Below are 51,004 nucleotides of genomic sequence, written 5' to 3'. Positions count from 1 at the left end.
AGATTGAGCCAGGGTAGAAGAAAATGAAGCCCTGGTTAGCCGTAGCATAATTTCCGTAGAAATTGTAACCATTGGCGATCAGATTCGCCGCAACCGTCGCGTTCGTTACTGTCGCGACAAGACCTGATTGAGATTTGAATGCAAGCGTCGCCTCGCCGTTGGTTTGTGTGAAATCAATCGAGGCAATCGAACCGGAGGCGAATGCAGCCAAACCATACGGAATCGACGGCACCCAATCAAGGATCACACCGGAAATGTTTGCCGTCTTGATCAATTGACCGAGCGACGAAGTGGCATTGTTCGAAGTGGTCGGCGTGATATCGGTGTCTTCGCAGCAATATGCGAATTCATTGTTCGTAGTGCCGACCCACTGTGCGAACGCATACTTGACAGTATTGCCAGACCCGTTGTCCGGATCGAAGATCGTGAAGAACGTTGCCCAGTTCGTCGTTTGCGCAACGATGCCAGCCATAAACGTCGCCGGTACTGCCGGAGCCGCTCCTTGCGAAAGTACAGCCCCCGTTGCTGAGGTCAAGTACAGCGATGCCGACAAGGTGCCGGTAGCAAATGCCATTGTCGATTGCACGCCAGAGCTGCCTGACGTAATGACATAAGCACTGGATACGCTATCAAATGCAACCGTCAGAGCGGGGGCAGTAGCTGTAATGCTCGTGCTAGTGACTGTCTGCGAAGCGCTCACGGTATAGGTGCCCGTGCCGCCGGTGCCGGTCAGGAGCGCCGTGATCTTGGTGCCAGCCGTTACACCTGTACCGCTTAGGACGTTCCCCACTTGGAGCGCGCCTGACGTCACAGCTGTGACAGTAAGAGTCGTTCCGGTGATAGAGCCAGTCACAACACCGGCAGTCGGAAGCGAGCCATTCAAACCGGATTGAAGCAGTGCGGCGCCAGACGAGAAACTCGTTGCCGAACTCATGTTCACCGATGCTGCGGTGTATGTGTAACCATCAGCTACAACCGTCAGCGAGCCGGACAAACCTTGCAACTGCGTAAGCGTGAGCGCGGCAAGCGAGCCACCGCGGAGATAGGCTGCCACGGCCGACTGGTTGTACTGCGCGAACAGCATTGCTGCCGGCAGCACGTTCGACCCCTGGAAGCCCTGGAAATACACATTCGCCGCTGCCGCCTCGGGGGATGCGGGGCCATAGTATGCGGCTACTGCTGCTGCGGTCGGGAACGACGGAACGGTGCCAATAGGAGTACGCGTGCCGTTGGTCAGACACAGGCCAATGAGCTCAAGCGCCGAACCACCAGCGCTGATAACGCTCGGCACAACGCTGACGATTGCTGATGCTGGAATGCTCGCCATGAGGGCTCCACAAAAAATAAAGCCCGCTCATGGCGGGCTATCAGAAACAAAATCCGGCGCAATGGCCGGGAGTTTTAGGCGGGATATTGCGATTGAACGTCGATAGAAGACGACTTCAATTGGTCGGCGAATTGCTGCGGAACGTTGAGTGTCGGATTGCATTGCATCACGACATCTACAACCCATCTTTCCTCGACCTGCTGTTCTGCATTGGTGAACGGAACTTGATTTGGCTCGCTTGCATAAAGCGGACTGACGTCAAACCCTGTTGCGGCGAATGTCTGCGACGCGTAATCGTCGAAAAAGAGGGCCGTAATAATCTGTGCGTTATCTCCGGATGCCGGCCCATGAATGTCTAGCTGAACCGTCACTTTCGTGGGCTGCATAACATCCTTCACACCGGCCGCCATCATTCCGCTAGCGACATTCTGAGATGGGCTGATGGTATAAGTGCCCACTCCGCCTGTTCCCGTACCCAAACCAGTGATAGTGGTCGGGGTAGCGACGCCAGATCCGAACACAATATTTCCGACTGCTAGTTGTCCCAGCTGAACGGCGGTGACAGTCAACGTCGATGCTGAGATTGAACCTATAAAAGCACAGTCCTGATAGGTGTCGGTGTTTGTCTCAAGACGACCGCGCAAAATCGGCGTCATTGTGATGAAGTTCGGCCCAGTTGGCTCAGGAACCCGATTGTCCTGACCTCGAACAATCTCCATTCCGGATGGCATCACTGCTAGAAGGAAAGACCGTAGTGCAGTGAGCGTCTGGACTTCGGAAAGAGAAAGACTGACGCTCATTTAGCTTCCGTTCTGAAGCGTGACGCAAAATTTTGTCCAACCTGCGGTGGAATACCAATCCTCGAATTCGAAGACCAGTAGCCAGACAGATCCATCTGGAAGCGTGACGAGATCGCCACCTTCTTGCTTGGATCGCACCACTGCATCCCACTCACCATTGGCGTACATCGCACGGCGTTGACCCGTCAAATTCAGGCCACTGACTTGCATCAGATCCGTGTACTGAAGCGGTTGCATTTGAACTTGAACCTGAACGGGGGCGGAATATGCCGGAACGCGCGAACCATCGCTGTTTGTGGTATAGCCCTGTGATTGCTGGACAGTGGCCGTGATCCACGGGTTCACCGCAGCGATATATGGGCCAACAATTCCGGACAGGTTCATTTCAGTTGTTGAACGCGATGTCGAACAGTTGACCAACTACGTCGTTCGCTGCGCCCGTCGTCGAGCTTGAGCCAGTCACGGTAATGTTGATGACGCCGCTTTCTGTGGCCGTCAATGCAACTGGTGCGGCCGTTCCAAGGTGAGTAGCACCCGTGACTACTTCGGCGTTCGTCGCAAGTTGGGTATTCGAACCTGAGGCACCATACTTCGAGACCTGGACACTGGCATTCCAGCCCCCTGCGTTCGTTGTCACGACACCCGAATCGGCGATCAACGTGCCGCCGGCAACAGCCGCACCGACTGTCTGAGTCGTCGTGCCCCACCAGATCTTGACGCGTTTGTTGTTCCCGTTTGCGGCAAATTTCCCCGCAGCCTGAATCGTCACTTGGCGGCCAGCGGCATCGAGTGCTGAAGCGGGAAGGGCATACGTGAAAAGCACATCATCGGTCGTATCGGCGCCATTGCCCTGACCGGCCGCGACAATCTGCACGCTGGCATTGCCGCCCGTGCGGACAAACCCCGGCGTTGATGCCGAGCCACCTTGGATTGCCTGCGATGAAAGTTGATTGCCGGCAGTATCAAATTGCATCTGCACATCGCCAATCTGCGGGCTAAAAACACTGAGCTTCATTCCGGATCTTCCTATTCATTCACTTCGAAATCGACGCTATTAAGCATGGTGCTTTTGTCGATCAGGGGTTTGTCAAAGCCTTTCTTCCGTACAGTAGATTTCGCGTTTGGCGGATCGTTGAATTCTCGGATTGAGGCTTGCAATTGTTCGCCGACATGCTTTCCTAATCGACCCAGTGCGAGAGCAGAGTCGTAATCGGCATCTTTAATGATCTTTCCTAGATCAGCACCCCATTCACCTTTGTGATCCTGGATCATACCGCGAAAGAAAGGGCGGCCGGGAATGGTGACGGTATAAGAATCGACGTGATGCAGGGTCTGGAAGTTAGCTTCCGACTCCTTCACGAACCGACCATTCTTCGCGAACTCACCAGTTTTTTTCACCTGCCGATTCACGGCGACTTCATGTTCCGGGACGATAATCGTGCCGCCATACTCGTTCGTGGCAGCTACCTGAGCGACATGCATCCCATCGGGATAGGTTGCATCTTCAAGAAATCCAACTCGGACTGTATTAGCTTTGCCGGCCTTCTCTGCAATTTCTCGAAGTTTTGCCGCGAGCTTGTCACCGCCCTTGAAGTTGACGCCCATCAAAATCTCCGGAACCGAAAATTGAACGGATTCACGATCGGAACGGGCCCGCGAACATACAACATTGACCGATACTTAGTCGTGGCCTGCCAGTAAGCTGCGCCATATTTCGTCTGCGCGAACCAGGCGGCCGATCCGGGCACCTGAAAATCGGTCTGCACAGAAACGCTGCCTTGTGTTGCATTGCTAATCCGACCGACGAGAGGCGAGGACGGTTGGCCATTCAACGGTGCGTTGAGCGCAGCGATATGGGCCGTCACCATATTCAGCAATAGCTCGCGCTCACCTCCTGGGCTGGTATCGGTGATCAGGCTAGTGGGCGTGTTATCGCAATACAGCTGAGCTTCATTGAAGTACAACTGTGCGGTTTGCGACGTGACCGATGCGGCAAGTTCCGGATACCTTGCACTCCAGTCAGCATATGAGAAGGTGACGACGCCACCTGAAGTGCAAGGAGTGCTCATGACGGGCGATTCATACGTTCCGATTCCTGCACGCCGCGCGGCAGATTCTTCGGATCAAGACGTTCGATGTTGGATTTGACTTCAGCCATATCCGTCGCCTTCGAGGTGACGCTTCGTGCTTCGGTATGCGCGAAAATCATCTCGTTTTTAATGTAGTCCGAATTTTTGTTCTGTTCGTACCACTCATCCCAAAATGCCTTGGGCACGTCATGGGTAATCGCAAATCCACCTACGATCTGTTGGTGCGGCCCTTGATTCTGCGCCCAAGAATTGCCTTGGATGACGATTGGCTTTACCGTGAGACGTTCTTGATATTGTTTGAACGTCCGATATCCCCCACCCATCACCGGCTCACTCATTTCGTTGAGGTCATAAAGCTTCAGGATGATGTCGAAGGGAGCTTTGCTCGCAACGGTTACGGTTGCATTCGAGGTAGATGCCTCGTTGTTCTTCTTCAAATGAAGCGTGGATTCTTGCGTTGCCATGTGACCGCCTATCAAAAATGACCGAAAGAAAAAGGCCCGCGCATCAAACCGGTACGGTCAGGCCGGCCGAGAGTGCGACTCCTGATGCGCGGGGTACTGCTCGGTTAGATGCCGATCGTCGATTCGATGGCAAACGGCTGGCGAAGGATGAAACCATTCACGCCTTGGCTCAGCTTTTGCTTATACGACGACAGATCGCGAATGACCGGGCCAGCGCGCAGCTTGGAGTTAAAGCTGCAATAGCCAGACTTCTGGCCGCCAGCATCCGGGCAATAGATCTGCATCATTTCGCCCAGCGCATTGCCTTGCGGGTTTTGCGCTGTGAGCGCGCCATACTGAATGGCGGTCTTGATTTCCATGTTCGGGAAGTTCTTCTTCAGCAGATCCGACACGTTCACGTTGAACGAGTTGGTTGCAGTAAGAGCACCTTCACGAGCAGGCGACAGCGCGAGCACGAGTTTCGACTTGGTGTTGATGCGGCCGGCCGATTGGTTGATCAGCTGGATCACGCCAGCTTGGATATCTGCGAAGATTTCGTTCGCCGTTGCAGCGACGATCGAGCCGTTCATCCAGGCCGTGCCGCCCCATGCTTTAGGTGCAGGCGTAAGAGCTGCCGGAAGCGACGGATCGGTGAGGGCGCCATAGTTGGCAAGACCAGCAATGCCGCGGAAGTATGCGAGATTCTGGAACTTGTTCAGACCGTCGATTGCAGCTTCTTTCTGCTCTGCGACAAAGCCGATCTTTGCGAGGCCGGCGCGCTCGATTTCGAGCTCGCCGTATTCGCACACCGTCTGATACAGATACGGTTGACGTTCCGGAAAGTTCGTGTTGATGCCAGCACGACCGTTGTTGTTGTAGTCGCCGTAGCTCGAAACTTCATACGTGCGTTCCACAACCGGGAAGATCAGCGCAGTGCTGGTGAAGTCGCCTTTCTGTTCTTCACCGAAGATTTCCGCAGCCTCATTCGGTGCGGTCAGGATGCGAAGGACATCCGGGTCGGTGAAGTACGTGATGTAAGCGGGAATGCCCGAGTTCGGCACCGTGACGAGCGCAGGTTGCGCATCCATCGCGAGGCTAAGATCGCGCTTCCATTCCGGACGGCAAAATACTTGCGCCTCCGGGAAATCGATCCCCCAAACGCGGCGATGATAGTCCATCGCTGCACGCTGTTCTTGGAGGGCCATGTCATACGGCTGTTTGGCCATGGTAGTAAATTCCTTGTGCAATAAAAAAGGCTCCCGAAGGAGCCTTGATGCGAACGATTGATAGGGTTAGGCGCTTACTACCGGCCACGTGGTGATCTTGACGAGTTCGCCGGGAGCGCCCGACGAAGCAGCCAACCAGTTCGGCAGGAGGGTGCCAGATGCGACCGTGATCGTTTCCGACGAGATCGTCTGACCGATGCTCACGACATAAGTACCGTTACCGCCGGTGCCCGTACCGAATGCGATAATCGAATTACCGGCGGTAATACCAGTGCCCGAGATTGCATCGCCAAGTGCGAGCGCGCCAGACGAAACTGCGGTCACGGTCATCAGGCCATACGAGCCCGTGATCGTGGTGCTGGCAACCGTTTGTGCTGCCCCACTGACCTGATACGTACCGACGCCGCCGGCCGTGCCGGTAAGTTGCGACAGGATTTGCGTGCCCGATGCAATACCGGTGCCGCTGATCGTTTCGCCGACGTTCATCTGACCGGTTGTTACTGCGGTCACGGTAAGCGTGGTGCCCGAGATCGAACCCGTCATGACGTCCGTCGCGATCGAGCCGGTCACCGAGGCGCCCGTCCAGTTCGAGCCGAATTGCACTGCACCGGTCGAGTTGTTGACGTAGATCGATTGGCCCTTCGAAGACGTCGATGCACCCGCGTTCTTCGCCCAGAAACCGCCAGCGCTGAACAGCGTCATCGCATAGCCAGCCGGCAGAAGAAGCGTGTCATCCGCCAGGAATGCGGTGATGATGCCTTGCTGGTTTCGATGAACGAAGCCATCCGGCACGCCCGAACCATAGTTGTTCACGGTGCGGCCGTCGGCCGGATTGACCCAGGCGAACGAGCCGACTGCTACGCCGTTCGGGCCGGCGACGAGTGCGCCTTGACCGGCATTGACCGTCGCGCGCGGGTTGGAATCGCAGAAGTCACCGAGTACCGCCGGTGCCGCCTGCACATTGACTTGAGTGGGAAAACCCATGAATTGCTCCTGAATGTGGGGATGGCGTTAGCGGGCGATGCGATCAGCGCCGGGGAACGCTTCGAGGAATTCGCTCGAAACCGAGCTGTCTTGTGCGACGCGCGGCTTCGGCGTCTCTTTCGGTTGAGCCAGAAGGATCGCGCGATAGGCGCTCGGATGGACATCTTTGATATCGACTTTGAGGATGTCGAGTGCCGCCTTATAGACGTTCTCTGCGCTATCCTGAGCAACCAATTTGCCGACGTACGGCTTCACTTCTTCTTCGGCTGCTTGAATGCCGCGCAGACGTGCAATAGTGGCTTGCTCGGCATCCCGACGAGCTGCATCAGTGGCCAGCTTGATAGCCTTGTCCATCGCGCCCTTCGAAACCATGTCTTTCTTTTCTCCTGCCGGATTGGCATTCGCAGCGCCCGGCGTCTGCTCGGGCGTGTCCATGCCAGCCGGTTTTTCAGGCTTTTCCGGATCTTCCGGAGTGTCGACGGCCGCAGGAGCTGCACCAGGAGCCGACAGCATGGCTTGAACTTGTGCGAGGTCTTCGTCGCTGATCTTGCCGCGGAGCATCGCGAGGATTTCTTCGCATTTCGGATCTACATCGTCCATGCCAACATCATCGTTGTCCGGATTTTCGCCATCGAGTTTGTCGAGCAGTTCGACAACATCGGCGAGATCCGCGTCCTTAGCCAGATGCGGCTTGATTGCAGCAACGATACCCGGCTTTTTGGTGAGCCAGTTCTTGCGCTTCACGCCAGCCAATACTGCATCCAGATCAAGCGCCGCGTCTGCCGCCAGTTTCGGCTTCAGGACAGCCAGCAGCGCACCTTTTGCCATGACGGCTTTCTTGCTGAGCTTGCTCACTATTTTTGCTCCATGAGGGTTGAGCGAGATGTCGCCGACCATAACATCGGGCCCGGCGCGGCCCCGCGGCACCAGGGCCACATGATTGAATTTGATGTTGCGCATCACGCCGTCATATGCGACACCTTCGTAGGTGCCAGGCGTCATGTCTGCGTCGTAGTAATACGCGCTTGAGAGTTCTTGCTGGGTTTCGTTCTCGACGTTTCGAATTGAGTCCTGCACCGAGATAACCATCGAGTTATCGATGTACGGTGCGTTCCAAACCGCGTCTGTGCCGGTATAGCCGACTACGTTCTTTTGCTTGGGATCGATCGGACTGACCGGAACGTGCTCGTTGAGCACGGGAATCAGGTTTGCTGTTGCGACTGCCTTTTCAAGCTCCTGCGGATCGCGCAATAGCATGTAGATGCGGCCGGGCTCAAGCCCAAGCTTGTCAGCATCCGGGATCTCATCGCCACGGTACGGACAGACATTCGCCTTTGTGATGTGAGTCAGCTTGACGTGCAGGCGACCATCATGGTCATAGCTGCGAACGCTGCCCTTGTCGAATGCAAGTCGATCGCGCGACGACAGGGCGGATTCCATTGCCTTGTCCATCGCCATATCCTGCGCCGGCATCTTGCCCAGCGCCATATTCACGACATCACGCACACCTGGATGAAGGGGCTCGGGTGGATTGTCGAGAGAGGCCCACTTATAGGCGGTGTGCTCAGACTTATCGATCTTTGGCGTGAATTTATGCCGAATGAATTGTCGGTAGGTGATGAAGTCGACTTCAGAGCCGCTATCGTCTTTGCTCGACGTATCAGCGATCTTTGAGAGTTCGCCGTATGGATATGCGCCAATTTCCTCCGCGCATTCCCGCTTCGCTGTCTCTTCGGGCGTTTCGTTATCGTCAGCCCGACCGCCTGGCAGATCCCACTCATTCGGATGGTTTGCATCAGGTGCGCGCAATAGAAACAGGACTTCATCCTCTGGCGTTACGAGCATGATGCCGGCGCCCTTGATCTTTTGATCTTGCGCGACGAATTCTTTGCCTACCTTTTTCGGAATGCCGAGCGTGCTTTTACCGCTTGCCGCAGCATACATCGCACGACGTTGTTTCTCGCTAACCGCTGGCATGATCTCTCTCACCCGACATAGCTACACAGTCCGTATCGCACGAAGACGCGAATCGAACCCGCTATCAATGCAGTCCCCAGATTGACGGAAAGCGTGCTATTTGCGGATTTGTTGTTCCAGATGAACGGCCCGGGATTGACTTCCCGAATGATCGTCGGAATGGTTGGCGCAGCTGCGCTGGAGGGGATATAGACCCGAAATGAAGCCACCGTCCCGAAAGAAGAGTCGACGAAGTTAATCGTCTCCATTCCTGCGCTACCAAGCGTGGCGGTCGGGTCGCATTGAAACCCGAACTCGGTCATGTAATAACCCGGAGCGCCAGTGATCATCAACTGAGCAGCCGTCCCCGTTCCAGAATTCAACGTTACGGCAGCGTATTGATTCCCCACTGAAGCCGGGATGACTAAGCCGCCAGAAGCAACCCAACTATCAACTACTTGCGGCAGTCCTGTGGTGAGTGAGGTCATGTCAGTCGTTTAAGCCTGGGATGATTGATTTGCTCGTACAGCGGCAGTTGATCGCCTGACCCGGAAGCACCCATTCGCCATCCAGATACATGCCTTTGTTGATGTCGAATCTTTTGCCGTTCGCAGCAACGTGCGAGGGGCGCGGCTCTTTGCCGGCATGGCTGTGCATCCAGATCGCCTCGGTGATGCCTAGCTCGTTCTGGCGCGTGCGGTTGATGACCGCGGTCATTTTGTTGGATTGATCGCGTGCGATCAGGGAGGCGCGACGTTTCGTGACGTCGTAGCGCTCGGTCAATTCTTTGGTTAGCGTCGCCAGATCACGCCCGTTTTGCATCGAGCGCATGACGATGCCTTCGACCTGTGTGAGATGCTCGGAGGCGATGCTTTTGATCAGGCCAACGTTCTCTCCGATCGCAGCCTGCATGGCGTTGTTCACATCGGCCGTTGTACGGAACTGGACGGTAAAGCCAGCCTTTTTGAGAACCTCACGCAACTGGAGATCGGTCGCGCCGGCGGCTCGATCAACGAAATACTTCGCCAGATCCTCGGCGCCTTTGTCGAACGCCTTCAGCCAGCGACGAGACATGCGGTGCATGGCCCGGCGCATTGCATTGGCAGGGCTGCCGTCTCGGAACGATTCCCACCCAGCATCCTGCGCCAGGGACGGCGGCGGATTTGCTCTATACTGAGCCTGGATGAAGTAAATAAGGGAGCGATGCATCATTTCGATCCATCGCTGAAGCTGCTTGTTGTAAGCCGCCTCTACGCCCGCATTAGTCCTGACCGGCTGGAGCGTGATGTCCCTGCCGTTCGGAGAAACGAGTTTAGGAGAGGGCATGAAGCAGGAAATCCCTGTCGATTACGTGGGTTACGACCACGAAGAAGCGCAACGCGTAGTGGTGTATGTCGGGCCGAACGACGAATATTCGGCGCGATTCAACCTGTCGGATTTGCTTGATATCGAACTAGATATGTTCGAATTGAAAAACGGGCTTACCGACAGCGCTGGTAAGCCACGATTTGATGCAATGGAGCTGGAACTAACCGAGATGGTTCGTCGGATTCGGGCGATCAGATACGGCTAGAAAGCTTCCTCCTCTTCGCTTTCTTCTTGCTGCCCACTCAGTTTCTCGGCATGCCGCAATGGTCCGGTATCCGGTTCTGGCACCTCCGGCAGCGGCGCATTGATGTCCAGCCCGTGATACGGCGATTCCTCGTCTCCGGCGATGCGCGTGCGTGAGTCATCCGGCATGATCACACCAGCACCAATCGCGGTAGCATCCGTTTCCATGTCGAGCTTGCGGATCATCGCTCGCTGTTCCTCGCTCATCGTCCGCATCGGCACCCACTCGAACCCGATTTCCGGATCGATCTCGCCGAATTTAGAAAGCTGGACGATATTTAGCACCTTCGAGACGAACGGCGTATAGATTTCCTGATTCGCCGATACCGTATCCTGGAAGACCTCGATCTCGCCTTCAGACGTGGCGTTTAGGCCGCTAGGCGTGATACCCGTCAGGTAGACCAGCGGAAGACCAGTAGGGGCGCACATCTGCTCCTGAGATTGGGCTTGGAGCTTGTCCAACCCACCGAGCGGCGCGGAGATGTTGTCGAATTCTTCTTTTTCTTTGTCGATGGCATTGACGCCGTGATTATCCCGGCCAAGATTGAACAACTGCATGCGGTTGTAGAAGTTTTCCGCACCGCCTTTGTTCAAAAGCTGGCTCATATCCGTCTTCAGCGTCCAGACCGTGAAGGCATGGATAAGGTCAGAGACGGATTGACGCGTACGAAGCCAGTTTTCCACATACGGCTTGACCATCTGCGACAGCGACAGGCCGGCGAATGCGTAGGCGGGCTTCAGTATGTCCGGCACCTTGCGCGAAACGATGGTCATCAGGCGGCTAGAGTGAATCTCCTTGCCCATGACGAACCATGTCGTCGGCTTATAGAACGTCGGATCTAGCGGGTCGTTCGCGTTGTATCGGTTCGGGTATGACCAGATAGGCTCGATGACCGTAAGGCGCTTGATGGAATTCAGCCCGACCTTCGCCGACGATTCCGTAAGCTCCGTCTTCAGTTCGTCCGGATCAACTTGATCCGACTCCATGCCCATATCGATGAAGATCTGCGAGCGTCCGAACAGACCGTCTTGCTGGATGGCCTCACGGAACACTGCTTGGACATTCAGGCGCCGAAACTCGGCTTCGATCTCTTTGATCTTGTCGGCCTTCTTCTCGTCGCCGGTCGCCTTGATCTTGATCCACTTGCGCGTCATTTCGCGCGCATAGACCTCGGCAGGACGCCGGAACTCAGGGATCTGCGCCCATTGGGCCAAGATCGTGAAGCCCGGAAATGCATACCCCTCTTCGAATGCCGCATTGATATTGCCAAGGGTGCCGAAGGCATCGACTTCATTGAAGCCCGCATCCATTGCGAGCTTCTTACCCGTAGTGCCAGTCGGCAGCACGCCTTTGGGCGGCTCGTATGGCTTGAAATGCTCGGGCTTGAGCGGATTTTTGGTGGCCGGCTTGGCGCGCATCGCCAGCAAGTGATCGACCGTGACACGGAACGACTCCGCAGCCTTCGCCGACACGTGGGCGGGCGCTTGGCGCGTCGCCATCAGTGCTTTTTTGCGTTGTCTGCGGGTCATCGTGAGCGGCCCATGCGGGCGAATTGCTTGAGGGTTTCTGAGGTAACTACGATCGGCTTCGATCCCATCAGCATGTCGGTAATGGCATCAACCATCGGATCGATCTGGTCATCGTGCGCATGCGTATCGTCGGCAGTGAAGGAATCGCACTCGGTGATGAAGTCATTCACCCATGGTGCTTCCGCTGGAATACAGACATTCCCAACATCAATATGGCTTACGATGTCCATCACACGAGTGAGTTTGTCCTTCGTGCGCTCGATACCCTCAACCGGAATGCCGCCACCTTCAGCCAAGTCTTGAATCAGGCCGGTTCCGCTTGCCTTGTCCTCGACCTTCATTTGTCGCAGCTTAGGTGAATCAGGATCATCAATCCCGACTTCTTTATGTTTATTCCAAAAATCAACGGCTCGTCGTTTCAACTCAGGAGCTGACCACTTGCCGCGGATCTGATCTATCAGATAGACGCGATTGTCTTTGCCCAACCCCCAGCACTGAAACACGCTGTAATCATTACGCTCGGCAGTTTTCTGCGCCGTGTCGGCAAATATCTTGCGATATTGCAGGCTGGGCAAAGCACCGTAGCGCACAAACTTGCCGCTCTGGATGATTCCGCCGCCAAGCGGAGTGGGGCGCTGCATGTACTGCCCAGAGAAGACGTAGCGATCAGCCTTCTCCATCGCCAGCATGTCAGCCAGCGGCTCTTTGTATGGCCAATAGCTGAAGCGGCCGTCTTCGTCTCGCTCCGAGCTATCGACCATCGCCCGAATATGATCTGGCAACGCCTCGACATACTCATCGGTGATCAATGCGGGAATCTCGATGAATTCCCAGTCGCCAGGCAGCTTGCCCGATTTGATGAAGCCGGTCGGATCTTCCTCAGCGAGCCGCTGCATGATCACAATGATCGGCGTATCCGGATTAGCCTTTCGGCTCTTCACAGTCGAAAGCAGCTTCCGGTTTGCCTTGTCGCGGTTGGTCTTACTATAGGCATCTTCAACCTTCAACGGATCATCAATGATGATCGCGCCTTGCCAGCCTTCCGCCATGTGGCCGGCACGGAAGCCCGTGATCTGGCCTCCCAAGGAGGTTGCGTAAACTCCTCCGGCCTTCTTGCCGTTGTCCTCGACATTCCATCGCTTCTTGGAATCGGCGTCAGTCGCGATCTTGCGCGGCCAGAGTTGCTGATACTCTTCGGAGCGCACAACCTCGCGCGCCGTTTCGGAGTTTAAGACCGCCAAATCATCCGAATACGAAATGTGCAAGAAGCGCGCGCGAGCATTCAGCGCCAAGCCGCGGGCGATGAAGTTGATCACCACTTCCTCAGTTTTCGACGATCCGGGCGAAACGTTGAAAACAACGTTTTTGATCTCGCCACGAATAACCTTTTCAAGAATATCCGCGATATAGACGTGGTGCCAGTTGACGCGAAAATCTATGCCTTGGCGGATCTTGAAGAAGTGCTTTGTGAACTCTAGGTGATCAGCCTCAAGCTTGATTCTCAGACGCCTGAGCTTCTCAGCCTTGATCTGGGCCAGACTTGGCAGAGAGGCGTTCAAGGACTTCAAGTTCTTCATCGGTCAAATCGGATAGATCGACCGGAGCCTTTTGCGACTTTATTGGCCCTCCGTCCTTCCCTGTATGTTCAAGACGGTGTCGGTTGGTGTAAGCGTCGCCGGTCTCTTTGGCTACCTGTTCCAGAAGTTGCGCCACCATTCCGACGTTGCCCTGCGCCTCGCACTTGTCGATCATGCGTTGCAGGGTACGGAGTCGCACAGCGCGATGGGACACGCCGATCAGGCTCGTGTCCTCCAGAAATGTCTTGCGGGTCTCTTCAAAGATCGCCCGATACTTGTCGCTCAGCCGCTGGCCAGCGCGCTTGTTCGGGTCATATGCTTCGCATTGCTGTGGGGCAACATCAAGCCCGAATTCGGCTTTGATTTCCTTGGCTACCTGCGAAGGGGTATCGAAACATGCGAGCGCTTGTACGATACGGAGTTTGACATTTTCGGCAAGCGCAGCCATTTCTTACAATCCTTCAAAGCCACATCAAAGTTATGCGGCCCTCAATAAACAAGTCCCGCACATGCGGGCAATGTCGACGTTTGTGATCTCAGGAGCGTGATTCGCGGCTTTTACCATCTTGGCAATGCTGCTATCAGATGAACCGACGCCATACCTTCGAACCACACCGATGAACTCCTCAACATCATGAGACTGAATACCGATCTTCGGTTGACCGTCCTTGGTGAAGGCTGGCGCGCCAAACTCATCCGGCTTATGCGCAAGGTGGTAAAGCTCGTGTTCTATCAGCGCGCAGAACTCGGCGTCGGAGCATTCGCGGCAGTAGTTCGCATCGAGAGTGATGAGGTACGCGGGCACTCGCCCGAACCATTCCGTCATCTGTTGTTCCTGTCGACCCTTTTGCCACGCGCCGCAGCGAAACGTGACTTCTTCGCATTGCCCAATCACCCGGCGCATCTGCCGTTTGTTCTCGGTTGCCGCCCATAGGAACGCTATATCGGCGAAACGTAAATGCTCATGGTCTTCGTTGTGCAGCGGGGAGCCAAGGCGTAGGAAGGTGTCCGTCACCCAGTCGTGAACGCCATCGGCCGGCACAAAATGCTTCGTCCAATTGCTCGCCTCAAACAACAAATCCGGGGGCATCGGCCTCAGCGGCGAAATGGCCGCGATCTTTTCTGGCTTTACGCGAGCCATTCATTTCTCTCGGGGGCGCAAGCGATGAGTAGATTTCACTCACACCCAGAATAAGTGCCGGTTTCCCGGCGTGCAGCGTTGCGCTGCGTGCGCCCCGTGACGCCTGAGCAGGCGGAGCGGCGTAGTTGGTAGCCCGCAGGCATCAAGATTGATCCTAACGGGCGAATTTGTAGCTTGTGGGCGTCAGCAAACGTTCATTTGGCCTGAAATGACTGTACGTATTCGGGACGAACCGTGATTTCATCGCCGTCTCGCTTGATCGTGATGAATTCCGGCTTGCCGGTAGTCATCCATGATTGGAGTTGACGCTCGGCTTCGGGGTTTGAAAGCAGATCTCGCAGACGGTCTGAAAAGGCGACTTTCATGTCAACAAATAACCGATGACTGCCCAGTTGCATCGAGACAATATGGCACCAAGTGCGGCCATTTATTCGGATCAAACGGACTAGCTTCTCTAGCTTTCTTAGTCATCTCGTCATATGCCTTGCGGAGTTCATCGATCCTTTTCTCCGCATCATCTGCGTCGATATTGATCTTGACCTCAAATTCGCTAATGACTGGCGTCACCTTCTTGAACACGAGGTCAAGATGCTCTTTGATCGCCTTCCATTGCGCCGGATTGGGAGTTTGACCTTGGGTTAATTCGATGAAGCCGTTTAGCCAATATGCGAAGTTCTCAGGCGTCATGCTGCCTCCAGAAGGGCGATATCCGCGCGATGGCGCTCGATTTCACCGAAATCCTTATGATGGACGATGCATTGCATGTCACGACCAGCCCGGTATCCGTGGCCAGCCGCGAATGAGTCCTGTGCGGCGAGTGTGCGAAACGATTCACATGTCACCCCCGGCAACTCCGTCACTGTTTTAGAGTGAATATGGCCCGTATACCAGTATCGGAACTTCGTTTGCCCCCAATCTTCTGGGCGATCACATGCCATAACGCCGCCCAGCTTTTCATGTTTGGTCGTGTCGCCGTGCGTGGAGCCGATCAGTACCTTGCCGAAGCGGAAATACCAATGTTTCGCCGGCCCGATATCCACTTCGACGCGCGGTTCATTCGAGAAATATGCAGCCAGCGTGAAAATCAGCGCCCAGATAGCCTGTGGGTCATGATTGCCAGGGACGGCCTTCAGAATTACGCGCTTATGTTTTTCTAAGGCTCGCAAGATCGCGTGTCGATACGTCTCTATGCCAATCTGAAGCACCTTCACATAACGCGAATCGACATCAAGTTGGTGCCGATGTGCAGGAGTCTGGTTGGTCTGGTCGTTCTGGTGATATACATCGCCGAGAAGCAAAAGGATTGCCGTCTCTGCGGCAGGCGCGCTGGCAACCAATCGATCAACGGCGCCAAACGTCAACTTGCGTCCGATTTCCAGATCAAACGCATCTCCACATTCCTTCGCCCAAACGTAAAGTCCCACGTGCGGGTCGCCAAACGGGTAGACGGCCAACAAGTCGGACATCACGCGCTCTGGCGCGGCTGTAAGCGGTGCCATACCTTCGATGCTATTGGACAGCGCCTCAACTGTCTGGCGGGCGATTTCTTCGGCGCGATCATGATCGACAGTCGATTTCACCCATTGGCCGCGAACCTTGCCCTCATCGTCGTAATACGTCGAAACGCCCTTGACGCGGAACCCATCCGGCACGACATGCGTCATATCATGGCTCGGCGACCAACCCATCTTCGCGGCGCGCTTCTTAAGCGCCTGAATGGCCCGGTTCGCGTTGCTCTTATGGATGCCCAGCTCAACTGCGGCAGCAGACCCGCTTCCGCATCGATCAATAGCATCCAGGATCTGGATATCGCGTGCCGTCGCGAATTCTCGCAACTTCGGATCGTAGGTGCGTGCCATGCGAACTCCAAGGTTACGAGTTAAGTTTCGCGGCCCACTCTCCGCAGAATTCTTCGAGACCGATCAGCGGGAAAGCGCTGAAATGGCCGCCATCTTGCATATCGAGCACGATCTTAGGCGGATACCGGCGGCACTCCTGGTAGTCGTGCTTGGCAAAGCGATGCCGACAGGATTCGCATGTCTGCACACGGTCCTCGACGATTGGGATCGTCTTTGCCTTGCGCGTTGCCATGGGGATTCCTGCGTATGATTGGAGCGAACTGTCGGGCTCGAACCGACGACCGAGTGATTGGAAATCACCGACTCTACCAACTGAGCTAAGTCCGCAAAGAAGGCTACCGCTCTCAACCCGCATGGCGCAGTGGCCCGCAATCGCGGCGCGCGGTTGACTCTGCATCACCTTCACAACTGCGCTCCAGACGGGGCATGTCCCGCAGGCTTGGCAAGTAGCCATCCCGCCGATTCCGCTTGCCACGGTATAGGGCGGGTAGGAGCGCATGTGTGAAGCGCCTCGTCCCCGTACAGATACGAGAGAGGCGATTTGCTGCGATTTCGTGACTTCTGTTCCCGAAGGGGAACGGGCTTTGCACCCGTATTGCCGGCTTGCGTACCGGAGCTTTCCACGTAGAAGATGACACCCGGACTAGGCTTTCGCTCGACACCGGATCTTTACGCATTCCACCCTCTAGACTACGCACGCCATCGATGAGGCCCCATGTTGCATGGCAGGGCTCGCAAGCGCAGTCTGGAGGGCCGGCAAGCGAACAGGAAGGGACACCGCCCATGCTCCTGCCGCCATCCGGCTTGGTAATTGACGAGAGCGGCCGGCGCCAGTACCCGGCAGGCAGAAAGGCCGCATTGCGACAATTCGCTCTCACAACGTGGCCCAGTTCCCCGCCGAGGATCAATCGACTTCGCCGACCGAGCACGTGCGCACGATCCGATCGAAGACCACGTTGTGAGAGCGCCGCGTTTCGTGCGGCAGACGGGATGCTCAAGTTCAGCTAGACGCTCCATCCTGTGCGGCTAGGGTTCGGGCAACTTACAGCTGCCCGTGCTCGTTGCGCGTTACGGATCACGCGTCCGCCTCAGACCTGGAGGATCTTTTCCATATTGCGATCGCGCGCGATATGTTCTTTCAGGCGTTCGACAATTCCCTCAAGGCGATCAACGACGAAACCTTTGCTCGGCCTGCAATCGCCATCCATAGAGTCAGTGGCTCCATACGAATCCGAGATTCGAGACAAACGATCATGCAATTCGCTCTGAACGTCGGCAGCCTCACCAAGCAACAGGCCGATTTCACGAAGCAAACGCGGAACAATGCGCTCTTCATCTTCGCAATTTGCGGGCATGCATCCTTTTTCACTGTCGCGCATCGATATCTCCCTGTAGAAGCACCAAATTGATGCGCGTGACGGGTTCGCGCGCTGGCCCTATCTTTGCCAGCCGGTTTCTTCCTGCGATGTCGGAATTATCCGAGATGGCAGGGTACTTCGTTCATTGTGGCGAGGATATCGGAACTATTCCGACCACGCCTCCACCGCGCTATCAAGAAATCGTGACCAAAGCCAAGCCGCCCGAGCGGCTTCGTTCAGCCAAAGCGAAATAAGCTGATTCATGTTCACTTTTCCCGCCTGTACATAAACCGTGAACGCTCAATGTTTGGTGAACAGCGTCCGCGCCGCGATCTCGGGCGGAATCCCGCTTGCATACAGCGTCAGCAGCCGATCAACCTCGGTATCCGCCCAGCGATATGGCAGTTCGATCATCCCGGATGCGTTCGCATAGATCGCACACTCCAGCGCCCAGTTACTTACGGCTTCTGTGTTCACGGCGCAGCATCCCTTTTGCAATCACGAAGCAGCAGAACACAACCAGCATCGCGATCCCGATTAATACCTTGCTGGATGGATGCATGGTGCCTCCGCTAATCTTGCTCAGGCTTGTCAAATAGCGCTTCTGCGGCTTTCCGGGCGTCGCTCCATGTCTCCGCCTCGCTGCGATCCATTCGGACGCGCTTGGCGGCTTCTCGGCGCTCTCGCGATTGCTTCGCCTCAAGGATCGCGAGGGGGTCGCGATACATGTGGGAAGGTAGGGCAGTGGAGCGCATGGCGAGCGAAAAAACAAAAAGCCCGCAGGCACATGGCTTTGCGGGCTGGCTCCCTTGGGTTTCCGGTAGAGACACCGCACCCTCCAAATGGATGCTAGTCTCGGTTTCCCGGTAACGCCGCAAGGGCAATCAGTAATCTATGCAACAGCATAGAATAGTTTTTCCGGGTTTACAAGGGGTCTGTTGAAATATTTTTCAGATTCTCCGTCCCGCTTTATTTCGTCCAATACTTTCAGAATTATTACTTTGGACTTTGAGAGCCGGACATCCCAATGCTGCGCCACGGAAGGGGATGCGGAATATTTCCGCACCAGGATTCGGCAAACCAACTCGGGCGAATAGCGGAAAACATAATGGTGTTGGAGCAAACGCTTTGCAAGCGGATCGCGGATCAATTGCCATGCTTGCTCGACCATCCATCCGTCCGAGACATCATTCCTCGGCATTGCATCAGAGTCAGCACGTGACTCCGCATCACGAAGGGCTACCGCTGTCCGAGCCCACGACGCACAGAACTGAGGGCGCGTTTTCGGGTCACGTACAACAAAGCCCCAGTTATCCAAACGTTGCTCAATATCCTTGATTTCCACTGCGCTCTCCGCGACATAGCGTGAGCCCCGATCTACTAGCGATCTTGCGTCGCTTAGCACTGCATATTATAACTGATAAATCAATCGGTTGCGAGTGGGAAGGGTGGCCCCGAAACGAATTCAGCCATGTTCGCAAAGGTCCATTTTCTGCCGTAATACACCGTCACCAACGCACCCGGATAGTTCATGAATCCTTCCTCGGCTGCCTCCCGCGAAAGTCCATTGGCCCAAAGCGAGCCAATTCGGCCCGTTTCCACATGCGTGTATTGGGGCGTACGCAATTCCTCGGCCAGTCGCTCTCGCTCCGCCTTCTCCGCCCGAAACATCTCCCCATTGGCGTGAGCGAGTAGCTTGGCGGCTTGGAGGTCTTCGTGAAGCTGCTCGATCTCGGCTTGCATGGAGACGATATTGTCGTCCGACCATGCCGGAAACGCGCCCGTCTCTTGCGGATCAACCGGCAACAAATCCTCCGTCTTCTGCCGCGCCTCGATCTCACCGTTTGCGCCATCCGAGAACGCATCGAGGAATCGCACTGGCGCGTTCACGGTTCCGGCGAGTTGGTATGCTGCGGCACACAGCGCCTGGTAGCGCTCACGCTCGGCGCGAAGCAGGGCGAGACGGCCGGATAGTTGGCGGATTGTGGTGGCTAGGGCGCTCATTTGACCTCCACTACCTTAACTCCGGCAGTTTTTGCTTGATGAACCATATTTGCCGTGCCTCGCCCACCGGGGAACGCGATGACTAGATCAGGTGCGTAGTCGAGCATGCGAGCATTTCTGATCGGGCCGGCACCGCGCCCATTTTTTTCCCACTTAGCAGGTACCGAAAGACAGTCGACAGATCGCGCTTCAGCCCAAAGTTTCGCCATAGTATCGGCTCCGCGTGCAGCACCTTGGATGATAAGTTCGATGGGCCTGAGCGCATGCTGAGCGTCTAGCACATCGAACAGACGTCGTTCTTCGCGCTCGTCTTGTCCATAGTCTCGCCCACCACAAACAATGACTTTCATTTCGTCTCCACAAACACAGCCTTGAACCCCTGCGCCGCCGCCCATGCCTCAGCAGTGCTCGCAGAACCAAAAAGCTTAGGCTCGTCTTCCCACATGCAGAAGAACCAGCGTCTGCGGCCGAAGCGGCGGAATTCGATGGTGTTGGTCATATGTCCTCCTACCAATCCGAGCCGCTGCTAGACGATCCCGTGTCAAAACTGCTTGACCCACTATCGCAACTGCCGCTGCCAGAATCCCATGAACTCGACGAACTGCTGTAGTCATGGCTGGAACTCGATGAGCAATCGTGGCTGCTTGTTGTGGGCGATGAATCGAAGCTGCTGCTCGTCGACGGCTCCGGGCTGGAATAGATCGACGAGTGAAGAGGGTTGAACGGGCTAATCGGGCTCAGCGGATTGAGCGGATTAATCAGATCGGTAGAATCATCATGCCGCGGCGCTGATTGATATGCGCTGTAGCTCGACGACGGATATCTGGCGGCGCTTCGCTTGGTCGTGACGTGCGACTGCGTAACGGTAACAGTGATCTTCTTGCGTCCGAACAGTTTTTTGAACAGATTCATGTTTCCTCCAGTTCTTCGGTTTGGATGCCCATCTTTCGAGCGCGCACTGGCTCCCATCGAGCGAGCGCGCTATCAAATGTCGCGACTTTTACCTCATATATCTCCGCCCCTGTATCGAGCCATGCATGGCACCACATACATCCAGGCACGCTGTAGCGATGATCAGCCTTCCGCGCGCCAGCCTTACCGTGCTTGCTGAAATTGCTATGGCACGGGACCACGGTTGGATCTTCGTAGCCAGTCCAGCCATGCACTGCGAGCAAGTAGCACGGCTCCCCACGGCATGCAGCCAAATACTTAGATCCCTCCGCCACAGTAGGACGCTTCACCCGCGCCTTGATCGCCGTCTTGCGCGCGGGCTTGGTGCTTTCGGGTAGGGGTGAGGATCTCTTCTCCCAACTTCCGCGCTTAAGTGAGCTTTTACGGGGAGCAAAACCCGACCTCTTCATGGGCGCCTTCTACGCGCCGAGTCGGGTCGGGAAAACAACTCCTCAAGGGGCCAGCCATGCTTATATCGATATGCGACTAGGCCGCGCCTCAATGAGAAGTGGCGCTCCCATTGGGTGGCTGTTTTCACCTGACCTTGATATTCAATGAGGAGACTATTCCGTTTGTTATTTCTCTGCGCCTCGTCGGACGCCCAAATGCAATTATTCGGCTCGTAATTTCCATTCACGTCTTTCCTCTCCAGCGTCATACCGTCTGGAGCTGGCCCCATATCGGCAAAGAAGTTTTCGAAGTCAAGCCATCTTTCACAGATCTTGATGCCGCGACCGCCGTAGCTTTGATGGGACCGCGAACGCGGATTCAGGCATCGGCTCCTCATGCCGTTCCATGCCTGATATTCCTTGGTGAGGTGCATGCCATGCTTGGTTTTGGATTTTGGTCCCGCCAAGGAGAGGTCCGTGTTTCCAACAAAGCCTTTGTCGTACAGAAGTTTGGCGGCCATCTCCTTTTGCAAACACCCACAACTACGCACGTTTCCCTTCGATAGAGCCTGTGCCGTGACATCGTGGCTAACGCCACAATCACAGATACACGCCCACCGAAGTCTTTCCCCAGCAATAGTCTTCGGAAGTGGGCGAATGGCCACGAGCCTTCCGAAGCGTTGGCCCGATAAATCTGCTCTGTTTGGCATCAGACTGTTCTCGCCTCAATGCGCCGCGAACTTTCAAGCGAGCGCCATGCCTCAATCCGCGCCTGCGCCGCCACCATCAGCCAGCGCAAGCGCTCTTCTTCCTCGACAGCGGCGCTCAGAGCCAGCAGATGCTGTTGATAGTCCTCGTCGGCATAGGCTTCGCGCTCCTGAGCCACCGCCGCCTTATGCCCGGCCGATTCCGCCTTGCGCATCAGCAGTGCCTTCTTCGATTTGCGGAACTCTTCGAGGTAGATACGATCCGCTTTCGCCTTGGCGTAGGCGGGCGCGTTGTCGCGGATCCAGTTCAACGCGTCGAAGATTCTGATTTCGGCTTCGTCGCTCATACCTTCCTCCCCACACACTCAGCCAGCGCAAGTTCTTCCAGCTTCTCGGCCATGTCTTTCAGTTCGGTTGCCAGTGCCGCGGCCTTCGGGTTGTTCAGGAAGCCCTTCGCTGAAGCCTCGGCAATGGCGTGCGTCGTGTTGCTGATGCGCACGATCAGTTCGGCGGTGTTGTTCATGTTCTCTCCAAATGTGTCTTCGTGTTACCAGTTGGGCCATCTCCATTCCAATCGCATGAAAGCGCAACCGAACCAAATGTCCCGATGACTGCGACGCAGGACGCGCCATTGACGGTCTCAAATAGCTTCAGTCTCGGCTTATCAATCACACGAAGGACGCCAAGAACTATCGCTAATGAAATGCATGCCATCGCGAAGCGTTTCATGCCGGCACCTCGAAACCTTCAACAGTTTTTAGCCACGCGTCCGGGATATGGCAATTTCGCGTGGCTACAAATTCACCATCAGAGTTTCTGCAATAGATGTCCTGCCCCTGAACTTCGACATACCATGATGGCAAACCGGATGAATGGACATGCGGTGCTTTTGTTTCTTCGAGAATAAACACCTCAAGCCCCTTGTGCGGGCCGTCCTTGGTGACGACGGCAATATCCCATACTTTGCAGTTCATCCCTTCCTCCGTTCCCTAAAGTTTGCGAAGAACCTGCGCACGCTGTATGAGCGAGCAAAGGAAATCGCGGTATAGATAGCCGTCAGCGCAACGTTGTCGACGAGACTTACTCTCATGCCGTAATGGGGCAGTACAATGTAGTTCGTCACCATGTTGATGAAGCAGCCGATTGCCGTGCTGGTAGCTGCCTCACAAATGGATGCGCGACGGGACTGCATTGCTAAAATGCCTCCGCGTTGCTCTTTGCGATCAGGCGTGCGTCGTCTTCGCGGGAGGCGTGTTCAGTTTTCCAGCGAGGTTTAAGCCATTCGATCGGCAAATCATTGCCTTCCGGATAGGTTTTGCAGAATGTGATAAGCATCATGAGATTGCATATGAAATGCCCGCGATGCGTCTTGCCGGATTCGGGGTCGATCTTTTCACCGGCCATCATCCCGAACAAGAGATGGCGAGCAGCGCACCCAAGCGGAACGCTCCATGGCATTCCTTTAATCCAGTTCCATGCAACATACTTTTTCGTTCCATATCCCATAACGTCGGCGCATTCATCCCATGCAGCACCGACCCATCCAATCGCCTGATGTAGATATGCGTCATTTCCGCTCTCTTGGAAGGAAGCCAGATTCTGCAAAGCCGTTTCCAGTGCGATAGATTTTTCGTCACTGTGCCCGTGCGAAATGCAATGGTCTGCAATGACGCGCAATGGAATTAGATCCAACGGCGGCTTCCCATCGTTGTATCGCGCGCCCGAGCCGCGTTCGTTAGAGTTCACGTCGCCGATGCTCATGCCACAACCTCCTGCGTCACTACGGTTTTCTTCATCAAGCGTCGGCAGAGAAACAGACTCGCATAAGCCAGCGATGCCCAAACACGGACGGGATGATCTGACATCCGGCGCAGCGTTACGACTTCGCCAAGCGACACGCGATAGATGGTCTTGCGCTGCTTGAGCGCCACGATGTACTCGACCCAAGCGCCAAAAGATTCTTCCCAGCCAGGCAGTTGCGCGAACGCAGTGCATTCGTCCATAGCCTCGATGTCGGCGATGATGCAGGGCAGCCACGACGCGCACGGATCAGGATTAATCTCGACCGGATTCGTTACCGACCAGCCCTGATGACGCAGCTCGTGCGCAACCCAGTTGAACATCGGAAAATTCATGTCAGGCTTCCCCGACATGGCACCGCTGATGTAAATGACGCTCACGCTTCCTCCAGTTCGTCGTACAGATGGATCGTCATGTCTTGCTTATAGACGCGTCCCTTTTCGGCCACCGGAACTTGGATGTTCCCAAGCAGTGCGGCGAAAGGGTCATATTTCTTCGCTTTGATGCGATTCTTAGTCCGATAGCGAAGACAGTTTTCCGCATTGCTCCGCGGGCTAGGACGAGGCATGTCCTTGTCTTTGCCGTATTTGAAACAAGGAACTTGGCGTTGGCCGGTATGTTCCCAATCTCCGACGTGAATCTGTTTTCCACGAAGCACCTTTATTTGGTGTTTGATACCTGATTCACTGCAACCTACTCGCAAGGCAAGCTTTGCGATCGTCAGCACATTGCCTTGTTTGAGAATATCGAGCATAGATTCGCGAATCCATGAAAAATCGGATCCGCTTTTTCCTTTAAATTGTCCGACCAAACCGAGTCTCTGACAGCGCGCCTTAATGGCGGGTAGCGAGCGAGTAGGCATTTTCTGCGCCATCATTTTGAGACGAATGCCTTTGCTATATGCTTCACGCAATAAGTTGTCTTGCTCTTCCGTCCAATGATCTACATGAGTGATCTTCAGACGATATGCGCGCCGCATGCATGACCCGCGCGATCGACCCGGAAAATTTCTCAGCTGCTCGAAAATATTCCCGCTGGCATAAATGGCGATAAGCCGATCATCATCTTCTTTAGACCAATTGGGATTTCGCTTCATGGAAGATACAGTAGTCATTTCATCACCCTATATTCAATCTCGATTCCAAACTGTTGAAGCCATGCCTTCGGCACTGACTTGCGACCAGTCAATGCGAACGATACGAAGCGCGGATTGATACCCTTCGAAAATGCGAACTTGGCTTGACTACCGAATTCGCTTTTGATGCGCTGGCGCACATATGCCCGCATTTCGATATCGTTCATACCGCCTCGCGATATTTCCAATACTCACGCTCAACCACGGCCAGCGCAGCGTTCATCTCGCCAATCGTGATGATCTTCAGTTGCTCGATCCACGTCGTGATGGCCTGCTCGACGGTCGAACGATCTACAGCCGATACAAACGCTAGCTTTCCTGTCTCGTGGTACGCCGGCACCATACGGCGCATCGCTTCGTGTGCGGCGTCGAACAGATCGCGCGCTTCGGAGCCGAGGCCGGCGCGAGCTAGCAACCAGCCGTGATTCAAGCAATTGGCGACCACATCCCATTGATCCTTTGTGCCATGACCGCGCGTAACGGCATCCAAAGCGGTGAGGGCGGCCATCTCGAATTCGTCGGAGAAATCCTCGGTGACGGCCTGCTTCATGATCCGGTTGCGCTCGATGGTCATCAGGCATGAGTGCAGCCTGACCGGCTTCGGCCGGTATGCCTTACGCGATTTCTTGCTTGCTGCCATCACACACCTCCGCGTCCGTGTTTGCGATCTCGTGATTCATTACTTCATCCGATGGATAAATCCAGTCGATGTACGCTCAATGATTGACTTGTCTCCGCTCAACAGGCGCTCAGGATCGCTGTTCAGCGGCGAGATAAAGAGCGAATCGCCTTCGGCGCCAGTCGCCTTGATGTAATCGACCTCGACCTTGGCGCTGTCGACCAGGACGCCGGCAACCTGCGCGACAGCGCGTGCACGATCGACGTCCATCGGATTTTCCCGATCGCGCAGTGCGGCGAGTGTTTGCATCAGGTGTTCTCGCATATCAGTAATCGTGCTCATGACTGTTGCTCCTGCGTTTCGCGGGCGATTCGATTGACCTGGCGCGTGATTGCGCCTTTCAGTTGAACCAGCTTCGCCAGTTCAGGGTTGCGCGATCGGGGATGATTCCGGCGCGCTAGCTCGGCGCGACTTACAAGCTCAAGTGCATCAAGCGTGATCTTTTTGGCATCGGCAGTGCGTTGTCCCGGCAGGAAGCAGACGACGTGACCGGCAGGAATAGGGCCGTTCGCTGCTTCCCATACAAGGCGATGCACGCCGATCCACCGACGCGCCGGCGCGATGCCCGGATCGTCCGCGACCTTGCGTTCGAGGTAGCCATCTTTGCTGATTCGGTGCGAGCCAATGGGTACGTAGTTGTGTTGCGCCGCGCCGCGCATTTCGCCTTTCTTGAATTGCGTGCGCCGGGTGTTCGGGTGATGTCCCGTTAAACCTTGCTTGCCCTTGTTCCATGTAACGTGTCCCGTCGTGAAACGCGATGCACCGCCGCGCTTGCCATCCGTGCGACCCGCCAAGGGACTGGCGAGGTATTCAACCGACTTGCGGAGCCCCATGCTGAGAGCCTTTTGATAGACACCACCGATGCCGCGCCCCATCTGTTTCGCCAGCGTCGGCGTGTGCGAGTTTGGGTATTCGCGCGCGAGCAGAACGAGTTCTTCGGGTGACCAAGGCTTTTTCATCTCAGAATTCCTCCGCATTCCAGCCGCCGCCAGCCTTCTTTGGCTTGGCAGTCACGGCGATGAAGCGAAACGGGTACTGATCCGCAGCAATCTTGATCTTGGCTCGGGCGTCGTCCTGCCAGAAACCCTTGACTTCGTGGCATTCAATCGCGCCATCGGCAAGCATCACGGCGAAGTCCGGCGTATAGAACGTGTTATCGGCTAGGCGCAGCTTGATTCCTTCGAAGCGATACCAAGCTACTTCACCAGCATGCTTGCGGTCGGCAAGCGCCTTGTCGTACGCGGCCTCTGTCTTGTTCATTGCGCCGACCTTGAGGCGTCCAAGGGCTTGCATGCGCTTAGTACTACTATTTGACTTCATCGCTATAGATTCCATCGATCCGTCTCCTTACTTCGCCGCCCACCTGTCGCAGCTATAGTTCCCTTTGCAGAACCACCAGACTGGCCGCAGCGCACAATTTCTCAAGCCGATCCGGTAGTGCGATTCGTTACCGGGATCTTTGGTCGCGTGGCGACATGTGCGACATTGGCGCTCAGGCTGTTTTTCTTCCACGGTGCGATTCCCAGTCAAACGCTACCCAGATTCCGCCTTCGCGCAGTCGATCGAAACTGCGTTCCCCGAGGAATTCCTTCATTCCCTTGGCCCCGAGGTTCGTGAGCAAAATCGTCGGCATCAGATCGCGATAGCGGCGGTTCAGCACGTCAAACAGAATCACTTGCTCGCCGTCTGTGCCGTATTGCACGCCAATTTCGTCGATTATCAACAGACTCACGGTCGACAGTTCATTCAGGACGGCGCTCTCGGTCATTTCCGAATCCCGACGCCAGGTGTCACGAACCATGCGAACCAAGTCAAGCGCGTTCAGGTACATTACCGTGCCGGTGTTCATGACCACCAGCGCCGCAGCAAGTGCAAGGTGACTTTTGCCCGTGCCCGGTTTCCCAGAGAACACGACCGTTGTGCCATCGCGGTAATGGTCGGCGAAGTTCTCGGCAAACTCCTTTGCGACTTGCAGGGCCTTTTGTTTCGGTTCGGTATCGGCGACGTAGTTATCGAACGTACGATCGCGGAAGCGTTGCGGAATGCCTGACTGGCTCAGACGCTGTTCCATGCGCCGTTGACGATCAGCCTCTTCGTCGGCGCGGCGCTGCTTCTCGTCTTCGATCTTTTGCTCTTCGCTGCAGACTGGGCAACCAGTCCAGATCATGCGACGACCGAGTAGGGACATGCCCTTCGACTCGTAGTCGCCATGACGTTCGCAGATCGCCGTACGCGTCTCTTGCGGAATTGCCTCAAAAGCTCCCATCGGAGTTCACCCCCTCTCGATAATCGACTTGATCAAAGCCGCTATGACGGCTCGCTTGCTTTGTAGTCTTGGCAAAGTCGCCACGGAGTGGGAATAAGCCAGTCCAGCCCCGCATGATTGATTGCTCGATAACGGCCTGCGGTTCATTTCCCTCGCCGCGGAGCTTTTCAAGGGCCTTGACGGCCAACTTGATCGCGGCTTCACCCATCGGCTTTCGCATCTGCTTTCGCATGGCAACAAAATCGTTCCATGCGACTTCAGGAATCCAATCGGGCAGGGCAAAAGGTGCCACAGGCGCCTTTTTGCCTTTATCTAAACCGTTAGGTTTAGATATATGGTTACTGGTTACTGGATTCGCTTTTTTTTGGGTTTGCCTCTGGGTATCCGAAACGGAACCCTCTGGGTTACCCACTGGGTTTTTGTCGGTCTTGCGAGGACGCCCCCCCTTACCACCATTCAGCCTATTTTTCTCTGCCTCCTCGTTGTAAGAGAGGATCTGCTCTTCGATCTTTTCGTGGAACAGTTGACCGTCTACTTTCTCGAAGAACTGCTTGGAAACCTTGTCCACAGCGGCTCTTTCCTGTTCCGAGAATGCGCCGGCAATGCGGCACAACGCGTCCAAATCAGCCGGTAGCGGCTTTTCGGAGGAGTAGTAGTAGTCCATCAGCTCGTTGTAAGCACCCCGCTCAGTGAGGTTAAGGAGACGCGTCGCGGTGGCGAAATCGCCGATGTGCTTGCTGTAATACTTCATCTGGCTTTGGCCTTCGGTTTCGTCTCGCATACCCAGAAATAACCCAGTGGGTTTCTATCGCGTTGCCCAGACATAACGAATCTTTTGCTTCCGCGCCTGCTTCCAAATCTTGTTCGGCGATAAATCGTCGACATGCGCTAGGCGCTTCATGCATTCATTGACGCCGCCGCTTGGGTAGTGCTCGCGTAGGACGCGAAGCTCGCCAGTCGTCCAATGGTGGTAGGGGCGCGTCATGCGGCCCTCGCTGCGATTACTTCTTCCATGATCGTCAGTCCCGCCGTGCGCGCTTTCCATTGCGTAATCACCTTGTTTCCTACCGCAGCTTCAAATGCATCAATCTTTTCTGCCGGCAGATTTCTGTACCGCTTTCCCTTGAGATTCACGGGGCTATCGGCCAGGTATTCAGAGACGTGCGATGCATACAATTCGGCTCGCTCAGCTAAGGTTCGATGCAGCATTGCCTTAGTACGCCGAGCAGCCCACGCCAAGCGAACTGCGTCTCTATAGTCCTTGCACAAGTCCAAGTACTTCGTGGGCAAGAAGCCGGGCCCAAACAAACATCCGCCAACCAAGTTCAAATCGTCCATTTCTTTTCTCTCTTAGGGACAATCAATCAAATTACCGCTTGAGATACCAGTTGAAAAGCGGCCAAGATAAAACCGTCACGACTCGCAATCAGCCTCGCTCCGAAGTTGGCCAAGCTCATTCCTAGTCACACGACGATCCACGTTTTTCCACGAATCGGAGACGTTCTGAGAATGCGTAATGATTTCGACATTTCCAACCTTGTATGGCCCGCTGTCGCCAAAACGAGCCATAACGTACACACCGATGTGTGCGCGGCCACGTTCAGCCCAATGGCCGGACTCAGACCAAATCTTCCACCATTCCGGAAAAGTCATTTCCCAAGCAATTTCGCGGTAGGCGGCTCGGCTCCGTTGCACACTGAAGGCATCCCACGCCTTCTTGGCCTCATCAAAAGAGGGGAAATTTTCGAGACTCAGACCACATTTGATTTCGAATTGAGCACGCTGCGCATCGTCAAGTATCGAGGCGTACTTTTCGGAGTGAACCTTCAATTCGTCAACGTAATGACTAATGCGAGTCGAAGAGATGCCAAAATGCGCGGCGATTTCAGTCTGATTTTTGCCGTTTCGAAGCATTTCGAACACTTGCTCTCGGCGCTGATCATTGCGGCCGCGGCGCATCCAATTACCGCGGCGTGTCACGATTCCAAGGCAGGCCAAACATTGGGAGACGCGTTGAGTCGAACACCCGAATTGCTTGGCGATCTCGGCCATCTTGGACCCGGCCCGATACATTTCAGCCATGGCGAGCTTCTTTGCTCTCGATTCAGGTGTTTCTCTTGCGCCAGCCATTCAAGCCTCACATAGGATGACTAAGGGTATGAACTACCTACGCAACCCGCTCAACGCGAGCCGCTGTATAAAAAGGAGCGATGCGAACATCGCCCAAACCATCACACTTCGGGGTGGAGTGTGTGGAGATCACCGTTGGACCGAACTACAAGCTCGTGCCAGGAAGACTGGCCAGCAAATCGATTTTGGCGACCTTCTGGTCGGTAATCGACTCGATGGCGGCGGCATAATGCGTCTCACCAGTCCACTCAGTGCGCGGTAGGTGACCCTTCGCCGCCCACTTCCGGACGGCTTGGTACGTCACCGGTTTTTCAATGCGCGCATTCAATGCCTTGGTGAAGGCGGTGATGCCTCCTGCGGTAGCGATTGCGGTCTCGATCAGATTCATGAAGACCATTCTAGAACCGAAAGTTACCAAATGGCAAGTACTGATTGTTCCGGTGCCGAAAATGACAATAGAACCCATGGTTACCGACGACGAAAAACAAGCTTTCTCCGCTCGCCTCAACCGGATCCTCGACGAGATCGACGGATATCCGAAGAAGGGCGGCGGCCGACAGGTTAAATTGGGGAAGGATTGGGATGTCACGCAGAAGGCAGCGCGTAAGTGGCTCGAGGCCGAGTCGATCCCCGAACTCACGCGACTGATGAGTATGGCGCGGCGCTATGGAGTGAACTTCGAATGGCTGACAACAGGCCGAGGAGAGCCCACTTACATTGGAGTCAACATATCGCAAGAAGGTAATTCTCAGAGGATTGATGCAGGTCACTCACACGACGATCAGACGTTAGAGAAAGCCCCTAGCCGGAGCGTTGAAAACCGGCTGAAAGAAGGTGATAAGATGCTTTCGCTGGTTGGGGTTTCCAACGAAATGCGAGCTATTATTGAAGAACTCGCAACAATTGATCGCAGCCAGGGGCGACGCAGAGGGATTCTTATCGGGACAATCGGGGCGATTATTGCAACGACTGAAACGGAAGCCGGCGAGCCGCCGCAGCAACGGCCGCCAAGTCGTAGCAGGCAGAGCTGACTCCTGCGTTTTGTGCGACGATCGAGTATCGCGAGGATCGATGCCCGATCGGGAGTATGTGCGGAGGTGCCATGGGCATACTCATAGAAGGCGTTGCATGGTCTGCAAAGCGCCCGCAGATCAAGGCCGAGGAGGAGACCAAATGTTCCACCTGCATCCTCAAAGCCAGACTAGAACAGGCGCATGTTTGTCTGCGTGCCGCAGAAAAGTTGCTTGATGTAGTGCCTCTCCCTGAGGAGCATTCGGGATCTCCCCATTAGGTCCCTTGATCCATCCCCACCAATCCCCGCCCCGGCGGGGTTTTTGTTGATAGCATCATTGGATGCAGTAGCAGTTCCGAAGATCTAGTGCGAATGGTTGAACAAAAAGTCTAAAAATGGATCAAAATAGTCAGAAAGTCCACTCGATCAAAGTATCTGCCGCAGCGATCTACAATGCGGTACTCGCATTCATCGTCCATGCGGTGGGCGGCGCAATAATTTTCGTTGTGTTGGCTGGATTGGCGTTCGGGCTTGGTCGATTCGTGCATCACCTTGCCGAATGGGGAGCAGACCCGATACTAGTCACATGTCTTGGTGCGCTAGAATATGTTGTATTCGGGGCCGATGCGCTATGCATGTTGTTCTTCATCTATAGTGCTGTGAAGGCCGGCTACAAGGAGATGCAATGAAAGATTCCCTTAAGGTGATCGTGGAGGCTGCGAAGGAGACCCCGCGTCTGTACTTCGCCCCAATAGTCGCCGCCTTCCAAGCCGTCGGAAAGGTCGAGGATGCGATGATCCGGACTCAACGGGACTCAGCGTCCGGGCAGTTTGGGAAATTTGTCCCGAAAGATCGCCGGCAAAAATAAAGGCGTAGCCATCCCCCACAAGCCCCGCTTCGAGCGGGGCTTTTTCATATTCGCACAATCCTGAACACCTCGGGATATGCCGCCCGCACGAGCCGCGCGCCGGCCTGCACAAACACCTCCATCTCTCGGTCACTGAGCATCCGCTCTAGCTCGGCCAGCGCCTGGGCATAGCGCTCGATCGGCGCCCACTTGCCGGTCGCGGGCTCGGTCTCGACCAATCTCTGAAGCATCTCTTCCGTCGTCATGGCTACCTCCTTGCGAGCTTCCAGCATAGGCGATGGGCGGCTGTTACAAAAAAAAGGACTATCGGTACTTGCTAAAAGGTAACCGATAGTTCTATGATTCATTCCAAGGCAGTACACGACGCCACGGAGCCCACGATGTTCAAGTTCACGATCACCTTCCAGCACGACAACGGCGAGCGGTTCGACGTGGTCGGCGCTGGTGAGAGTAAGAACGCGGTGATCTTCCGACTGACGAACGAACTCGCAATAGCTGGTGTCATCGGCGTGACTGCGGTTCGCGCTGTTGAGCACTCGCTGGTTTGACCAACGCACACGAAGGGGAACGACGATGCTTACGACCAAATGGGTAGTTGATGCGCTTGGCGCGAACGGCGCTCCGGGTTGGGTCTACAACGTGGCGGATGAGGATTTCGACACTGAGGCCGATGCGATGAAGTGGCTGGAGACATATCGGCCATATCTCGGGGCCAATCGCACACACATCCGGGCCGTCGAACGCCGCGCCTGACCGACCGCGCCCGCTGGGGCGGGCAAAAGATCGAAACGCCTAGAGGAAGCGGCAACACACGGCTAGGTGTCTGCGGATTATGTCCGCACTGACGAGATCGTAATTTGGCGCAACGGCGCTGCCGTTCCGGTGACAGCGGGCGGGTTCTTTAACAACGTGGAATCGAGTGTTAGTCAGGGCTGGTGGCTTGCGGCGTGGAAAGATTCCGCAGACACGCCCCAGACAGGGACAAGTATCGGATGGGCATCCGATGTAGCAAACAAGGCTTATGGCCGGGAAACTCAGTTTCCCCCTCTGGGAGATCCCATAGCTGAGGTAGCGATCAGCCTAGCCGCCAGCCCTGACGACATTCGATTCACAACGCATAGCCGGGACCGCGCAAGCGAAGCAACCGGCCGGGGCGATCCGCCTCGTGAATTAGGACAGACGAACCGCGCTAGGCCGATGTTGGCTACCGGACAGAAATCTGAATGATCCTGATGCAAGACAGCCGAACACGTGACCGATGGCTAAAAATCGGCACAAAACCGCAGGGCAGCTGGAGCCGTCACGGACGGGTGTAGCCAGCGTCCTGCGGAGTAGCAGTTCTTCTGGAAGGACGCCGAAGTCCCGACATAGTGCAATCGCGCGAAACCACTGGCCCATACGTGTTGATCGATGGTTCTTACGGTGACGCTAGCTGACGAGACACACTCCCTGATACCAACGGCGTCCTTCCAGAAGGGCTGGCAGCAGATTAATCCTCGACGGAGAAAGACGTGAAAATTTTACTTGTGTATCAGAATGTTCCGGAAAGCGTTGATTGGCTTGTCATCACCGATCCAAGCGCCGAGGATCTTGAGATCCTAAAAGTTGCTCATGGAAGTTTTACGAATGCATGTGGCACCGATGATGCGACGGAAGCCGCACTCGACAAAATATCCCATTTTTTATGTGATCCCCATCAAAAGGATCGCTACGCGAATGATTACTTGCAAGCAGCAGGCGATGATTTTGGGAAGTGGTATCGCTTCAAGATTGATGAAACCGATCTTCCGAACACCTCTGGAATCGACAAGATATTTACCTGCGGCTTCCTGATGTGAAGGTTGGGCGCGGACGCGCCCTTTAAGCAGCTTGAGGGGTAGGCAGCGTGGAGCTAAGAGGGCGGAAGGCAGTACGAGTACGCCTTTGATCTATGAAGCGCTTGAAAACTGATGGACATGACAGGCCATCGGTCCTACCGCTGAAGCTGTTTTACAAAGGCACCCCACCCAAGCAACCCGCAGACATTGACGACCGGGCCTCGTCAACCATACCCCGCGCTTAGGGATGAGACTCCACAACCGCTGCCTCATGCGGAATCTGTCGGTTGCTTGGCTGGGCTGCTTTTTCTGTCACTAATTTAGGATTCCATATGTTATGGAAGGTCGTTGTGGCACTTATCGCCGCGCTAGTCTTGCTCATTTGTGAGATCCATCGCGGCTTCAAGATCATCGAGAAAGATGATCATCATCGGCATTAATCATCGGAGAAAGAGAATGAATGCAATCCTCAACCCGAGCGCTGTTCCGGATGCTATTGGCACATTGTGGGAGGGCGGATACTACGTCGGCCTGCTCACGTTTGGCGGCGATGTCTATGCCCAGGTTGTCGCTCCCAAGGGGGAAGGTCAGTTGCCCGATACACACGAGTGGGGCAAATACGGAAAGGAAGTTGCAGGCGCAGCCAGTTTTTTCGATGGTGCCTCGAACACGAAGGCAATGGCTGAATCGGGTCTTGTGATCGCCGAGCGCATTCTTGATCTACGTATCGCTGGATTTGATGATTGGCACATCCCGGCGCGCGACCAGCTCGAACTCGCATACCGCAACTTCAAGCCGACGAGCGAAGAGAACTGGGTCTATCGCAACGGCGACAATCCGAGCAGCGTCCCGCCGGGGTATCCGTACACGATTCATCTGCCTGGCCAGACCGAAGTTGAGCTTTTCAGGAAGGGTGGCGCTGAAGCATTTAACGACGATTGGTACTGGTCGAGCACGCAGTTTTCGGCCCTCACCGCCTGGTTCCAGGCCTTCGCTGATGGTACCCAGAACATCACGCTCAAGCATGTCTACGGTCGAGTTCGCGCCTTCCGCAGCATCAAAATTTAGTTATTTAATCATTTCGACTGCATCAGCCGAACGATCACACTAGAGAGGATCAGATGGGCGAACTCATCATCCCGTTTCACGGCGGGAAGCTTGTCGTGCCGCACGAAGAAGCTGCCAAAGCTTGGCTCGATAAAGTACTTGGTACTACATCGAAATCTTCCGATGCGGCGCCCCGAGTCGGGGAATATTGGAGCGGTCAAGGCGGCATCTATGCGGGGGTGATGCCTGTAGAAGGTGGTGGGTTGGCGCATCGAATCATATCAGTCGATGAGGCCGAGGATATCCAGTACGGCGGGTACGGACACAAGACCGAAGGTGCGGATAGCAAAATCGATGGTCTCGCGAATACGATCGCTCTGAATGATGATTCGGTCGATCATCCAGCGGCAAAGTGGTGCTCTGAATATACGAAGGACGGGCATAGCGATTTCTACCTGCCGGCGCAGCGTGAGCTTTCGTTAGCGTGGGCGACGATTGCGCATATATTCGGGCCACACTGGTATTGGTCCAGCACGCAGTATTCGGCCTGCCCCGCCTGGTACCAGGACTTCGATGATGGGTACCAGGACGGCACGCTCAAGGGTGACGGCGGTCGAGTTCGCGCCTTCCGCAGATTGAACTTTTAATCTTTAACAATTTCCCATGGCCGCGCCAACCCAACTGCCTATTTACAAGGTTGCATATGACCTGTTCCGGCTGATCATGGAGATGGTTCGCAATATCCCCCGTGATCTCAAGCAACTCGTCGGATCTCGACTAGCCAGCGAAGCGATGGAAATCGTGACGCTGATCTTTCGGGCAAATGAAGCAATCGATAAGGTTCCCCACCTGAACGAACTGATCGAACGGCTTGGGGTGATCAATCTTCAGCTGCGCCTCTCGCAAGATATGCGTCTCATCTCAACGAAGCAATACGCTGCGGCGATCGCGCTCACGGATCAAGTCGGAAAGCAGGCTGGTGGTTGGCGCAAACACTCCGCATCGTCGCCCGCTGTATCACGGTCACGGCCATGATGCCTGCGCGATCATTGATCTGGTTTCGCCGCTTTCCCATGAGGAAACCGCCATGCGCAATAAAGAAACCGTTTGCCAGTGTGCGGATGGGTCTAGCGCAGTTTCTCTGCTGATCGATGAGGGTCATCAGCAGAGCGACGTAGATAGCGAAATTCGACGCAGTATTCGGCCAACACCGCCTGGTACCAGGACTTCGATGATGGTAACCAGAACAACACGAACAAGAATGACAACGGTCGAGTTCGCGCCTTCCGCAAATCAGTGCGATGTAGAGGGCCTCCCTTCATTCGAAGAATTTGTTCAGGCCTACTTTGATTGCCGGCGCACCAAGCGAATGACGCGAAGTGCGCTGGAATTCGAGCAGAATCTTGAGCGTAATCTTGGCGAACTTTACGACGACCTGGTTGATGGAGTCTATCAGCCGGGTCGCTCGGTATGTTTCGTCATCACCCGACCGAAACCGCGCGAGGTTTGGGCGGCAGCGTTTCGCGACCGAATCGTGCATCACTTGCTTTACAACCGTATCGGCCCGCGTTTCGAGCGATCTTTCATCGCGGATTCCTGCGCCTGCATCAAGGGCCGCGGCACGCTATACGCCGCACAGCGCCTCGACGCGAAGGTGCGATCGATCACGCAGAACTGGTCACGGCGCGCTTGGTATCTGAAGCTCGATTTAGCCAACTTCTTCGTCAGCATCGACAAGTTGATCCTACGCGACCTGCTGCTCGCGAAGATATCCGAGCCGTTCTGGCGATCGCTGACCGAAACCGTGCTGATGCACGATCCACGGGGCGACTACGAGTACCACGGCGATCCAGCGATGATGGACTTGGTGCCGCCTCACAAGCGGTTGATGGAGCAAGCGCCGGGTCTTGGATTGCCGATAGGCAACCTTTCTAGCCAGTTCTTCGCGAACGTGTACCTCGACGTACTCGACCAGCGAGCGAAGCATGTGCTAGGCATGCGGCATTACATCAGATACGTGGATGATTTCGTGTTTCTGCATGAATCGCCAGCCCGACTGAACGAGATCCTCGCCGATGTAACCGCCTTCCTGCCTGAACGGCTCGGCGCGCGGATCAATCCACGCAAGACCATTCTCCAGCCGATCGACCGCGGTATCGACTTCGTCGGCCAGGTCATCAAGCCATGGCGACGCGAAACGCGGAAGCGCACGCGGAACGAAGCGCTTCGACGTGTTGCCGAGACACCGGTCGGCGATCTGATGCCGGTCGCGAATTCGTATTTTGGGCTGCTACATCAAGCAACCGCCAATCATCATGACCGCGCGTTGCTGGCAAACCGATTGCGGTATCTCGGGAAGGCCGTCAATCGCGATCTAACCAAGACATTTGGAGGTTGACGTGAGCGCTCTATCCGAAACAATGCGCGGCGTTGAGTATCGGGACGCGCGCATGCAGGCGCAGGCGGAACGCGATTCTCAGCGTTTCGACGCCGGCTACGAGCTTGGCATGGCCGAAGCTGAACACGAGATTGCTGGCTTCGCGAAGAAGTTCAAGTTTGATCCGAACGAGCCAATGGATGCCCGCTGCCGTCGTTTTGTGGCTGAGTTTATCGGTAGCTGCGATTGCTGCTATGACGAGCTGGCGAAGGCGGTCGCTGAGGCGGTGGGAATGTTTGATGGAGAGGTGTGAGATGAACCATATCAAAAATGGTGGCCCGGCGTTTCCGTCCACCACGAAAACGTACACCGCTGATAACGGCGACACGATGCACCAGGGCGCGAACGGCATGACGCTCCGCGATCATTTCGCGACGGAGGCAATGGCAGCCGTCACGATGTCGCAGGGCGAATTGCACGACATCCCGGAGTCATACGACCGCATCGCGCTGCACGCCTACAAGATGGCTGACGCCATGCTCCGCGCGCGGGAGAACTGACATGAACTGGAACCGAGGCGATCTCGAACTGAACGGCGGGATGCTTTACTCGAACGGTCGATATCTCGGCACGTTCTCTTGCTGGGCCGCTGGCAAGGAAGCGATCGGGATCATGAAAGAAGGGCGGCAGGTTTGTACTGCACGCGATACACACACGATGTCAGAGGAAGATGTTGATCTGATGCTGGCCATCGATTACGACGAGAGATAGCCATGCGCCCCACCAAAGCCCTACATCGCGCGGCGACCGCGAGTCTGGACGGTCATCTTCGCTTTGTCGTGAGCGTACACGGCGCCATCCAAGTGATGACGCTATCCGAACTCGCCTGCTGCAACGAAGCCCGCGTGCAGTGTGCTTTGTTCTGCGGGCATGTTGTGAATCCGAGGGGATGAAGATGACTGATCAATATAGTGGTGCAGCCGTCCGCGTATGCGCAATCGCCGACATTGAATGCTCGCGCAACTGCGGCACCGGCGCATGCGAGCGCGAGGCTCGTTACTCTGTCGAGCAGCACGAAGCAGCGCCGGCCGGTGTCGACGCGCTGACGGATCAGCAACTCATCGACATGTGGAGCGCGGGGAATCGCGCCATTCTGAATGGTGCTGGATCACGTAGCGCAGCGACAGCCATGAGAGTCGCAGTCGGAACGTCGGCCGCCCCGCTCGAAGGCACGGGCAATGGGGCGGCGTTCATGGACATCGTGTTCGATGGACCGCCGTCATATCAATCCGGCCGCTTCGTGGAAGTCGAGGATGAGCAAGGACGATCTTTCAATGCAGGCCAGTGGATCGACCGGGGCAACGGCCTATGGGCGCTCCGAATCGCCCGTGCCCCTCGCACTGAGGTGGCGGGAGCGGTGCCGTCCGTCGATCAAATTTGCGCTATCGGCGCCCTTACGTCCCTTGGCGAAGCGATGGGTCACGAGATTATCACCAAGCACGCACGCGATTTTTTGGCTGCTTGCGCGAGAGATAGAAATGGACATCAGCAAACTTAGACGAGCCTACGAAATCGCTCGCAACGCTGGCGACAAGCGGGCCATGGATTTGATCGCCCAAGCTATCAGCTACGCCGTATCCGGCTACGTGGAATACGCGTGGCCGGCCTACAACCAGTATGTGAAGGAGGCAACGTGAAAGAGGAAAGCCACGAAGAAATTTTCGCGCGTCTCGATGCGGCACGCCGGATTATGACTCCGTTTAAGGACTACATCCGCGGCGAGCAACGCAAGCGCGATGATGCGGCGTTCAGGGCGTTTATGGACAAGATTCAGGCGCCAGTCAAGTGATGAGGATGCCAAGGGCTTTGTAGGGATGGGAATGCGCAGATGGTGACTGCGCAGCGACTAGGGAGCATCTACCCGGCCACGGCGAGGCATCGCTCACGGCAACGATCGGCCCGATCAACGATAGGGCGGAAACACGGGTAGGCGTCGGTATAGACGAGGCTAGTAGTTCGAGCCGCGAGCCTCGCACGTATTGCGGCCCACACCGCGCGGCAGCAAGCCGGAACCACACCACCGGCCCCATCCCCACAAAGCCTTGAGGAATACTAAGGAGAACGCCATGCGAGGCTTCTGGGTTCGCCTAAATTTGCTTGTCGCTGCAAACCTGATCGTCGGATCGTGCTGCGCGTACCAGGCCATCCGATACGTCGAGTTGTGCGCGCTGGGGCAGTGATGGACAGAGATGCTTGGAATCGACGCCAGATGACGACGCGCGTACTAGATCGGTGCGACGAATGCGGAAACCTGAAGGACGACGTGAAGCCGCGCGAACACTTCACCGGCTACTTTTTCAGCAAGCGTTGGGAATTGAAGAAAACGTGCTGCGGTGCGTGCTTCGAGATCGCGAAGCAACAGCAGGCGGCTGAGTATGCGGGACTTGGATGCTAGGAGAGCGAGATGAAGATGATTGACCTGCGCCACGTGCGCACAAACGTATGCCTCACCCAGTCCGAACGACTGGAAGCCGAACTGCGCCATACGGGCAGCGCAAACAAAGCGCGGGCGAAACACAAGATTGCATTCCTCGGCAGCCATTGGTTGCTGGCGCCGAACTATGACGGTCGGTATGTGCCGGAGCTGACGAAGAAGGGGGCAGCATGAGCGCAATCGCAAACAAGCGAATTCTTGCCGAGCGTGTCCAGAAGTTCATCAAGAGCAATGACCCAAGCATCGAAGAAATGATTGAGATCATGGATTCGCTCGGAACGGTCTTTGGCGACTGCCTTGGATGCCCCGTAGAAGTGAAGGCAAAAATCACACCTCCACCAATGGAGGCTTTGTGATGAACATCGCAACCATGAACCAGCGCGAACTTCTGGCGCAAATCAACCAAGCATCGAACGCCCGTCGCCGCTACGAACTTGCAGACGGCAACCGCTGGCGCGACGAGAGGCATGCTAGGGAAGCGGTTGGGGCGGAACTAGATGCGCTGGTCGCCGAGTGGCATCGGCGCAACCTCGAATAGGTGTCGCATGACGGACGACGACGATTCATTTTGGCAAGCGCAACAGCAACAAGAGCAGCAGGAACAGGAAGCCGAGGACGCCCTTGGCTGGCATCAACTCTCCGGAGCACAACATGAATGTGTATCAGGCAATCGCGGCAATCGCAGGCGAGATGGCAAAAAACGGCATCTCGAAGGATCGGAAGAATCAGCAACAGGGCTACCAATTCCGGGGCATCGATGATGTGTACAACGCGCTTGCGCCGATGCTGGCCGCACATAACCTCGTTATCCTGCCGCGCATGATTTCGCGCGAAGTAGTTGAGCGCCAAACCCAGAAGGGTGGCGCGCTGTTTTACGTCACGGTCGAAGCGGAATTTGACTTCGTGAGCGCTGAGGATGGCAGTAAGCATACTGTTCGAACCTTCGGCGAAGCGATGGACAGCGCCGATAAGGCAACGAACAAAGCAATGTCAGCGGCCTATAAGTATGCAGCTTTCCAGACGTTTTGCATCCCGACTGAAGGCGATAATGATGCAGATGGTTCGTCGCACGACGTGGCGAGCCGCAAGAATGCGGCAGGGCGGTCGGAATCAACGGCCGCAGATCTGGCAATTGAAGAACAGATGCGATCAGCGGATACGGTGCCTAAATTGGTCGAGATCATGAATGGTCTGACCAAGGAGCAGAAGGCCGCCGCGAATGCGACTTTCAATCAACGCATGAAAGAATTGAAAAAGGCGGCATAACTATGGCATCCGTCAACAAGGTCATTCTCATCGGCAACGTGGGCGCCGATCCCGAGACACGATATCTGCCGAGCGGCGATGCGATCACAAACATTCGCGTTGCCACATCGGACAAGTACAAGGACAAGACTACCGGAGAACCGAAGGACGTTACCGAATGGCATCGGATCGCGTTCTTCGGAAAGCTGGCCGAGATTGTCTCGGAGCACGTCCGCAAGGGTTCGTCGCTGTACGTCGAAGGCAAGATCAAGACGCGCAAGTGGCAGGACAGCAACGGTCAAGATAAGTACTCGACCGAAATCATCGCGGACGTAGTTCAGTTTCTTGGGAGCCGAGAAAAATGAGTCTCAGTCTTTTCGCCATCGCTGGCGAGTATCGCCAACAACTTGATCAGCTCGAACAACTTGGGTTGGATGAGCAGACATTTAAAGACACGCTGGAATCGATTAACGGCGACATCGAGGAAAAATCGATCAACGTCGCCATGTTCGTTCGCAATCTAGAATCCAGCGCAGCCGCCATCGAGACGCAGATTGAAATGATGAGTGAGCGTGCGGCAGCGATCAGAAAGAAAGCGAATCATGTCCGGGACTATCTGCTTTCCAACATGGAGCATGCGAAACTCCAGAAAATCGAATCGCCATTCTTTGTGCTATCGATCCGGAAGAATCCACCGTCGCTGATCGTGGATGACGAGAAAAAGATTCCGCCGTCATTTCTTAAGACGCCAGAACCCCCACAACCGTCGCTCGATAAGGGGGCGCTGAAGGAGGCGCTGAAGGCGGGGCAAGAAATCCCCGGTGCTCGCCTGGAACAAAAAAACAGGTTGGAAATCAAATGACCTCATACATTTTTGACACCGAGACGACAAGCGCGGACGAGCCGCAATTGATCGAGGCGGCGCTACTGACGATGAGCGACGATCTGACCGATCACGCTCCGCGCGATGTGTTCCTGCAACGCTATCAGCCGACCAAGGCAATCAGTTTCGGCGCGATGGCTGTTCACCATATCCTGCCTTCGGATTTGGTCGATTGTCCACCGAACAGCGAGTTCCGTTTGCCTAACGACATGAAGTACATGATCGGGCACAAGGTCGATTTCGATTGGGAAGTCGCGGGTAGGTTGAACGTGAAGCGCATTTGCACGTTGGCGATGGCGCGACGGGTCTGGCCGGATGCCGAGTCGCACACGCTTGGCGCACTTAGCTACATGCTTGGATCGAATCTGGAAGCAGTGCGTCTTGAGCTTCGAGACGCACATAACGCGCTTGCCGATTGCTATCTCTGCGCCCGCGTGCTCTTTGCAATTATCGAGCACTGCGGCGAAGACATGGGAACCTGGGAAGACGTCTATCAGTTCTCGGAGAAGGCGCGTATTCCGACCCATATGTCGTTTGGCAAACACGCGGGCAGGCCAATTGCCGATGTGCCATACGATTATCGAGCATGGTACGCACGTCAACCCGATCCCGATCCGTATCTTCTCAAGGCGTTTGGCCTTCCGGTGCCGAACTAAGCCTCCCTTCCGCGCACCACCCACCCAACACAGGAATAGGCCGACATAAGGGCGGCGTTTCTCCGCAGGGTGGAGTGGTGCGCCTATTTCCCCGTGGTGATTTGGCCCGCTGGTATAGGGGCCGATTTTTTTGCCATTGATGCTGTTCTACTGATTGAGGATGACGATGAGCATGTCTTCGCACCAGAGCGCTCGGATGAAAAACGACGAGTGGCTGACGCCGCCCGAATGGCTTCGTGCGCTCGGCGAGTTCGATCTTGATCCCTGCTCGCCAGTGAATCGGCCTTGGGATACGGCGCGCGAACATCTCACGATTCTGGACGACGGCCTCACGCGGCCATGGCGCGGTCGGGTCTGGTGCAATCCGCCATTCGGCCGCGAAGCCGTGAAATGGCTGCGCCGCATGAACGCTCACGGGAACGGCATCGCATTGATCCCGGCACGCACCGAGACAGCGATGTTCTACGAATGCGTGTGGCCGTGTGCCGATTCTGTGTGCTTCGTGCGAGGCCGCCCGCACTTTCATTATGTCGATGGCCGGCGTGCCCCCTTCAACTCTGGCGCGCCAATTTGCCTTGTCGCATACGGGCGTGAGAACACGATTGCTCTGCTCGACAGCCAACTCGGCCATGTCGTCGAGACCTGACCACCTGAGGACCACCACCATGAAGACCACCGACAACAACCGCGCAGCCGTCCGAGTATGCGCAATCGCCGACATTGAATGCTCGCGCAACTGCGGCACCGGCGCATGCGAGCGCGAGGCTCGTTACTCTGTCGAGCAGCACGAAGCAGCGCCGGCCGGTGTCGACGCGCTGACGGATCAGCAACTCATCGACATGTGGAGCGCGGGGAATCGCGCCATTCTGAATGGTGCTGGATCACGTAGCGCAGCGACAGCCATGAGAGTCGCAGTCGGAACGTCGGCCGCCCCGCTCGAAGGCACGGGCAATGGGGCGGATGCCGATAAGCTGGATCGTCCGGCTCGTGTCGGTGGACGAAACTACGCCGCAGGAGCACTTAAGCAACAGGTTGTAGGCCGTGCATATGCTGAATACGACCGCTGGTTGACCCGCGCCCCTCGCACTGAGGTGGCGGGAGCGGTGCCGATCCAAGCCGGATTTCTGACCGACGATCGCAAGTCCGAGATCGCCCGTAAATGCGAGGTCGAATGTCACGCCAGCCCCGGCACCAACATGTGGCAGTGCGCTTACATGGCCATCGAGGAAACGATAAACGCGCTTGCTGAACCTCACCTGTCTACGTGGATTGCGGAAGTCTGCGAAGACGCTGACGGTTACAAGCATATCGAGCCGGTCATCGAGGATTTGGATGACCTGCCCAAAGGGATGAGGCTCTACGGCGCCCCGCAGCCTCCCGCCCCGGCATCCGCCATCCTCGAGCAAATCGCGGCTCAGTGGGATGGTTGCATGTTCCGAGACATTGACGACATCGACATCGGTGCAGCTATCCGCGACGCATGGAAGCGGCTCGCCGGTTCTGCCGCCCCGGCATCCGCTCATGTCGGGCTGACCGAGGTGCAGCGCAAGGCCATTGAATGGGCTATCGGCATGGCGTCGCAACACAACATCCATCGTTCGCCACTCTGCGACCTTCTCGACGGAGCCAAGCAATGAAGTGCATCTGCAAACACTGCGGCGGATCAGGTTGGCTCGGTAAATACGAGCAATGCCCGTGGTGCGATGGAACAGGTAAAGGAGCCAAGCATGAATAAGACGCTGACGAACCTCGCACACGAGATTTACGCTGCGGCGCAAACCTCGCCCGGCGAAGGCATCGAAGATGCTGCAGCCCGAATTGAAGCCCTCCTCGCCGCTCAGCAGCCGGAGCCCCAAGCCTCGGCTGGCGTCATCGCGGCAGCAGTCGCCGTGATCGAAGCAGACCGTGCGCATGCCCTTACCGACGACCACATCGATGCACTGGACATCGCCATCAAGATTCAGCGCGGCATCTTCAAGCTGCCGGAGCCGCGCGCCGAGGTGATGGAAGAACAGCCGAGCCTCACAAATCCGCTCACGCCGTATGGGATGCTCGTGCGCGCGCTGCGGATCGTGTCCGGCACGACGCTGATGGACATGGCGCAGCACCTTGGGCGCGGCCCCGCAGAGCTGTCGTCCATTGAATTCGGGCGCAAGCCTGTGCGCAATGCTGACATCTTGGACGCGGCCCACTTCTTCGCGTGCGTTGGCATTCAGAGCACGACGCATGCGCTGACGATTGCCGCCCGCGCAGGAGAAGGCCAATGACTGAACCGATTCTGACGCTTGAGGAAGTCGAAGCACTCTGGGAGAAGACGCCCAAGTGCATTGACGGCACGTTCAACTTTGTCGGTTTCGCCGCCGCCATCGAAGCCGCCGTGCTGGAGAAGGTTTGTGGGGATCCGGTCGGGATTCTATCCGTTCACCGCTTCCGGAAAATCGACTCGATGGTGAACTGGGACTTCGAGTACACCGGATCGCTGCCCGATGGATCGCACCAACTATACGCCATCACCCGGAGCAAGCCATGAAGATCACCGATGACATGCTGACGGAGGAATTCCCGCCCAATATCAAGCCGGTTCATGTTGGCGTCTACCCGGCATCTATGCTGGTCGAAACCGATCGATTCGGCACTTGCGACCTGGAAATCGGATTTGCCAAATGGGACGGTAAGCGATGGTGTGCGATGCGCGGCGACGCTAAGTCTGCGAACGACGTTCCATCAGGTCAGGCCGCATCACAAGCCAAGTCTTGGCGCGGCCTCAACAAGGAGCCACAACGTGACTGAGAGAGAAGAGTTTGAGGCAGCCATGGCTGAGTTGTTGAGGACGAAGATTTATCCGAATAGCTTCGATGTCTGGCAAGCCGCCCGCCGCACCACGCCCGACAGGGAGGCGCTAGTCGAAGAAATCGCCGAAGCCATCGACCACATGGGCGAAGGCCGGAGGCTTGAGGAATACGTAGCGGCAGTCAGGGAGTTTTCGAATAATGGAGAGAAGAAGTGATCGACATCGAGAAGATGAAAGCGCTGGCGGCGTTCGCTGACCGACTGCGAGTCGAGGACACGCTCTGCAAGCACGGCGGCTTCACGGAAGAAGCCGATTTGATCTATGCACTTCTATCCGAACTCGAAGCCCGAGAAGCGGATCGTCGGGATGCGGAGCGGTGGCGAGTCATTCGCAACACGCTGTCCAAAGCAGTCGGCGCCGGCATCGAAGTGAACGACGAACGACTGGTTTATCAGGAACCGGTGCCCGGCGAAGAGGTGAGAATTTTCTGGTATCCGCACACGCCAGTTGGATTTTATGAGGTGCATGGCGCTGATCTGGATTCAGCAGCAGACGCACTCGCCCTCGCGCAACGACAAGGGGAAGAGAAGTGATCTGTCGAAAAACGATGATGGAATGCTCGATGCCGAGCATGTGCGCGCCTTTTCAGGGCTGCACGCCCGCTCCGTCAGTGGTTGGCTGGACTTGTCCCACATGCGGCAAGGGGAACGCTCCATGGCAACCCACTTGCGCCAATCAGCTTTGTGGTGTCCGGCTTGATCTTGGTGCCACCGGCTGCGCCCCTGCTAATGAGGGAGAACATCATGTCTAGCCGCCGCATCAACAGCGCAGCCGTGGTCGGTGTTCTCGCGAGCGGCACGCACACCGCGCGGCAGATCGCGACGGAACTCCAGACGTCGACGGCCTTCGTGCAAGCCCTTCTAGACACGCTGTTCTACGCCGGCCGCATCCGGATCGATCGGCGCGTCACGACGGACACGGCGTACGAGCTGACGCCTGTCGCCGCACCGCGCGCGCCGCTCGACACGCCGTCCGCCGGGCCGCGTCTCGCACCCAACCTGCAATCCACGCTCGCCAGCTACGATCGAGAGATCAGCCGCCGTGTCGAGCTTGCCATGACCACGAGGGCACGATGACCGAAATCACCGAACTGGCTCAAGAAATTGCCGCGCGCCTGACGCCGCACGCGCTCTGGGATCTGGCCGAACTGGCGAAATATCTGCACCGCAGCGAACAGCACACACGTCAGTGGATCATCACGCAGGAAGGTTTCCCGCGGCCGATCCGCATCCCGTCAGGCAAGAGCGCGACAGAGCGGGCCCGGCCGCTTTGGCGCGCAAAGGACGTGATCGCGTGGGCCGAGTCTCACGTCGAAGCCTGATGCAGTTTGTCGGCAAGATCAGCGGCATGCGGCGCGTAATACACCGCCTGCAGGATGCGCAAATCCTGATGTCCGCTGATCTTCGCCAGTTCCATCACGTTGAAAATCTTGGATAGCCGCGTCAGCGCCTCACGGCGCGCGTCATGGAAATGCAGGTCATCCAGCATTACTGCCTTCTTGGCCTTCCGAAACAGCGCATCGCGCGCCGGCGCATCGACGCCGAACACATTCCCCTCGAATTCCTTCTTCAGGGGATCGAGCTGCTTAAGCACCTGTAGCGCGCGCGGCGAAAGCGGGACATCTCGGGCCACGCCTGTCTTCGTTCGCGGCAGATGCACATAGCGCTTCTTCAGGTCAACCGCATCCCACGTCATCGCCTCGATCTCTCCGGCCCGCATAGCCGTCTCGATCGCGAATACCAGCATTGCGCCGACGCGCGCTGATTTCGTAGTCGGCGTCTCGTCATCTCGATAGCCAAGGCGCCCGAGCAACAGCCCAACCTCTTCATCCGTGATGCGCCGCTTCCGCGGCTCTGGTTCCGTTGGGCGTCGCATGCCGGTCAGGGGGCTCTCGGTAATCCACTTCCATTCATCACGCGCGGTCGTGAAAACGTGCGACAGCAGGTTGATCTCGCGTAGAACCGTCGCGGTGCCGACCTTGCCACGGCCCGCACTCTCATCGCCGGCGAGTCGTGCATCGCGCCATCGACCCATGTGCTCGGCCGTCACATCGGCGAGCGGCATCGCAGCCAGGTCAGGAAAATCCCGGATGAACGCGGCGAAGCGAATCGCCTCCCAGCGCGCGGTGCGCTTCGTCGGGCTGACTCGCTTTTCATACTCGCGCAACGCATCGGTGAGCGTGTGCTTCGTGCCGGGCGTCAGCTTGCCGACGTTGATTTCGTGCTCGATCCGTGTCGCCCAGGCGACAGCGTCCGCCTTGCTCTGGAACGTCTCCGATACGCTCATGCCCTTGCGGCGCACCTGCGCGCGCCAGACACCGCCGCGCTTCGTATATGTCGCCATCCTGCCCCCTGGTGCAAATCGTGGTGCGATTCTGGTGCACGCGGGTGCAAAAACGGCTTGTTTTCGCTACAACGCGGCTACCATCCCGGAGGGGGAAGATAGCACGGAAAGCCTTGATAGGATTGGGTTTGCTACGGGCAGGATAGCTTGCGCTACAGAATAAGGTGGTGCCGGGGACCGGACTCGAACCGGCAAGCCAGTTAAGGCGGCGGATTTTCGTCACACTGCTTTTTTCAAAGCCGGCGTCGCGTGCGCGATGCCGTTCGTGCGCTGGACTATGCCTTCGCCGTCGCGCGCGGGCTTTACCTGCTGCCCATGCGCCTTAGGCGCCCCCCGTCTAGTCTCTACACCTTCCTCGCGGATGCCGCGAGGCTTGGCTCGGCGTTGCCTCGATGCGCGCATCAGGGGTTTCGCCGAATTTGAAGGGTTCTGCACCGACCGTTTCCGACCGGGCACTCAATCGTTTAAGTCCGCTATGTTTACCAATTTCATCACCCCGGCAAGAGGGCGGACGCGATTCTACCATTGCTTGCGCATGCGTTCCCTTATTCCGCGGCGCCGCATCAAGGCGCCCCCACGGATTCATCCGTTGTCGTCGACGCCCCCACACCGCCCCCCAACGATTTCCTCCCGCGCCGCAGCATCCCCGATACAATCGAGTCCGCGTCGTCCGACGGCCCTATCCGTCAGACGTTTGTGTCGTGCTTTTCGCGAAACAAGCGTCGCCTAAGTCATCGCGAAGTCACAAACGTTTTCGATAATTTCCCGGCCGAAAACGTTTACATCGCAAGCTTTCATGACCTCGACCATCAAGGACGTCGCTGCCCTCGCGGGCTTCTCGATCGCCACCGTCTCGCGCGCGATCAACGCCCCGCATACCGTCAGCCCCGCCACGCTGCAAACGATCCGCACCGCGATCGACACGCTGCAGTTCCGCCCGAGCCCGCTCGGCCGGCAACTGCGCGGCGAGCGCACGCGGCTCGTCGGCGTCGTCGTGCCGACGTTGTCGAACCCCGTGTTCGCCGACTGCCTGCAAGGCATCGACGAGCTCGCGACCGCGGCCGGCTTCAAGCTGATCCTGATGACGACCGAATACGACGCGGCGCGCGAGCGCCACGCGATCGAGACGCTGCGCGAGCAGCGCGTCGAAGGGCTGATCCTCACCGTCGCCGATGCGGACACCCACCCGCTGCTCGACATGCTAGACCACGACGGCCCGCACTACGTGCTGATGCACAACGACACGCAGCGTCGCCCGTCGGTGTCGGTCGACAACCGCCGGGCCGCGTATGACGGCGTGCGGCTGCTGACCGCGCGCGGCCACCGCCGCGTGCTGATGCTGGCCGGCTCGCTCGCCGCGTCGGATCGCGCACGCCAGCGTCATCTCGGCTATGCGCAGGCCCTCGACGAAATCGGCGTCGCCACGCTGCCGCCGGTCGAAGTCGACTTCAACGCGCCCGAGCTGCCCGACGCGGTGCTCGCGCATCTCACCGCACACGCGACGCGCCCGACCGCCCTCTTCTGCAGCAACGACCTGCTCGCGATGGTCGTGATGCGCGGCCTGCGCCGCGCGGGCTTCTCGATTCCCGACGACCTGTCGGTGCTCGGCTTCGACGGGATCGCGCTCGGCGAACTGCTCGCGCCGCCGCTCGCGAGCGTCGCGACGCCGAACCGCGACATCGGCCGCCACGCATGGCAGCGTCTCGTCGAAAGCATCGGCGGCGCAGCGATCGAACGCACGTCGCTGATCCTGCCGCACGTAGTGCGCGACGGCGCAACCGTGGCGCCGCCGGCCACCGACCTGCAATTGCGCAAGGCCTGAACGCGCGCCGCACACCCTGCACACCACCACCCCACCTCAGCGCCTCACCCTCGCCCGGAGACCTACCGTGTCCTTTCGCCTGACCTCGCTGCTGCGCGCGCTTGCAGCGCCCGTCGCCTGCGCCGCGCTCCTCGCCGGCGCGCCCGCCGCCCACGCCGACGAAACGGCGATCTGCTACAACTGCCCGCCCGAATGGGCCGACTGGGCCGCGCAGATCGCGGCGATCAAGCAGAAGACCGGCATCCGCGTGCCGTTCGACAACAAGAACTCGGGCCAGTCGATCGCGCAGCTGATCGCCGAGCAGAAGAGCCCGGTCGCCGACGTGGTCTACCTCGGCGTGTCGTCGGCGTTCCAGGCGAAGGACAAGGGCGTGATCGCGCCGTACAAGCCCGCGCACTGGAACGACATCCCCGCGAACCTGAAGGACCCGCAAGGCTACTGGTTCGCGATCCATTCGGGCACGCTCGGCTTCTTCGTGAACAAGGACGCGCTCGACGGCAAGCCGGTGCCGCGCTCGTGGACCGATCTGCTGAAGCCGGAATACAAGGGCATGGTCGGCTACCTCGACCCGTCGAGTGCGTTCGTCGGCTATGCGGGCGCGGTGGCCGTGAACCAGGCGCTCGGCGGCAGCCTCGACAATTTCAAGCCGGCGCTCGACTGGTTCAGGAAGCTGAAGGCGAACGCGCCGATCGTGCCGAAGCAGACCGCGTATGCGCGCGTGCTGTCGGGTGAAATTCCGATCCTGCTCGACTACGACTTCGACGCGTATCGCGCGAAGTACAAGGACAGCGCGAACGTCGAGTTCGTGATTCCGAAGGAAGGCACGATCGCCGTGCCGTACGTGATGAGTCTCGTGAAGGGCGCCCCGCACGACGCGAACGGCAAGAAGGTGCTCGACTTCGTGTTGTCCGACGAAGGCCAGAAGCTGTGGGCCAACGCGTACCTGCGCCCGGTGCGCGCGCAGACGCTCGGCGCCGACATTGCATCGAAGTTCCTGCCGGCGAGCGAATACGCGCGTGCGAAACCGGTCGACTTCGGCAAGATGGCAGCCGGCCAGCAGGCATTCGGCCAGCAATACCTGCAAGTCATGCAGTAAGCGGCCGGACCTCATCGATGCTTGACCTGACTTTCCCGCTGCGCTGGCGCGTCGCGCTCGTCGCGCCGGCGCTCGCGGTGTTCGCCGCGTTCTGGCTGCTGCCGATGGCGGCACTCGTGCAGGTGTCCGCCGACGGCGCGTTCTTCCCGCACTATGCGGCGCTGCTCGGCAATGCACGCTACATGAAGAGCCTCGGCGAGACCATCGCGCTGTCCGCGGGCGTCACGCTCGCGACGCTCGTGCTGTCGACGATCTCGGGCCTCCTGCTCGCTCGCCGCGAATTCGCGGGCAAGCGCGTGCTGCTCGCGCTGCTCACGTTCCCGCTCGCGTTCCCGGGCGTCGTCGTCGGCTTCATGGTGATCATGCTCGCCGGCCGGCAGGGGCTGATCGGCATGCTGTCCGCGAAGCTCACCGGTGACAAGTGGGTCTTCGCGTACTCGGTCGCCGGGCTGTTCATCGGCTACCTGTACTTCTCGATTCCGCGCGTGATCGTCACCGTGATCGCGGCCGCGTCGAAGCTCGACGCGTCG

82 protein-coding genes, 1 tRNA gene and 1 pseudogene (2 of these 84 only partly in view) are annotated in these 51,004 nt (G+C 56.9%); 36 read left to right on the top strand and 48 right to left on the bottom strand.

Translation table 11 applies throughout. The features are described from left to right. The 12 genes from QZM35_RS23070 to QZM35_RS23015 all read right to left on the bottom strand — a co-directional run. Positions 1–1,327, bottom strand: the 5' portion of a protein-coding gene (locus tag QZM35_RS23070) for a DUF3383 domain-containing protein (RefSeq protein WP_301776855.1). Its footprint begins 401 nt before the window's first position; only the first 1,327 of its 1,728 coding nucleotides appear in the window; the start codon lies at positions 1,325–1,327; its stop codon lies beyond the left edge, outside the window. A gap of 74 nt (positions 1,328–1,401) precedes the next feature. Beyond that, the gene (locus QZM35_RS23065) at positions 1,402–2,127 is read right to left on the bottom strand and encodes a hypothetical protein (RefSeq protein WP_301776854.1); all 726 of its coding nucleotides are present in this window, start codon (positions 2,125–2,127) and stop codon (positions 1,402–1,404) included. Continuing rightward, positions 2,128–2,511: a hypothetical protein gene (locus QZM35_RS23060; protein ID WP_301776853.1), complete on the bottom strand. Its 384-nt coding sequence runs from the start codon at positions 2,509–2,511 to the stop codon at positions 2,128–2,130. 1 nt (position 2,512) lies between these two features. Beyond that, entirely contained in the window at positions 2,513–3,142 is a 630-nt protein-coding gene (locus QZM35_RS23055; RefSeq protein WP_301776852.1) for a hypothetical protein, read from the bottom strand. A gap of 11 nt (positions 3,143–3,153) precedes the next feature. Then, positions 3,154–3,732 (bottom strand): hypothetical protein, encoded by a 579-nt coding sequence (locus QZM35_RS23050; RefSeq protein WP_301776851.1) that lies wholly within the window; start codon positions 3,730–3,732, stop codon positions 3,154–3,156. Continuing rightward, positions 3,732–4,196 carry a DUF4054 domain-containing protein gene (locus QZM35_RS23045; RefSeq protein ID WP_301776850.1) on the bottom strand — a complete coding sequence of 155 codons (465 nt, stop codon included), beginning with the start codon at positions 4,194–4,196 and terminating at the stop codon, positions 3,732–3,734. Before QZM35_RS23045 ends, QZM35_RS23050 begins: the two co-directional genes overlap by 1 nt. Beyond that, positions 4,193–4,681 carry a hypothetical protein gene (locus QZM35_RS23040; RefSeq protein ID WP_301776849.1) on the bottom strand — a complete coding sequence of 163 codons (489 nt, stop codon included), beginning with the start codon at positions 4,679–4,681 and terminating at the stop codon, positions 4,193–4,195. The genes QZM35_RS23045 and QZM35_RS23040 overlap by 4 nt, the downstream gene beginning before the upstream one ends. 104 nt (positions 4,682–4,785) lie before the next feature. After that, a complete protein-coding gene (locus QZM35_RS23035; RefSeq protein ID WP_301776848.1) occupies positions 4,786–5,886 on the bottom strand; it encodes a hypothetical protein in 1,101 nt (366 codons plus the stop codon). 66 nt (positions 5,887–5,952) lie between these two features. Further along, a complete protein-coding gene (locus QZM35_RS23030; RefSeq protein ID WP_301776847.1) occupies positions 5,953–6,870 on the bottom strand; it encodes a hypothetical protein in 918 nt (305 codons plus the stop codon). A gap of 27 nt (positions 6,871–6,897) precedes the next feature. Next, on the bottom strand, positions 6,898–8,847 hold the full coding sequence (locus tag QZM35_RS23025; protein ID WP_301776846.1) for a DUF2213 domain-containing protein: 1,950 nt from the start codon (positions 8,845–8,847) through the stop codon (positions 6,898–6,900). Between the two features lie 8 nt (positions 8,848–8,855). After that, positions 8,856–9,314 (bottom strand): hypothetical protein, encoded by a 459-nt coding sequence (locus tag QZM35_RS23020; protein WP_301776845.1) that lies wholly within the window; start codon positions 9,312–9,314, stop codon positions 8,856–8,858. Between the two features lies 1 nt (position 9,315). Continuing rightward, positions 9,316–10,152 carry a phage minor head protein gene (locus QZM35_RS23015; RefSeq protein WP_301776844.1) on the bottom strand — a complete coding sequence of 279 codons (837 nt, stop codon included), beginning with the start codon at positions 10,150–10,152 and terminating at the stop codon, positions 9,316–9,318. On the opposite strand from QZM35_RS23015, the gene QZM35_RS23010 reads away from it, so the two are divergent. Next, on the top strand, positions 10,151–10,399 hold the full coding sequence (locus tag QZM35_RS23010) for a hypothetical protein (protein WP_174958560.1): 249 nt from the start codon (positions 10,151–10,153) through the stop codon (positions 10,397–10,399). The genes QZM35_RS23015 and QZM35_RS23010 overlap by 2 nt on opposite strands. On the opposite strand, the gene QZM35_RS23005 is transcribed toward QZM35_RS23010, so the two are convergent. The 34 genes from QZM35_RS23005 to QZM35_RS22840 form a co-directional block, all read right to left on the bottom strand. Continuing rightward, positions 10,396–11,967: a DUF1073 domain-containing protein gene (locus QZM35_RS23005; protein WP_301776843.1), complete on the bottom strand. Its 1,572-nt coding sequence runs from the start codon at positions 11,965–11,967 to the stop codon at positions 10,396–10,398. The two genes, QZM35_RS23010 and QZM35_RS23005, sit on opposite strands and share 4 nt — an antisense overlap. Next, positions 11,964–13,544, bottom strand: coding sequence for a phage terminase large subunit (gene terL, locus QZM35_RS23000; protein ID WP_301776842.1), 1,581 nt, complete (start codon positions 13,542–13,544; stop codon positions 11,964–11,966). Before terL ends, QZM35_RS23005 begins: the two co-directional genes overlap by 4 nt. After that, positions 13,486–13,992 carry a DUF2280 domain-containing protein gene (locus QZM35_RS22995; RefSeq protein ID WP_301776841.1) on the bottom strand — a complete coding sequence of 169 codons (507 nt, stop codon included), beginning with the start codon at positions 13,990–13,992 and terminating at the stop codon, positions 13,486–13,488. Before QZM35_RS22995 ends, terL begins: the two co-directional genes overlap by 59 nt. A gap of 30 nt (positions 13,993–14,022) precedes the next feature. Continuing rightward, complete coding sequence (locus QZM35_RS22990; RefSeq protein ID WP_301776840.1) at positions 14,023–14,685, bottom strand: putative metallopeptidase; 663 nt, start codon at positions 14,683–14,685, stop codon at positions 14,023–14,025. 194 nt (positions 14,686–14,879) lie between these two features. Further along, the gene (locus QZM35_RS22985; RefSeq protein ID WP_301776839.1) at positions 14,880–15,050 is read right to left on the bottom strand and encodes a hypothetical protein; all 171 of its coding nucleotides are present in this window, start codon (positions 15,048–15,050) and stop codon (positions 14,880–14,882) included. Between the two features lies 1 nt (position 15,051). Continuing rightward, a complete protein-coding gene (locus tag QZM35_RS22980) occupies positions 15,052–15,372 on the bottom strand; it encodes a hypothetical protein (protein ID WP_301776838.1) in 321 nt (106 codons plus the stop codon). Then, positions 15,369–16,544 (bottom strand): hypothetical protein, encoded by a 1,176-nt coding sequence (locus QZM35_RS22975; RefSeq protein ID WP_301776837.1) that lies wholly within the window; start codon positions 16,542–16,544, stop codon positions 15,369–15,371. The genes QZM35_RS22980 and QZM35_RS22975 overlap by 4 nt, the downstream gene beginning before the upstream one ends. Positions 16,545–16,557: 13 nt before the next feature. Beyond that, positions 16,558–16,776 carry a hypothetical protein gene (locus QZM35_RS22970; RefSeq protein WP_174958577.1) on the bottom strand — a complete coding sequence of 73 codons (219 nt, stop codon included), beginning with the start codon at positions 16,774–16,776 and terminating at the stop codon, positions 16,558–16,560. Between the two features lie 19 nt (positions 16,777–16,795). Then, positions 16,796–16,871: transfer RNA gene (locus QZM35_RS22965), tRNA-Gly, on the bottom strand. A gap of 761 nt (positions 16,872–17,632) precedes the next feature. Next, a complete protein-coding gene (locus QZM35_RS22960) occupies positions 17,633–17,923 on the bottom strand; it encodes a hypothetical protein (protein ID WP_301776836.1) in 291 nt (96 codons plus the stop codon). Between the two features lie 279 nt (positions 17,924–18,202). Continuing rightward, on the bottom strand, positions 18,203–18,379 hold the full coding sequence (locus QZM35_RS22955; protein ID WP_301776835.1) for a hypothetical protein: 177 nt from the start codon (positions 18,377–18,379) through the stop codon (positions 18,203–18,205). Between the two features lie 415 nt (positions 18,380–18,794). After that, a complete protein-coding gene (locus tag QZM35_RS22950; RefSeq protein WP_301776834.1) occupies positions 18,795–19,247 on the bottom strand; it encodes a hypothetical protein in 453 nt (150 codons plus the stop codon). Between the two features lie 80 nt (positions 19,248–19,327). Next, positions 19,328–19,906 (bottom strand): hypothetical protein, encoded by a 579-nt coding sequence (locus tag QZM35_RS22945; RefSeq protein WP_301776833.1) that lies wholly within the window; start codon positions 19,904–19,906, stop codon positions 19,328–19,330. Then, the gene (locus QZM35_RS22940; RefSeq protein ID WP_301776832.1) at positions 19,903–20,256 is read right to left on the bottom strand and encodes a DUF2493 domain-containing protein; all 354 of its coding nucleotides are present in this window, start codon (positions 20,254–20,256) and stop codon (positions 19,903–19,905) included. The genes QZM35_RS22945 and QZM35_RS22940 overlap by 4 nt, the downstream gene beginning before the upstream one ends. Then, positions 20,253–20,405, bottom strand: coding sequence for a hypothetical protein (locus QZM35_RS22935; RefSeq protein ID WP_301776831.1), 153 nt, complete (start codon positions 20,403–20,405; stop codon positions 20,253–20,255). Before QZM35_RS22935 ends, QZM35_RS22940 begins: the two co-directional genes overlap by 4 nt. Before the next feature lie 8 nt (positions 20,406–20,413). Further along, positions 20,414–20,818 (bottom strand): hypothetical protein, encoded by a 405-nt coding sequence (locus QZM35_RS22930; RefSeq protein ID WP_301776830.1) that lies wholly within the window; start codon positions 20,816–20,818, stop codon positions 20,414–20,416. Then, complete coding sequence (locus QZM35_RS22925) at positions 20,815–21,267, bottom strand: hypothetical protein (protein WP_301776829.1); 453 nt, start codon at positions 21,265–21,267, stop codon at positions 20,815–20,817. The genes QZM35_RS22930 and QZM35_RS22925 overlap by 4 nt, the downstream gene beginning before the upstream one ends. Beyond that, a complete protein-coding gene (locus QZM35_RS22920) occupies positions 21,264–21,767 on the bottom strand; it encodes a hypothetical protein (RefSeq protein ID WP_301776828.1) in 504 nt (167 codons plus the stop codon). Before QZM35_RS22920 ends, QZM35_RS22925 begins: the two co-directional genes overlap by 4 nt. A 188-nt stretch (positions 21,768–21,955) precedes the next feature. Beyond that, entirely contained in the window at positions 21,956–22,300 is a 345-nt protein-coding gene (locus tag QZM35_RS22915) for a hypothetical protein (RefSeq protein ID WP_301776827.1), read from the bottom strand. Beyond that, positions 22,297–22,476, bottom strand: coding sequence for a hypothetical protein (locus QZM35_RS22910; RefSeq protein ID WP_301776826.1), 180 nt, complete (start codon positions 22,474–22,476; stop codon positions 22,297–22,299). Before QZM35_RS22910 ends, QZM35_RS22915 begins: the two co-directional genes overlap by 4 nt. A gap of 202 nt (positions 22,477–22,678) precedes the next feature. Further along, a complete protein-coding gene (locus QZM35_RS22905) occupies positions 22,679–22,927 on the bottom strand; it encodes a hypothetical protein (RefSeq protein ID WP_301776825.1) in 249 nt (82 codons plus the stop codon). Positions 22,928–23,147: 220 nt separating this feature from the next. Next, entirely contained in the window at positions 23,148–23,714 is a 567-nt protein-coding gene (locus QZM35_RS22900) for a dATP/dGTP diphosphohydrolase domain-containing protein (protein ID WP_301776824.1), read from the bottom strand. Next, positions 23,711–24,133 carry a DUF4406 domain-containing protein gene (locus tag QZM35_RS22895; RefSeq protein ID WP_301776823.1) on the bottom strand — a complete coding sequence of 141 codons (423 nt, stop codon included), beginning with the start codon at positions 24,131–24,133 and terminating at the stop codon, positions 23,711–23,713. Before QZM35_RS22895 ends, QZM35_RS22900 begins: the two co-directional genes overlap by 4 nt. Further along, positions 24,130–24,867 carry an SANT/Myb-like DNA-binding domain-containing protein gene (locus tag QZM35_RS22890; protein ID WP_301776822.1) on the bottom strand — a complete coding sequence of 246 codons (738 nt, stop codon included), beginning with the start codon at positions 24,865–24,867 and terminating at the stop codon, positions 24,130–24,132. The genes QZM35_RS22895 and QZM35_RS22890 overlap by 4 nt, the downstream gene beginning before the upstream one ends. Continuing rightward, on the bottom strand, positions 24,864–25,055 hold the full coding sequence (locus QZM35_RS22885) for a hypothetical protein (protein ID WP_301776821.1): 192 nt from the start codon (positions 25,053–25,055) through the stop codon (positions 24,864–24,866). The genes QZM35_RS22890 and QZM35_RS22885 overlap by 4 nt, the downstream gene beginning before the upstream one ends. Further along, complete coding sequence (locus tag QZM35_RS22880; RefSeq protein ID WP_301776820.1) at positions 25,052–25,528, bottom strand: hypothetical protein; 477 nt, start codon at positions 25,526–25,528, stop codon at positions 25,052–25,054. The genes QZM35_RS22885 and QZM35_RS22880 overlap by 4 nt, the downstream gene beginning before the upstream one ends. A 39-nt stretch (positions 25,529–25,567) precedes the next feature. After that, complete coding sequence (locus QZM35_RS22875) at positions 25,568–25,849, bottom strand: hypothetical protein (RefSeq protein ID WP_301776819.1); 282 nt, start codon at positions 25,847–25,849, stop codon at positions 25,568–25,570. After that, positions 25,846–26,526 (bottom strand): HNH endonuclease signature motif containing protein, encoded by a 681-nt coding sequence (locus QZM35_RS22870; RefSeq protein ID WP_301776818.1) that lies wholly within the window; start codon positions 26,524–26,526, stop codon positions 25,846–25,848. The genes QZM35_RS22875 and QZM35_RS22870 overlap by 4 nt, the downstream gene beginning before the upstream one ends. 1 nt (position 26,527) lies before the next feature. After that, the gene (locus QZM35_RS22865; protein WP_301776817.1) at positions 26,528–26,860 is read right to left on the bottom strand and encodes a DUF1064 domain-containing protein; all 333 of its coding nucleotides are present in this window, start codon (positions 26,858–26,860) and stop codon (positions 26,528–26,530) included. A gap of 199 nt (positions 26,861–27,059) precedes the next feature. After that, the gene (locus QZM35_RS22860) at positions 27,060–27,833 is read right to left on the bottom strand and encodes an ATP-binding protein (protein WP_301776816.1); all 774 of its coding nucleotides are present in this window, start codon (positions 27,831–27,833) and stop codon (positions 27,060–27,062) included. Continuing rightward, positions 27,820–28,584, bottom strand: a complete 765-nt coding sequence (locus tag QZM35_RS22855) for a YdaU family protein (RefSeq protein ID WP_301776815.1) — start codon at positions 28,582–28,584, stop codon at positions 27,820–27,822. The genes QZM35_RS22860 and QZM35_RS22855 overlap by 14 nt, the downstream gene beginning before the upstream one ends. Before the next feature lie 230 nt (positions 28,585–28,814). Further along, a complete protein-coding gene (locus tag QZM35_RS22850; protein ID WP_301776814.1) occupies positions 28,815–28,967 on the bottom strand; it encodes a hypothetical protein in 153 nt (50 codons plus the stop codon). Positions 28,968–29,246: 279 nt separating this feature from the next. Further along, entirely contained in the window at positions 29,247–29,915 is a 669-nt protein-coding gene (locus QZM35_RS22845; RefSeq protein WP_301776813.1) for a Trp family transcriptional regulator, read from the bottom strand. Positions 29,916–30,108: 193 nt separating this feature from the next. Next, complete coding sequence (locus QZM35_RS22840; RefSeq protein ID WP_301776812.1) at positions 30,109–30,351, bottom strand: hypothetical protein; 243 nt, start codon at positions 30,349–30,351, stop codon at positions 30,109–30,111. On the opposite strand from QZM35_RS22840, the gene QZM35_RS22835 reads away from it, so the two are divergent. The 3 genes from QZM35_RS22835 to QZM35_RS22825 all read left to right on the top strand — a co-directional run bounded on the left by QZM35_RS22835 (position 30,350) and on the right by QZM35_RS22825 (position 31,843). Next, positions 30,350–30,994: a hypothetical protein gene (locus QZM35_RS22835; protein WP_301776811.1), complete on the top strand. Its 645-nt coding sequence runs from the start codon at positions 30,350–30,352 to the stop codon at positions 30,992–30,994. The two genes, QZM35_RS22840 and QZM35_RS22835, sit on opposite strands and share 2 nt — an antisense overlap. Positions 30,995–31,370: 376 nt before the next feature. After that, positions 31,371–31,664: a hypothetical protein gene (locus tag QZM35_RS22830; protein WP_301776810.1), complete on the top strand. Its 294-nt coding sequence runs from the start codon at positions 31,371–31,373 to the stop codon at positions 31,662–31,664. Next, positions 31,661–31,843 carry a hypothetical protein gene (locus QZM35_RS22825; protein ID WP_301776809.1) on the top strand — a complete coding sequence of 61 codons (183 nt, stop codon included), beginning with the start codon at positions 31,661–31,663 and terminating at the stop codon, positions 31,841–31,843. Before QZM35_RS22830 ends, QZM35_RS22825 begins: the two co-directional genes overlap by 4 nt. Positions 31,844–31,887: 44 nt before the next feature. Here the strand turns inward: QZM35_RS22825 and QZM35_RS22820 are convergent, their stop codons facing one another. Continuing rightward, positions 31,888–32,088: a hypothetical protein gene (locus tag QZM35_RS22820; protein ID WP_301776808.1), complete on the bottom strand. Its 201-nt coding sequence runs from the start codon at positions 32,086–32,088 to the stop codon at positions 31,888–31,890. A gap of 135 nt (positions 32,089–32,223) precedes the next feature. On the opposite strand from QZM35_RS22820, the gene QZM35_RS22815 reads away from it, so the two are divergent. From QZM35_RS22815 to QZM35_RS22675, 29 genes and pseudogenes are all read left to right on the top strand, one after another. Continuing rightward, positions 32,224–32,391, top strand: a complete 168-nt coding sequence (locus tag QZM35_RS22815; protein ID WP_301776807.1) for a hypothetical protein — start codon at positions 32,224–32,226, stop codon at positions 32,389–32,391. 25 nt (positions 32,392–32,416) lie between these two features. Beyond that, positions 32,417–32,596 carry a hypothetical protein gene (locus QZM35_RS22810; protein WP_301776806.1) on the top strand — a complete coding sequence of 60 codons (180 nt, stop codon included), beginning with the start codon at positions 32,417–32,419 and terminating at the stop codon, positions 32,594–32,596. Positions 32,597–33,354: 758 nt separating this feature from the next. Further along, positions 33,355–33,681, top strand: a complete 327-nt coding sequence (locus tag QZM35_RS22805; RefSeq protein ID WP_301776805.1) for a hypothetical protein — start codon at positions 33,355–33,357, stop codon at positions 33,679–33,681. Between the two features lie 435 nt (positions 33,682–34,116). Then, a complete protein-coding gene (locus QZM35_RS22800) occupies positions 34,117–34,728 on the top strand; it encodes a hypothetical protein (RefSeq protein WP_301776804.1) in 612 nt (203 codons plus the stop codon). A gap of 53 nt (positions 34,729–34,781) precedes the next feature. After that, on the top strand, positions 34,782–35,354 hold the full coding sequence (locus tag QZM35_RS22795) for a hypothetical protein (RefSeq protein ID WP_301776803.1): 573 nt from the start codon (positions 34,782–34,784) through the stop codon (positions 35,352–35,354). A gap of 16 nt (positions 35,355–35,370) precedes the next feature. Beyond that, positions 35,371–35,742 carry a four helix bundle protein gene (locus QZM35_RS22790; protein ID WP_301776802.1) on the top strand — a complete coding sequence of 124 codons (372 nt, stop codon included), beginning with the start codon at positions 35,371–35,373 and terminating at the stop codon, positions 35,740–35,742. 334 nt (positions 35,743–36,076) lie between these two features. After that, positions 36,077–37,105, top strand: coding sequence for an RNA-directed DNA polymerase (locus QZM35_RS22785; RefSeq protein ID WP_301776937.1), 1,029 nt, complete (start codon positions 36,077–36,079; stop codon positions 37,103–37,105). A gap of 1 nt (position 37,106) precedes the next feature. After that, positions 37,107–37,397, top strand: coding sequence for a hypothetical protein (locus tag QZM35_RS22780; protein ID WP_301776801.1), 291 nt, complete (start codon positions 37,107–37,109; stop codon positions 37,395–37,397). Position 37,398: 1 nt separating this feature from the next. Continuing rightward, a complete protein-coding gene (locus QZM35_RS22775) occupies positions 37,399–37,644 on the top strand; it encodes a hypothetical protein (protein ID WP_301776800.1) in 246 nt (81 codons plus the stop codon). Position 37,645: 1 nt separating this feature from the next. Then, entirely contained in the window at positions 37,646–37,855 is a 210-nt protein-coding gene (locus tag QZM35_RS22770; RefSeq protein WP_301776799.1) for a hypothetical protein, read from the top strand. Between the two features lie 184 nt (positions 37,856–38,039). Then, positions 38,040–38,642, top strand: a complete 603-nt coding sequence (locus QZM35_RS22765; protein WP_301776798.1) for a hypothetical protein — start codon at positions 38,040–38,042, stop codon at positions 38,640–38,642. Continuing rightward, positions 38,623–38,781 carry a hypothetical protein gene (locus QZM35_RS22760; RefSeq protein WP_301776463.1) on the top strand — a complete coding sequence of 53 codons (159 nt, stop codon included), beginning with the start codon at positions 38,623–38,625 and terminating at the stop codon, positions 38,779–38,781. Before QZM35_RS22765 ends, QZM35_RS22760 begins: the two co-directional genes overlap by 20 nt. Further along, positions 38,778–38,933 (top strand): hypothetical protein, encoded by a 156-nt coding sequence (locus QZM35_RS22755; RefSeq protein ID WP_301776462.1) that lies wholly within the window; start codon positions 38,778–38,780, stop codon positions 38,931–38,933. The genes QZM35_RS22760 and QZM35_RS22755 overlap by 4 nt, the downstream gene beginning before the upstream one ends. Before the next feature lie 615 nt (positions 38,934–39,548). Then, the gene (locus QZM35_RS22750) at positions 39,549–39,752 is read left to right on the top strand and encodes a hypothetical protein (protein ID WP_301776461.1); all 204 of its coding nucleotides are present in this window, start codon (positions 39,549–39,551) and stop codon (positions 39,750–39,752) included. Further along, the gene (locus QZM35_RS22745) at positions 39,749–39,934 is read left to right on the top strand and encodes a hypothetical protein (RefSeq protein WP_301776460.1); all 186 of its coding nucleotides are present in this window, start codon (positions 39,749–39,751) and stop codon (positions 39,932–39,934) included. The genes QZM35_RS22750 and QZM35_RS22745 overlap by 4 nt, the downstream gene beginning before the upstream one ends. Then, the gene (locus QZM35_RS22740; RefSeq protein WP_301776459.1) at positions 39,934–40,116 is read left to right on the top strand and encodes a hypothetical protein; all 183 of its coding nucleotides are present in this window, start codon (positions 39,934–39,936) and stop codon (positions 40,114–40,116) included. The genes QZM35_RS22745 and QZM35_RS22740 overlap by 1 nt, the downstream gene beginning before the upstream one ends. 113 nt (positions 40,117–40,229) lie before the next feature. Then, positions 40,230–40,844, top strand: a complete 615-nt coding sequence (locus QZM35_RS22735) for an ERF family protein (protein WP_301776458.1) — start codon at positions 40,230–40,232, stop codon at positions 40,842–40,844. A gap of 2 nt (positions 40,845–40,846) precedes the next feature. Then, positions 40,847–41,182: pseudogene (ssb, locus tag QZM35_RS22730) on the top strand (single-stranded DNA-binding protein); the annotation flags it as partial. A gap of 2 nt (positions 41,183–41,184) precedes the next feature. Continuing rightward, positions 41,185–41,685, top strand: a complete 501-nt coding sequence (locus tag QZM35_RS22725; protein ID WP_301776457.1) for a siphovirus Gp157 family protein — start codon at positions 41,185–41,187, stop codon at positions 41,683–41,685. Then, positions 41,682–42,362 (top strand): DUF3820 family protein, encoded by a 681-nt coding sequence (locus tag QZM35_RS22720; RefSeq protein ID WP_301776456.1) that lies wholly within the window; start codon positions 41,682–41,684, stop codon positions 42,360–42,362. Before QZM35_RS22725 ends, QZM35_RS22720 begins: the two co-directional genes overlap by 4 nt. A gap of 196 nt (positions 42,363–42,558) precedes the next feature. Next, positions 42,559–43,008: a DNA N-6-adenine-methyltransferase gene (locus QZM35_RS22715; protein ID WP_301776455.1), complete on the top strand. Its 450-nt coding sequence runs from the start codon at positions 42,559–42,561 to the stop codon at positions 43,006–43,008. Between the two features lie 19 nt (positions 43,009–43,027). Further along, on the top strand, positions 43,028–43,999 hold the full coding sequence (locus QZM35_RS22710; protein ID WP_301776797.1) for a hypothetical protein: 972 nt from the start codon (positions 43,028–43,030) through the stop codon (positions 43,997–43,999). 90 nt (positions 44,000–44,089) lie between these two features. Next, on the top strand, positions 44,090–44,629 hold the full coding sequence (locus tag QZM35_RS22705) for a transcriptional regulator (protein WP_301776796.1): 540 nt from the start codon (positions 44,090–44,092) through the stop codon (positions 44,627–44,629). Then, positions 44,626–44,892: a hypothetical protein gene (locus QZM35_RS22700; protein WP_301776451.1), complete on the top strand. Its 267-nt coding sequence runs from the start codon at positions 44,626–44,628 to the stop codon at positions 44,890–44,892. The genes QZM35_RS22705 and QZM35_RS22700 overlap by 4 nt, the downstream gene beginning before the upstream one ends. Then, positions 44,889–45,152 (top strand): hypothetical protein, encoded by a 264-nt coding sequence (locus QZM35_RS22695; RefSeq protein WP_301776795.1) that lies wholly within the window; start codon positions 44,889–44,891, stop codon positions 45,150–45,152. Before QZM35_RS22700 ends, QZM35_RS22695 begins: the two co-directional genes overlap by 4 nt. Next, positions 45,145–45,369: a hypothetical protein gene (locus QZM35_RS22690; RefSeq protein ID WP_301776794.1), complete on the top strand. Its 225-nt coding sequence runs from the start codon at positions 45,145–45,147 to the stop codon at positions 45,367–45,369. Before QZM35_RS22695 ends, QZM35_RS22690 begins: the two co-directional genes overlap by 8 nt. Further along, the gene (locus QZM35_RS22685; protein ID WP_301776793.1) at positions 45,366–45,746 is read left to right on the top strand and encodes a hypothetical protein; all 381 of its coding nucleotides are present in this window, start codon (positions 45,366–45,368) and stop codon (positions 45,744–45,746) included. Before QZM35_RS22690 ends, QZM35_RS22685 begins: the two co-directional genes overlap by 4 nt. A gap of 210 nt (positions 45,747–45,956) precedes the next feature. After that, complete coding sequence (locus QZM35_RS22680; RefSeq protein ID WP_301776792.1) at positions 45,957–46,289, top strand: DNA-binding protein; 333 nt, start codon at positions 45,957–45,959, stop codon at positions 46,287–46,289. Continuing rightward, entirely contained in the window at positions 46,286–46,534 is a 249-nt protein-coding gene (locus QZM35_RS22675; RefSeq protein ID WP_006401152.1) for an AlpA family transcriptional regulator, read from the top strand. Before QZM35_RS22680 ends, QZM35_RS22675 begins: the two co-directional genes overlap by 4 nt. Here the strand turns inward: QZM35_RS22675 and QZM35_RS22670 are convergent. Further along, on the bottom strand, positions 46,519–47,556 hold the full coding sequence (locus QZM35_RS22670) for a site-specific integrase (RefSeq protein WP_301776791.1): 1,038 nt from the start codon (positions 47,554–47,556) through the stop codon (positions 46,519–46,521). The two genes, QZM35_RS22675 and QZM35_RS22670, sit on opposite strands and share 16 nt — an antisense overlap. A gap of 796 nt (positions 47,557–48,352) precedes the next feature. Here QZM35_RS22670 and QZM35_RS22665 point away from each other — a divergent pair. The 3 genes from QZM35_RS22665 to QZM35_RS22655 all read left to right on the top strand — a co-directional run. Beyond that, the gene (locus tag QZM35_RS22665; protein ID WP_089424932.1) at positions 48,353–49,378 is read left to right on the top strand and encodes a substrate-binding domain-containing protein; all 1,026 of its coding nucleotides are present in this window, start codon (positions 48,353–48,355) and stop codon (positions 49,376–49,378) included. 67 nt (positions 49,379–49,445) lie between these two features. Beyond that, positions 49,446–50,474: an ABC transporter substrate-binding protein gene (locus tag QZM35_RS22660; RefSeq protein ID WP_301776790.1), complete on the top strand. Its 1,029-nt coding sequence runs from the start codon at positions 49,446–49,448 to the stop codon at positions 50,472–50,474. A 17-nt stretch (positions 50,475–50,491) separates the two neighbouring features. Beyond that, positions 50,492–51,004: the 5' portion of an ABC transporter permease gene (locus QZM35_RS22655; protein ID WP_089424930.1), read on the top strand. Its footprint extends 312 nt past the window's final position; 513 of the gene's 825 nt are visible here — the first part of the coding sequence; its start codon is at positions 50,492–50,494; its stop codon lies off the right edge, out of view.

This window comes from Burkholderia sp. AU45274 (genome assembly GCF_030482505.1).
Taxonomy (GTDB): Bacteria; Pseudomonadota; Gammaproteobacteria; order Burkholderiales; family Burkholderiaceae; genus Burkholderia.
This window is presented reverse-complemented; position numbering and strand designations above follow the sequence as displayed.

Excerpts from the sequence above, each read along its gene's own strand:
- QZM35_RS23065 (WP_301776854.1), bottom strand. The coding sequence starts at position 2,127 with ATGAGCGTCAGTCTTTCTCTTTCCGAAGTCCAGACGCTCACTGCACTA.
- QZM35_RS23060 (WP_301776853.1), bottom strand. The coding sequence starts at position 2,511 with ATGAACCTGTCCGGAATTGTTGGCCCATATATCGCTGCGGTGAACCCG.
- QZM35_RS23055 (WP_301776852.1), bottom strand. The coding sequence starts at position 3,142 with ATGAAGCTCAGTGTTTTTAGCCCGCAGATTGGCGATGTGCAGATGCAA.
- QZM35_RS23050 (WP_301776851.1), bottom strand. The coding sequence starts at position 3,732 with ATGGGCGTCAACTTCAAGGGCGGTGACAAGCTCGCGGCAAAACTTCGA.
- QZM35_RS23045 (WP_301776850.1), bottom strand. The coding sequence starts at position 4,196 with ATGAGCACTCCTTGCACTTCAGGTGGCGTCGTCACCTTCTCATATGCT.
- QZM35_RS23040 (WP_301776849.1), bottom strand. The coding sequence starts at position 4,681 with ATGGCAACGCAAGAATCCACGCTTCATTTGAAGAAGAACAACGAGGCA.
- QZM35_RS23035 (WP_301776848.1), bottom strand. The coding sequence starts at position 5,886 with ATGGCCAAACAGCCGTATGACATGGCCCTCCAAGAACAGCGTGCAGCG.
- QZM35_RS23030 (WP_301776847.1), bottom strand. The coding sequence starts at position 6,870 with ATGGGTTTTCCCACTCAAGTCAATGTGCAGGCGGCACCGGCGGTACTC.
- QZM35_RS23025 (WP_301776846.1), bottom strand. The coding sequence starts at position 8,847 with ATGCCAGCGGTTAGCGAGAAACAACGTCGTGCGATGTATGCTGCGGCA.
- QZM35_RS23020 (WP_301776845.1), bottom strand. The coding sequence starts at position 9,314 with ATGACCTCACTCACCACAGGACTGCCGCAAGTAGTTGATAGTTGGGTT.
- QZM35_RS23010 (WP_174958560.1), top strand. The coding sequence starts at position 10,151 with ATGAAGCAGGAAATCCCTGTCGATTACGTGGGTTACGACCACGAAGAA.
- QZM35_RS23015 (WP_301776844.1), bottom strand. The coding sequence starts at position 10,152 with ATGCCCTCTCCTAAACTCGTTTCTCCGAACGGCAGGGACATCACGCTC.
- QZM35_RS23005 (WP_301776843.1), bottom strand. The coding sequence starts at position 11,967 with ATGACCCGCAGACAACGCAAAAAAGCACTGATGGCGACGCGCCAAGCG.
- terL (WP_301776842.1), bottom strand. The coding sequence starts at position 13,544 with ATGAAGAACTTGAAGTCCTTGAACGCCTCTCTGCCAAGTCTGGCCCAG.
- QZM35_RS22995 (WP_301776841.1), bottom strand. The coding sequence starts at position 13,992 with ATGGCTGCGCTTGCCGAAAATGTCAAACTCCGTATCGTACAAGCGCTC.
- QZM35_RS22990 (WP_301776840.1), bottom strand. The coding sequence starts at position 14,685 with ATGGCTCGCGTAAAGCCAGAAAAGATCGCGGCCATTTCGCCGCTGAGG.
- QZM35_RS22985 (WP_301776839.1), bottom strand. The coding sequence starts at position 15,050 with ATGAAAGTCGCCTTTTCAGACCGTCTGCGAGATCTGCTTTCAAACCCC.
- QZM35_RS22980 (WP_301776838.1), bottom strand. The coding sequence starts at position 15,372 with ATGACGCCTGAGAACTTCGCATATTGGCTAAACGGCTTCATCGAATTA.
- QZM35_RS22975 (WP_301776837.1), bottom strand. The coding sequence starts at position 16,544 with ATGGCACGCACCTACGATCCGAAGTTGCGAGAATTCGCGACGGCACGC.
- QZM35_RS22970 (WP_174958577.1), bottom strand. The coding sequence starts at position 16,776 with ATGGCAACGCGCAAGGCAAAGACGATCCCAATCGTCGAGGACCGTGTG.
- QZM35_RS22960 (WP_301776836.1), bottom strand. The coding sequence starts at position 17,923 with ATGCGCGACAGTGAAAAAGGATGCATGCCCGCAAATTGCGAAGATGAA.
- QZM35_RS22945 (WP_301776833.1), bottom strand. The coding sequence starts at position 19,906 with ATGAGCGCCCTAGCCACCACAATCCGCCAACTATCCGGCCGTCTCGCC.
- QZM35_RS22940 (WP_301776832.1), bottom strand. The coding sequence starts at position 20,256 with ATGAAAGTCATTGTTTGTGGTGGGCGAGACTATGGACAAGACGAGCGC.
- QZM35_RS22935 (WP_301776831.1), bottom strand. The coding sequence starts at position 20,405 with ATGACCAACACCATCGAATTCCGCCGCTTCGGCCGCAGACGCTGGTTC.
- QZM35_RS22930 (WP_301776830.1), bottom strand. The coding sequence starts at position 20,818 with ATGAATCTGTTCAAAAAACTGTTCGGACGCAAGAAGATCACTGTTACC.
- QZM35_RS22925 (WP_301776829.1), bottom strand. The coding sequence starts at position 21,267 with ATGAAGAGGTCGGGTTTTGCTCCCCGTAAAAGCTCACTTAAGCGCGGA.
- QZM35_RS22920 (WP_301776828.1), bottom strand. The coding sequence starts at position 21,767 with ATGGCCGCCAAACTTCTGTACGACAAAGGCTTTGTTGGAAACACGGAC.
- QZM35_RS22915 (WP_301776827.1), bottom strand. The coding sequence starts at position 22,300 with ATGAGCGACGAAGCCGAAATCAGAATCTTCGACGCGTTGAACTGGATC.
- QZM35_RS22910 (WP_301776826.1), bottom strand. The coding sequence starts at position 22,476 with ATGAACAACACCGCCGAACTGATCGTGCGCATCAGCAACACGACGCAC.
- QZM35_RS22905 (WP_301776825.1), bottom strand. The coding sequence starts at position 22,927 with ATGAACTGCAAAGTATGGGATATTGCCGTCGTCACCAAGGACGGCCCG.
- QZM35_RS22900 (WP_301776824.1), bottom strand. The coding sequence starts at position 23,714 with ATGAGCATCGGCGACGTGAACTCTAACGAACGCGGCTCGGGCGCGCGA.
- QZM35_RS22890 (WP_301776822.1), bottom strand. The coding sequence starts at position 24,867 with ATGACTACTGTATCTTCCATGAAGCGAAATCCCAATTGGTCTAAAGAA.
- QZM35_RS22885 (WP_301776821.1), bottom strand. The coding sequence starts at position 25,055 with ATGAACGATATCGAAATGCGGGCATATGTGCGCCAGCGCATCAAAAGC.
- QZM35_RS22880 (WP_301776820.1), bottom strand. The coding sequence starts at position 25,528 with ATGGCAGCAAGCAAGAAATCGCGTAAGGCATACCGGCCGAAGCCGGTC.
- QZM35_RS22875 (WP_301776819.1), bottom strand. The coding sequence starts at position 25,849 with ATGAGCACGATTACTGATATGCGAGAACACCTGATGCAAACACTCGCC.
- QZM35_RS22870 (WP_301776818.1), bottom strand. The coding sequence starts at position 26,526 with ATGAAAAAGCCTTGGTCACCCGAAGAACTCGTTCTGCTCGCGCGCGAA.
- QZM35_RS22865 (WP_301776817.1), bottom strand. The coding sequence starts at position 26,860 with ATGCAAGCCCTTGGACGCCTCAAGGTCGGCGCAATGAACAAGACAGAG.
- QZM35_RS22860 (WP_301776816.1), bottom strand. The coding sequence starts at position 27,833 with ATGGGAGCTTTTGAGGCAATTCCGCAAGAGACGCGTACGGCGATCTGC.
- QZM35_RS22855 (WP_301776815.1), bottom strand. The coding sequence starts at position 28,584 with ATGAAGTATTACAGCAAGCACATCGGCGATTTCGCCACCGCGACGCGT.
- QZM35_RS22845 (WP_301776813.1), bottom strand. The coding sequence starts at position 29,915 with ATGGCTGAAATGTATCGGGCCGGGTCCAAGATGGCCGAGATCGCCAAG.
- QZM35_RS22835 (WP_301776811.1), top strand. The coding sequence starts at position 30,350 with ATGAAGACCATTCTAGAACCGAAAGTTACCAAATGGCAAGTACTGATT.
- QZM35_RS22840 (WP_301776812.1), bottom strand. The coding sequence starts at position 30,351 with ATGAATCTGATCGAGACCGCAATCGCTACCGCAGGAGGCATCACCGCC.
- QZM35_RS22830 (WP_301776810.1), top strand. The coding sequence starts at position 31,371 with ATGGATCAAAATAGTCAGAAAGTCCACTCGATCAAAGTATCTGCCGCA.
- QZM35_RS22825 (WP_301776809.1), top strand. The coding sequence starts at position 31,661 with ATGAAAGATTCCCTTAAGGTGATCGTGGAGGCTGCGAAGGAGACCCCG.
- QZM35_RS22820 (WP_301776808.1), bottom strand. The coding sequence starts at position 32,088 with ATGACGACGGAAGAGATGCTTCAGAGATTGGTCGAGACCGAGCCCGCG.
- QZM35_RS22815 (WP_301776807.1), top strand. The coding sequence starts at position 32,224 with ATGTTCAAGTTCACGATCACCTTCCAGCACGACAACGGCGAGCGGTTC.
- QZM35_RS22810 (WP_301776806.1), top strand. The coding sequence starts at position 32,417 with ATGCTTACGACCAAATGGGTAGTTGATGCGCTTGGCGCGAACGGCGCT.
- QZM35_RS22800 (WP_301776804.1), top strand. The coding sequence starts at position 34,117 with ATGAATGCAATCCTCAACCCGAGCGCTGTTCCGGATGCTATTGGCACA.
- QZM35_RS22795 (WP_301776803.1), top strand. The coding sequence starts at position 34,782 with ATGGGCGAACTCATCATCCCGTTTCACGGCGGGAAGCTTGTCGTGCCG.
- QZM35_RS22790 (WP_301776802.1), top strand. The coding sequence starts at position 35,371 with ATGGCCGCGCCAACCCAACTGCCTATTTACAAGGTTGCATATGACCTG.
- QZM35_RS22785 (WP_301776937.1), top strand. The coding sequence starts at position 36,077 with ATGACGCGAAGTGCGCTGGAATTCGAGCAGAATCTTGAGCGTAATCTT.
- QZM35_RS22775 (WP_301776800.1), top strand. The coding sequence starts at position 37,399 with ATGAACCATATCAAAAATGGTGGCCCGGCGTTTCCGTCCACCACGAAA.
- QZM35_RS22770 (WP_301776799.1), top strand. The coding sequence starts at position 37,646 with ATGAACTGGAACCGAGGCGATCTCGAACTGAACGGCGGGATGCTTTAC.
- QZM35_RS22765 (WP_301776798.1), top strand. The coding sequence starts at position 38,040 with ATGACTGATCAATATAGTGGTGCAGCCGTCCGCGTATGCGCAATCGCC.
- QZM35_RS22760 (WP_301776463.1), top strand. The coding sequence starts at position 38,623 with ATGGACATCAGCAAACTTAGACGAGCCTACGAAATCGCTCGCAACGCT.
- QZM35_RS22750 (WP_301776461.1), top strand. The coding sequence starts at position 39,549 with ATGAAGATGATTGACCTGCGCCACGTGCGCACAAACGTATGCCTCACC.
- QZM35_RS22745 (WP_301776460.1), top strand. The coding sequence starts at position 39,749 with ATGAGCGCAATCGCAAACAAGCGAATTCTTGCCGAGCGTGTCCAGAAG.
- QZM35_RS22740 (WP_301776459.1), top strand. The coding sequence starts at position 39,934 with ATGAACATCGCAACCATGAACCAGCGCGAACTTCTGGCGCAAATCAAC.
- QZM35_RS22735 (WP_301776458.1), top strand. The coding sequence starts at position 40,230 with ATGAATGTGTATCAGGCAATCGCGGCAATCGCAGGCGAGATGGCAAAA.
- QZM35_RS22725 (WP_301776457.1), top strand. The coding sequence starts at position 41,185 with ATGAGTCTCAGTCTTTTCGCCATCGCTGGCGAGTATCGCCAACAACTT.
- QZM35_RS22720 (WP_301776456.1), top strand. The coding sequence starts at position 41,682 with ATGACCTCATACATTTTTGACACCGAGACGACAAGCGCGGACGAGCCG.
- QZM35_RS22715 (WP_301776455.1), top strand. The coding sequence starts at position 42,559 with ATGAAAAACGACGAGTGGCTGACGCCGCCCGAATGGCTTCGTGCGCTC.
- QZM35_RS22710 (WP_301776797.1), top strand. The coding sequence starts at position 43,028 with ATGAAGACCACCGACAACAACCGCGCAGCCGTCCGAGTATGCGCAATC.
- QZM35_RS22705 (WP_301776796.1), top strand. The coding sequence starts at position 44,090 with ATGAATAAGACGCTGACGAACCTCGCACACGAGATTTACGCTGCGGCG.
- QZM35_RS22700 (WP_301776451.1), top strand. The coding sequence starts at position 44,626 with ATGACTGAACCGATTCTGACGCTTGAGGAAGTCGAAGCACTCTGGGAG.
- QZM35_RS22695 (WP_301776795.1), top strand. The coding sequence starts at position 44,889 with ATGAAGATCACCGATGACATGCTGACGGAGGAATTCCCGCCCAATATC.
- QZM35_RS22680 (WP_301776792.1), top strand. The coding sequence starts at position 45,957 with ATGTCTAGCCGCCGCATCAACAGCGCAGCCGTGGTCGGTGTTCTCGCG.
- QZM35_RS22675 (WP_006401152.1), top strand. The coding sequence starts at position 46,286 with ATGACCGAAATCACCGAACTGGCTCAAGAAATTGCCGCGCGCCTGACG.
- QZM35_RS22670 (WP_301776791.1), bottom strand. The coding sequence starts at position 47,556 with ATGGCGACATATACGAAGCGCGGCGGTGTCTGGCGCGCGCAGGTGCGC.
- QZM35_RS22665 (WP_089424932.1), top strand. The coding sequence starts at position 48,353 with ATGACCTCGACCATCAAGGACGTCGCTGCCCTCGCGGGCTTCTCGATC.